General features: G+C 69.9%; 28 protein-coding genes. 18 read left to right on the top strand and 10 right to left on the bottom strand.

What is annotated here, in order from left to right:
- Positions 1–43 precede the first annotated feature (43 nt).
- The 4 genes from nbtC to AC5Y36_RS22275 are packed head-to-tail and all read right to left on the bottom strand — an operon-like array spanning position 44 to position 5,650.
- Positions 44–3,058: a nocobactin polyketide synthase NbtC gene (gene nbtC / locus AC5Y36_RS22260; RefSeq protein ID WP_500043138.1), complete on the bottom strand. Its 3,015-nt coding sequence runs from the start codon at positions 3,056–3,058 to the stop codon at positions 44–46.
- Entirely contained in the window at positions 3,055–4,356 is a 1,302-nt protein-coding gene (locus tag AC5Y36_RS22265; protein ID WP_500043139.1) for a beta-ketoacyl [acyl carrier protein] synthase domain-containing protein, read from the bottom strand. The genes nbtC and AC5Y36_RS22265 overlap by 4 nt, the downstream gene beginning before the upstream one ends.
- Entirely contained in the window at positions 4,353–5,087 is a 735-nt protein-coding gene (locus tag AC5Y36_RS22270; protein ID WP_500043140.1) for a thioesterase II family protein, read from the bottom strand. Before AC5Y36_RS22270 ends, AC5Y36_RS22265 begins: the two co-directional genes overlap by 4 nt.
- On the bottom strand, positions 5,087–5,650 hold the full coding sequence (locus AC5Y36_RS22275) for a GNAT family N-acetyltransferase (RefSeq protein ID WP_500043141.1): 564 nt from the start codon (positions 5,648–5,650) through the stop codon (positions 5,087–5,089). Before AC5Y36_RS22275 ends, AC5Y36_RS22270 begins: the two co-directional genes overlap by 1 nt.
- Before the next feature lie 80 nt (positions 5,651–5,730).
- Between AC5Y36_RS22275 and AC5Y36_RS22280 the strand changes: the two genes are divergently transcribed.
- The 3 genes from AC5Y36_RS22280 to AC5Y36_RS22290 are packed head-to-tail and all read left to right on the top strand — an operon-like array spanning position 5,731 to position 18,676.
- A complete protein-coding gene (locus AC5Y36_RS22280; protein ID WP_500043142.1) occupies positions 5,731–10,725 on the top strand; it encodes an amino acid adenylation domain-containing protein in 4,995 nt (1,664 codons plus the stop codon).
- Positions 10,722–15,191: an amino acid adenylation domain-containing protein gene (locus tag AC5Y36_RS22285; RefSeq protein WP_500043143.1), complete on the top strand. Its 4,470-nt coding sequence runs from the start codon at positions 10,722–10,724 to the stop codon at positions 15,189–15,191. The genes AC5Y36_RS22280 and AC5Y36_RS22285 overlap by 4 nt, the downstream gene beginning before the upstream one ends.
- Positions 15,192–15,214: 23 nt before the next feature.
- The gene (locus AC5Y36_RS22290; RefSeq protein WP_500043144.1) at positions 15,215–18,676 is read left to right on the top strand and encodes a non-ribosomal peptide synthetase; all 3,462 of its coding nucleotides are present in this window, start codon (positions 15,215–15,217) and stop codon (positions 18,674–18,676) included.
- Here AC5Y36_RS22290 and AC5Y36_RS22295 read toward each other — a convergent pair whose 3' ends face one another.
- Entirely contained in the window at positions 18,677–20,044 is a 1,368-nt protein-coding gene (locus AC5Y36_RS22295) for a SagB family peptide dehydrogenase (protein WP_500043145.1), read from the bottom strand.
- Between the two features lie 111 nt (positions 20,045–20,155).
- Here AC5Y36_RS22295 and AC5Y36_RS22300 point away from each other — a divergent pair, with 111 nt between their 5' ends.
- The gene (locus AC5Y36_RS22300) at positions 20,156–20,656 is read left to right on the top strand and encodes an MTB12 family secreted protein (RefSeq protein ID WP_500043146.1); all 501 of its coding nucleotides are present in this window, start codon (positions 20,156–20,158) and stop codon (positions 20,654–20,656) included.
- A 7-nt stretch (positions 20,657–20,663) separates the two neighbouring features.
- On the opposite strand, the gene AC5Y36_RS22305 is transcribed toward AC5Y36_RS22300, so the two are convergent.
- Positions 20,664–20,975 (bottom strand): type II toxin-antitoxin system VapB family antitoxin, encoded by a 312-nt coding sequence (locus tag AC5Y36_RS22305; RefSeq protein WP_500043147.1) that lies wholly within the window; start codon positions 20,973–20,975, stop codon positions 20,664–20,666.
- Between the two features lie 103 nt (positions 20,976–21,078).
- Between AC5Y36_RS22305 and hrcA the strand changes: the two genes are divergently transcribed.
- The 4 genes from hrcA to AC5Y36_RS22325 all read left to right on the top strand — a co-directional run bounded on the left by hrcA (position 21,079) and on the right by AC5Y36_RS22325 (position 28,841).
- Positions 21,079–22,122 carry a heat-inducible transcriptional repressor HrcA gene (hrcA, locus tag AC5Y36_RS22310; protein ID WP_500043148.1) on the top strand — a complete coding sequence of 348 codons (1,044 nt, stop codon included), beginning with the start codon at positions 21,079–21,081 and terminating at the stop codon, positions 22,120–22,122.
- 33 nt (positions 22,123–22,155) lie between these two features.
- Positions 22,156–23,301, top strand: coding sequence for a molecular chaperone DnaJ (dnaJ, locus tag AC5Y36_RS22315; RefSeq protein WP_500043149.1), 1,146 nt, complete (start codon positions 22,156–22,158; stop codon positions 23,299–23,301).
- Between the two features lie 3 nt (positions 23,302–23,304).
- Positions 23,305–24,048 carry a 16S rRNA (uracil(1498)-N(3))-methyltransferase gene (locus AC5Y36_RS22320; RefSeq protein WP_500043150.1) on the top strand — a complete coding sequence of 248 codons (744 nt, stop codon included), beginning with the start codon at positions 23,305–23,307 and terminating at the stop codon, positions 24,046–24,048.
- A 326-nt stretch (positions 24,049–24,374) separates the two neighbouring features.
- A complete protein-coding gene (locus AC5Y36_RS22325; RefSeq protein WP_500043151.1) occupies positions 24,375–28,841 on the top strand; it encodes a PE family protein in 4,467 nt (1,488 codons plus the stop codon).
- A 123-nt stretch (positions 28,842–28,964) separates the two neighbouring features.
- Here the strand turns inward: AC5Y36_RS22325 and AC5Y36_RS22330 are convergent, their stop codons facing one another.
- Both AC5Y36_RS22330 and AC5Y36_RS22335 read right to left on the bottom strand, forming a co-directional pair.
- Positions 28,965–29,351, bottom strand: coding sequence for a type II toxin-antitoxin system VapC family toxin (locus tag AC5Y36_RS22330; RefSeq protein WP_500043152.1), 387 nt, complete (start codon positions 29,349–29,351; stop codon positions 28,965–28,967).
- Positions 29,336–29,575: a hypothetical protein gene (locus tag AC5Y36_RS22335; protein WP_500043153.1), complete on the bottom strand. Its 240-nt coding sequence runs from the start codon at positions 29,573–29,575 to the stop codon at positions 29,336–29,338. The genes AC5Y36_RS22330 and AC5Y36_RS22335 overlap by 16 nt, the downstream gene beginning before the upstream one ends.
- Positions 29,576–29,704: 129 nt before the next feature.
- Between AC5Y36_RS22335 and AC5Y36_RS22340 the strand changes: the two genes are divergently transcribed.
- The 8 genes from AC5Y36_RS22340 (at position 29,705) to AC5Y36_RS22375 (ending at position 42,293) form a co-directional block, all read left to right on the top strand.
- A complete protein-coding gene (locus tag AC5Y36_RS22340) occupies positions 29,705–30,730 on the top strand; it encodes a PhoH family protein (RefSeq protein ID WP_500043154.1) in 1,026 nt (341 codons plus the stop codon).
- Positions 30,731–30,745: 15 nt separating this feature from the next.
- Complete coding sequence (gene ybeY / locus AC5Y36_RS22345; protein ID WP_500043155.1) at positions 30,746–31,282, top strand: rRNA maturation RNase YbeY; 537 nt, start codon at positions 30,746–30,748, stop codon at positions 31,280–31,282.
- 26 nt (positions 31,283–31,308) lie between these two features.
- Positions 31,309–32,571 carry a hemolysin family protein gene (locus AC5Y36_RS22350; RefSeq protein ID WP_500043163.1) on the top strand — a complete coding sequence of 421 codons (1,263 nt, stop codon included), beginning with the start codon at positions 31,309–31,311 and terminating at the stop codon, positions 32,569–32,571.
- A gap of 87 nt (positions 32,572–32,658) precedes the next feature.
- The gene (gene era / locus AC5Y36_RS22355) at positions 32,659–33,555 is read left to right on the top strand and encodes a GTPase Era (RefSeq protein WP_500043156.1); all 897 of its coding nucleotides are present in this window, start codon (positions 32,659–32,661) and stop codon (positions 33,553–33,555) included.
- A gap of 48 nt (positions 33,556–33,603) precedes the next feature.
- A complete protein-coding gene (gene recO / locus AC5Y36_RS22360) occupies positions 33,604–34,425 on the top strand; it encodes a DNA repair protein RecO (RefSeq protein ID WP_500043157.1) in 822 nt (273 codons plus the stop codon).
- Complete coding sequence (locus tag AC5Y36_RS22365; RefSeq protein WP_500043158.1) at positions 34,394–35,302, top strand: decaprenyl diphosphate synthase; 909 nt, start codon at positions 34,394–34,396, stop codon at positions 35,300–35,302. Before recO ends, AC5Y36_RS22365 begins: the two co-directional genes overlap by 32 nt.
- Positions 35,302–35,703: a hypothetical protein gene (locus tag AC5Y36_RS22370; protein ID WP_500043164.1), complete on the top strand. Its 402-nt coding sequence runs from the start codon at positions 35,302–35,304 to the stop codon at positions 35,701–35,703. The genes AC5Y36_RS22365 and AC5Y36_RS22370 overlap by 1 nt, the downstream gene beginning before the upstream one ends.
- 359 nt (positions 35,704–36,062) lie before the next feature.
- The gene (locus tag AC5Y36_RS22375) at positions 36,063–42,293 is read left to right on the top strand and encodes a PGRS repeat-containing protein (protein WP_500043165.1); all 6,231 of its coding nucleotides are present in this window, start codon (positions 36,063–36,065) and stop codon (positions 42,291–42,293) included.
- Positions 42,294–42,298: 5 nt separating this feature from the next.
- Here AC5Y36_RS22375 and AC5Y36_RS22380 read toward each other — a convergent pair whose 3' ends face one another.
- A complete protein-coding gene (locus AC5Y36_RS22380; RefSeq protein ID WP_500043159.1) occupies positions 42,299–42,691 on the bottom strand; it encodes a Fur family transcriptional regulator in 393 nt (130 codons plus the stop codon).
- Positions 42,688–43,056 (bottom strand): ArsR/SmtB family transcription factor, encoded by a 369-nt coding sequence (locus AC5Y36_RS22385; protein ID WP_500043160.1) that lies wholly within the window; start codon positions 43,054–43,056, stop codon positions 42,688–42,690. The genes AC5Y36_RS22380 and AC5Y36_RS22385 overlap by 4 nt, the downstream gene beginning before the upstream one ends.
- A 180-nt stretch (positions 43,057–43,236) precedes the next feature.
- Here AC5Y36_RS22385 and AC5Y36_RS22390 point away from each other — a divergent pair, with 180 nt between their 5' ends.
- The gene (locus AC5Y36_RS22390; RefSeq protein WP_500043161.1) at positions 43,237–44,631 is read left to right on the top strand and encodes a glycine--tRNA ligase; all 1,395 of its coding nucleotides are present in this window, start codon (positions 43,237–43,239) and stop codon (positions 44,629–44,631) included.
- Between the two features lie 230 nt (positions 44,632–44,861).
- Positions 44,862–46,394: a PGRS repeat-containing protein gene (locus tag AC5Y36_RS22395; RefSeq protein WP_500043162.1), complete on the top strand. Its 1,533-nt coding sequence runs from the start codon at positions 44,862–44,864 to the stop codon at positions 46,392–46,394.
- Positions 46,395–46,405: the final 11 nt, after the last annotated feature.

Consider the following 46,405-nt stretch of genomic DNA (forward strand, 5'->3'; position numbering starts at 1 on the left):
CGCTCGAACCGCAGGCGGTTGGCCGTTGATGGGCCGCGCGAGATTACCCGCCCAGTTTGGCGAGCAGGTCGGCGATTGTCGCGCCGCCCAACAGATCTGTGACGTCGAGCTCGTAGCCGAACTCCGACTTCACCCGCCGCCGCAACTCCAGCGCCTGCAGCGAATCCAGACCGATCGCGACCATAGGGATACCAGGGTTGATGGTGCCGATGTCGTCGACGCCGATCGTCTGCGCCAGCATGGCGGTCAGCCGCTGCGACACGTCGCCCGTCAAGACAGGGAGCTCGGACGCGACCGGGGTGGCCGCCCGAGCGTCGCCCAATTCGGACAGCAGCGGGCCGTACCCGTAGCTACCCAGCACCGGGATCACCCGGTCGAGATCGAACGCTGCGACAATGGCATTGCCCTGCAGCCCGGTCATGCCCACTGCGATGGCGTCGGCCGGCGTCATCGGCAGCACCCCGGTGGCGGCGAGCTTCGCCGACCCGGCGGGATCGAGATCAAGGGTCGTCCATTGACCCCATTGCACGGCGACACAGTCCAATCCCTCGGCGCGCAACCGGTGCGCCATGGCGTCCAGCATCCGGTTGGCCGCCGCGTAGAGGATCTGGCCGCGACCGCCGATGGTTGCCGTCACCGACGAGCACAGCACCACCCGACACTGGGAGGTGCGCGGGACCGACCGCAGTACCACATCAGTGCCGATGGCCTTGGCGCGCAACGCCTGAGAAGCATCCGTCAACGTGATACCGGCAAGGTCGGCATCCGAATGCACCATGGCCGCCTGGATGATCATGTCGGCCGGTGCATCGGCGAGCCGGTCCGCCAAGTCGGAAACCGCCGTCGAATCACCGATATCGCAGCTCACCACGTCGATCTGTGTGCCGGTGGAACGGATCTGAGCTACCCGTTCCGCGACGGCGTCGGTTTCACCGGATCGGCTGACCAGCGTGATGCGCCGGGCACCGCGGCCGGCGAAGTGCTCGCAGAACTCCAGCCCAACATTCCCGGTTCCGCCGAGGATCAGGACGTGCCCCGGAACGGCCAGGGATTCGCCAACACCGGCGTCACCGGCAACGATCCGCTTGACGTACAGGCCGCCGTCGCGCAGCGCCAGCTCGGGTTCCTCGGCGCAGTGCAACGCCGAGACGACACCGGCCGTGGAATCGGCCGAAGCGCCGGCCGGCAGATCGAGGTGCCGGAACCGCACCCGCGGGTACTCGGTTCCCAGACAGCGGAACCCGGCGCTCACGGCGGCATGCACCAGGTCGAGGTGGGTGTCACCGGCAACCACCGCCTCCGCGCCCGCAGTGACCAGCCAGCACTCGGTCAGCTGGTCGCCGGCGCCGGGCCACCAGGCGGCGTCGGCGAAGAACGCCGCAACGTCGGCAGCCGCGGCGGCGCCGTCTTGGCTCAGGGTCGGGGGAAGCAAGACGACGTAGGTGTCCAGGTCGCTGCGGGCGGTGTCGATCACCTGCGCCGCGGCCCCGATGTCGGCCGCGGCCCGGCAGAGCGCCTCAGCCAGTTCCGCACGGCCACCACTGTGGTCGATGATGCCGATGGTCCGCGGCGCCACCAGTTTTCGCTGTGAGAGCCGCGCCCACTGTTCGGCTAGGAGCCGGGGGGCACCCACCGGTGCGGCAGCGGGCGCCTCATGAACGGTTCGGGTACCCGGCTCCACACACGGCAGCCACAGCCGAACCTCGTTCATCAAGGCGTTGGGAAACTCGGCTAGCGGCAGGGGAGTGGGACCGTCGGATTCGGTGGCCAGCACGTCCCACGGGTAGTCCAGATCCCGGACGGCAACCCGCGCGAAATTGCGGGTGAACTCGCCGAGATCGGCGGCGGTGCGGGTGGACGTGCCGACCACCGTCGCCGCCGCGTCCTTAGCGGCGACCAGGTTCTCCTCCATGGCCAACAGCAGCGCCGGATGGTCGGAGAGCTCGACATAGGTGTCGACGCTCAACGCGGCTGCCGCCCCCACCGCCTTGTCGAATCGAACGGTGTTGCGCAAGTTCCAGAACCAATAGTCCACGACCGGCAGATCCGCGGTGAGGGGTTCACCCAGGGTGCTGCCGAGGCAGGCGATATCGGTGTCGAGGAACGCCGCCTGCTGCAGGTGTTCGCGCAGGCTCGCCTTGACCTTGTCGCCGAGCTCGTTGACGGCGCTGGTGTGCGCGGGGTAGTGCACGCCGATGATCCGTGCGAAGGTGTCGCGCTCGGTGCAGGTGGCGACGATGGCCTCAACGGAGGCGCGGTCACCCGAAACGGCCGTCATGTTCGGCGAATTGATCACCGACAGCTGCGCCCATCCCGGGCAACGGGCCAGCAGCGTCTCGCACGTGTCACGGTCAGCAGCGATGACGGCCATGGCGTAGTCGCCGGCGACGAACTCATCGGCAGCCCGCGCCCGGACCCCGACCACGCTGACCGCGTCTGCCAGGGGCACCATGCCGCTGACATAGGCCGCGGCGATCTCGCCTTGGCTGTGCCCGACGGTGACGTGCGGCGTGATCCTGAAGGCGCGCCACATCGCGGCCAGGCCCGCCATATGCACGAACAACGCGGGCTGAATGACGCTGGTGCCGGCCGCAGATGGATGATCCTCGCGCAGAAGGTAATCGGCCGGTGATTCGCCGAACCGATCCCGGAATTCCGCCAGGCAGCGGTCCACTTCATCGCGGTAGGCGGGCACCTGCTGGTAGTAGTGGCGACCCATGCCGGGGCGCTGACCGCCTTGCCCGGGAAACACATAGCCGACGCGGCGTGCGGTGGCCGGACCGTCGCTGCACACCACCGCGGGGTGCTCGACGCCGTCGGCTACCGCCTGCAGGGCTTGCAGCAACTCGTCGTGGTCACCGACCATGCACAGCGCCCGGTGCGGGCGTGCGATTCGGGTCCGGAACAGCATCCCGGCGAGCTCTTGGACGCTGTACTCGGGATGTGTTGCCGCATAAGAGCGAAGCGCGGCGGCTTCGGCTCGCAGGAGCTCGGCTGTGTCGGACGTGACCAGGACCGGTATGGCGCCGTTCGGTAGCTGGTAGCTGAGCACGGTCATCGTGCACCTGCCGGCATGGCGATCACGGCGTGCGCGTTGGAGCCGCCGGCGCCGAACGATGAGGTGGCGCCGTAGCGGACGCCGTCCTTGGCGGGCCAGGGGTGCAGCTTGGTCGCCAGCCGCAAACCGGTCAGGTCCCAGTCCAGTTTTTTGGTCGGGTTGTCGGCGAACAGTGTTGGCGGAACGTGGCCGTGCTGGCCGGCGAGCAGCAGCTTGATCAGGCCGAGGATGCCCGACGCCGCTTGGGCGTGTCCGGCGTTGGATTTGATCGAGCCCAACAGCGCCTGGCAGCCGGCGGCGCCGTAGGTCTTGAACATGGCGAGCAACTCGACCGGGTCGCCGGCGCGGGTGGCGGTGCCGTGCCCTTCGATCATGCCGATGTCGGCCGGGTCGACGCCGGACGCGTCCAGGGTTCGGGCGATGAGTTGCTCCTGTGCGCGCACCCGCGGAACCAAAAGCGGCTTGCCCTTGCCGTTGTGGTTGGTGCGCACCGCCAGGATGCGCCCGAGGATCGGGTGTCCTGATTCGCGGGCGCGGGACTCGCGCTCGACCAGAACCATGCCGGCCCCCTCACCCCACACGGTGCCGGTCGCGTCATCGGAGTAGGCGCGACAATGCCCGTCGTCGGAGAGCGCGTTGAGGCGGGCGAACTCGAAGAACGCTGCGGGAGAACCCATCACGCATGCGCCACCGGCCAACGCCCAGTCGCATTCGTCGTTGCGGACCGCGTTGGCCGCCAGTTGCAGGGCGGTGAGCGAGGAGGCGCAGGCGGAGTCGACGCACATGGAGGGCCCGATCAGGCCCAGGCTGTGCGAGATCCGCCCGGCGGCGCCCAGTTGGCCCAGGCTGGCGATCCGGTGCCCGCTGTAGGCGTCGGCGGTGGCGGCGCGGGGACCGTATTCCATCGGCGACATGCCGATAAAGCAACCGCCCTCCGCTCCGGCGACCGTGCCCGGATTGATGCCGGCGTTTTCCAGCACCCGCCAGGCGACGCGCATCGCGACACGCTGCTGCGGGTTCAGCACCAACGCCTCGCGGTGGGTGATGCCGAAGAAGCCCGGATCGAATTGCGCTGAGTCGTCCAGGAACCCGCCGGCGTCGCACACCTGGCCCCAGCCGTCGAGCTGGGGCGCCGAGAGCAACTCGTCGATCGGCCAGCCACGGTCGCGGGGGAATGCGGTCAGCAGTTCCCGGGATTCGGTCAGCGCCGACCACAGCGCGGCGGGGGTACTGATGCCGCCGGGCGCCTCGACCGCCATCCCCGAGATGACGATCGGGTCGGACCCGAAGGCCGTCACTTGGCCACCAGTTCGGCAACCGCGTCGAGGTGGTGGTTGAGATAGAAGTGCCCGCCGTCGAAGACGGTGACGTCGAGGCTGTCGGTGTGCTTGCCCCAGCCGTACAGATCGCCCAGGGTGACGTAGGGGTCCTGGTCGCCTCCCAGCGCGTGGACCGGGGCGGAGATCGTGACATCGTCGGAGCAGCCGTAGGCGTCGAACGCCCGGTAATCGGCCTTGATGACGGGCAACGTCAACCGCATCAGCTCCCGATGAGCGAATACGTCGGCGTCGGTGCCCTCCAGTGAGGCCAGATGGTTGAGGATGTCCTCGTCGGAGCTGGGATGCGGCGGCTTGGCCGCGACCTGGCAGGGCGCGACGGCCGCCGAAGCGGTCAGGGCCCGCACCTGGATCCCGGCGGCCTCGGCGAGCCGGACGAACTCGAACGCCACCAGTGCGCCCATGCTGTGCCCGAAGGTCAGGATGGGGCCGCCGTGGTGGTGATCGGAGCCGCGGAAGTCGTCGAACGCCCCGGCGGCCATCGCGGGCAGCGAGTCCAGCGGCGCCTCAGCCGCGCGGTCCTGGCGCCCGGGGTACTGGAACACCAGCACGTTGAAGTCGGAGCTGAGCCGCTTGGAGAAGTCACGGTAGGCCGACGCACCCGAGCCGGCGTGCGGAAAGACCAGTAGCAACGGGTTCTCCGGGGACTGCGGCCGGTGGAACTGGCGGATCCAGCCCAGTGTTCGTGCCATCACTGCTCCCGGTCGCGGATCAGTAGCGCGGCCCGTTTGTGCGGCAGGTCGAGGTCGTCGACGTGCCGGAACCCGGCCCGCTCGGCCACCCGGATGCACCGGACGTTCTCCCGGTCGGGCTCGCCGATGACCCGGGTGGCGCGCGGGTCCATCTCCAGTTGAAAGTCGGACACCGCCCGCAGCAGCGCCACGGCGAGCCCCTGACCGCGGGTTTCCGCCGGCCCCAGCAGCATGTGCACACCGGCGTCGTGCTCTTGGGCCGGGTAGTGCTGGGCCAGTGCATCCAGATCGGCGCGGTAGAGCTCCCAGTAGCTCATCGCCACCCCGTCCAGCACGCCCAGGTACGGATCGGAGTGCGGGCATTCTTGCTGCTCGCGCAGGTAGGACGCGATCCGATCCTTTGACCACGGCTTGTTCCAGAAGCGGGCGACCTCGGGGTCGTTCATCCAGTCATGCATCCGGTCCAGATCGGCGTCCAGGTCCAGGGGTCGCAGCACAAACTCACTGAGCACCCCGTCGAGGTCCAGTACCGCCCGATGGGTGGCCAGGTCCGGTGTGTGCACCCTTGCCTCCCACACGCATCCTCCAACTTAGCGAAGGCTAACATAACCCGTGGAGGTCGAACTGGAGGGGTTGCGCGCACGTGACGGATCAAGCCAAGACGTTGCAGGAACGACGTCGGGAGCTGCTACGACGGCGCATCGCCGACAGCGGTCTGGGGACGGCTCCGGCGGGCGACGACGCGCCGGCGCTGCGGGCCGGCGAGCGGTACCGGCTGTCGCCGGGGCAGCGCCGGATGTGGTTCGTACAAGCACTGGATGCGGCCGACACGACACTGAACATCTGCGTCGCCTACCGGCTGACCGGGCCGCTGGATGCGCAGCGGCTGCGCGATGCGTTCACTCAGGTGGTGGGCCGCCACACGATCCTGCGAACCATCTACGGTGTGGACGCGGCCGGTGAGCCGTATCAGCAGTTTCGCGACGAAGGCGAGATCGCCTGGCATGAACAAGATCTCACCGGACCGCTCGATGCGGTCGCGCAACGGGAGTTCGGTAGGCCCTTCGATCTGACCACCGAGCCGCCACTGCGGGTCTCCCTGCTGCGCTGCGGTGCACAGGAATTCGTGCTTTTGCTCACCGTGCACCACATCTGCTGGGACGACGACTGCTGGGCGGTGTTCTTCGACGACCTCAGCGCGGCCTACAACGGACGGCCACGCACCGGGGCGGCGCCGCAGTTCGTCGCCGTCGAGGTACTTCAGCCCCCGGTCGAGCCCACCGACGCCGACGTCGACTATTGGCGGCGCACCCTGCAGCCGCTGCCCGAACCGCCACAGCTGCCCGGCCCCGGCGCCGTCAACCCGTCCCGACAGGCGCAGCGGCGCACCCTTGCGGTGCCCGCGGAGTTGCTCGGCCGGGTGGACGAGTTCGCCCGGCAACGTTCCGCGACACCGTTCATGGTGCTGCTGGCCGCGTTCGGGGTGCTGATGCGCCGCTACAGCGACCTGTCGGACCTGCTGGTGTCGGTCCCGGTCACCGACCGAAAGGCCGCCGCCGAGAACGCTGTGGGGTACTTCGGCAACACGCTGCTGCTGCGACTCACCCCCGCGGCGCACCACACCTTCACCTCGCTGGTCGACGAGGTGCGCGAAACCTGCCTGGACGGCTTCGCGCATCAGTCGGTCGGTATCGATCGGGTGATCCGCGAGGCGAATCCGTCCCGGTCCGGCGGCCGCGACGGCAGCGATCTGGTGCGGCTGGGCTTCAGCATGCGCAAGGACGCCAGCGGGTTCGCGCTGAACGGCGTCACCGCAACCCAACTCGAGCTGGGCGCCGAAAGCGCGCAGGTTCCGCTGGCTCTCGCGGTGGTACCTGACGCCGGACTCATCGAATTCGAGTACCACACCGACGTTCTCAGTGCCGCACTCGTCGATCAGATGCTCACCCACTACCTTCGGCTGCTGGAGAACGCGCTGAGCGGGCCCGGACAGCTTCTGGCCGAGCTGGACCTGTTCGGCGCCGAGGAGCGGGCCGCGCTGCTGGCGCACTCACAGGGCGAGCTCGTCCCGACCGCCCCGATGACGGTGGTCGCGCTGCTCGATGCGGCCGCCCCCACACCCGAGGCCACCGCGGTGGTCTCCGATGACGCCGAATTGAGTTACCACCAGCTCAACGTCAGGACCAACCGGCTGGCCCGCTGGCTGATCGGGCAGGGGATCGGAACCGAGGACGTAATCGGCCTGCAGATGGCCGGCTCGGTGGAATTCGTCGTCGCGATGCTCGCCGTGTTCAAAGCCGGTGCGGCATACCTGCCGATCGACCCGACCTACCCGGTCGAACGGATCGAATACCTGATCGCCGACAGCAAGCCGCGCGTGGTCGTCGGCCCGCAGGACTTCGAGGCCGCCGAGCGGGCCGCCGCCGCACTGCCGGACGGCCCGGTCAGCGATGCCGACCGGATTCGGCCGTTGCGGCCGGACAACCTGGCCTACGTCATCTACACCTCCGGCTCCACCGGCAGACCCAAGGGCGTGGCGGTCACGCATCATGCGATCGCCGAGCACCTGGCCGGGTTCGGCGCGCAGTGGAGCATGACCGGCGAGGACCGGCTGCTGCAGTCGGCCTCGGTGAGCTTCGACGCGTCGGTGGCGGAGATGCTGCTGACCTTGTCGCTGGGGGCAACACTGGTGGTGCCCACCCAGACGGGCACCGGCGATTTCGGCTACCTCACCGACGTGATCGACCGGCACCGGGTCACCGTCGTACAGCTGGTGCCCTCGGCGCTGCGCGCTGTACTCGACCTGCCGCCGCTGCCCCAGTGGCGCCAGCTGCGCCACGTTCCGGTGGGTGGCGAAGCGCTGCCCGGTGAGGTGGCCGACCGGTTCGCCGGCCACTTCGACGCCGAACTGCGCAACCACTACGGCCCGACCGAAGCCGTGGTGTGCGCCACCCACATGCCGGTTTCGGGCCCCTACGGTTCCCGAGTGGTGCCCATCGGCGTGCCGAACCGCAACGTGTACACCTATGTCCTGGACGCCCAGCTGCAGCCGGTGCCCGACGAGGTGGTCGGCGAACTGTATCTGGGCGGGCTTCAGCTGGCCCGCGGATACCTGGACCGGCCGGCGATGACCGCGGAGCGATTCGTCGCCGACCCCTTCAACCCCGGTCAACGACTGTTCCGTTCCGGTGACCTGGTCCGGCGCAACCGATCCGGGGAGCTGGAGTTCGCGGGCCGCGCCGATGAGCAGGTCAAGATCCGCGGATTCCGCATCGAGCTCGGCGAGGTCGAGTCGGCGATCGCCACGCATCCGGCCGTGCGGCAATGTCTGGTCGTCGCCACCGAAACCAACTCTGGCACCGACACCGGGCCGCTGCTGGCCGCCTACCTGCTGCCCGATGCCGAACCGGATCTCGACCAGATCCGGGCGCATGCCGCGTCGTTGCTGCCGGACTACATGGTGCCCAACGCCTTTGCGGTACTCGCCGAGATCCCGCTGACCCCGGCAGGAAAACTCGACAAACGCGCACTGCCCGCGACCACGCGGATCCTGGCCGGCGGGTATCGTGCGCCGACGACCGCGACCGAGCGGCGGATATGTGGAATCTTCGCCCAGTTGTTCGGCGAAGACAAAGTCGGCGCCGACGACTCGTTCTTCGAGTTGGGTGGCCACTCGCTGCTGGCCGCACGACTGGTGGCACAGGTCCGGGCGGAGTTCGGCATCGACCTGGCCGTGCGGGTGGTGTTCGACACCCCGACACCGGCCGGACTGGCCGCCGCCCTGGTCGCCCGGTTCCGCGACGAGTTCGACATCGACCTCGACGAGATGGATGCCGAAGACACCCTCGACGACGCCGCGGCGCAGCCGGCCGGACCGCAGCGCCCCGACCTTGTCGCGTCGCCCCGCCCGGAGCGGTTGCCGCTGTCCTATTCGCAGCTGGCCGCGTGGTTCCAGTACCGGCTCGAGGGCCCGCACGACGGCTTCAACCTTCCGCTGGCCCTGCGTTTCGACGGCCCGCTGGACACCGTCCTGCTGGCCGCGGCACTCAACGACGTCGTGGCCCGCCATGAGGCGCTGCGGACCCGGTTCGTCGAACTCGACGGGGTTCCCTATCAAGTCGTGGTGCCGGAGTTGACGATTGAGCTGGCCGTCGAGGCGGTGACCGCCGACATGGTCGACGACGCGATGGACCGGCTGCGCCGGGAGGTGATGACCCCGGAGACCGCGCCGCTGATCCGCGCCACGCTGCTGGCCGTCGACCCGATTACCCACGTGCTGTTCCTCAACGTGCACCACATCGTCAGCGACCACACCTCGCTGGGCGTCATCTTCGACGACCTGATCGGTGCATACCGGGCCCGCCGTGACGGCGGGCGCGCACCGCGGTGGGCGGCTTTGCCGATCCAGTTCGCGGACTACGCGCTGTGGCAGCGCAGCGCCTTCGACGCCGCCGGCGCCTGGGGACAGGCTCAGGTCGCGCACTGGCGCGAGGCACTGGCCGGACTGCCCGACGAAACCTGCGTCGCCACCGACCACGCGCGCCCGCCGGTCATCGGCAAACGCGGCCACACAGTCCATTTCACGGTTCCGGCCGAGCGCCGCACCAGCCTGGTTCAACTGGCCGAGGACGCCGGCGCCTCCGAGTTCATGGTGTACCAGGCCGCGGTCGCGGTGCTGCTGCACACACTCGGGGCCGGCACCGAGCTGGCCGTGGGCAGCACGGTCGCCTCTCGCGTCGATGCCGCCACCACCAACCTGGTCGGACTGTTCGCGAATGTGGTGGTGCTGCGCAACGACCTGTCCGGCGCCCCCAGCCTGCGTACCGTGCTGCGCCGCGGACGCGACACGGTGCTCGACGCGGTCGCACACCAGGAGCTGCCCATCGAGCGCCTGGTGGAGGCGATCAACCCGCCCCGGTCGTTGTCCCGGAATCCGCTGTTCCAGCACATGGTTCACTTCCGCGGCCCGGACTGGGGTCTGCAGCCGCGCGACCTCACCGGAACCGGTGAAACCGTTGTGGTGCCGCGTCCGATCGATTTCGACATCGCACTGCTGGACCTCGACATCGGCATGAACGTGACGGCGGACGGCGAGCTGGAAGTCCGGGTCGTCGCCAACGCCGACCTGTATGAAGCCGCCAGCGTCGGCCTGATCGCCGACGCGCTGCGTGCGGTCCTGGATGGCTTCGCCGAAACCCCGGACCGCGCGGTGACCGAACTGGCGGTGCTTCCCGACGATCAGCTGGCCTTGCTGCTGGCCCCGCCCACGTCGACTGCCGGCGGCTCCTCGGCGCCGGTCGCGGCGGGGTCGGCGGAAACCGAACGGATCCTGATCGAGTTGCTCGAAGAGCTGCTGGAGATCTCCGACGTCGACCGCGAGGACAACTTCTTCGCGCTCGGCGGCGACAGCATCATCTCCATCAAATGGTCGGCCCAGGCCGGCGCGCGCGGCCGGGTCTTCACCCCCGCCATGGTGTTCGAGCACATGACGATCGGCGAACTGGCCGCGGCGGTCGACCGGGCCACGGACACCGCAGCAGAGCCGACGGCCGATCAGGACTACACACCGATGAGCGCATCCGGCCTGGACGCCGACGCCCTGGCGGCGCTCACCGCATCCTGGCAGCAGCAGTCGTGACCGCACAGATCGAGGACGTTCTCGCGCTCAGCCCGTTGCAGGAAGGGCTGTTTGCGCTGCACCGGTTGGCCGAAGACGACGTCGACCTCTACAGCATGCAGTTCATCGTGGACATCGACGGGCCGGTCGACGTCGCCCTGCTACGGCGCAGCGCCCAAGCGCTGCTGGACCGCCACCCCAACCTGCGGGCCGCGTTCTGGGATCGCGATGTCCCCAAGCCGGTGCAGATCGTGCCGGCGCACGCCGAACTGCCCTGGTCCGAACGTATCGCGGCCCCAGAGGAATTCGAGGCGATCGCGCGGTCGCAGCGGCGGGTACCGTTCGATCTGAGCCGGGGCCCGGCGCTGCGGGTGGTGCTGCTGAGCGTTCCCGGCCAGACCCGCCGCCGGATGATCTTGACCGTCCACCACATCCTGGTGGACGGCTGGGCACTGGCCGTGTTCTTCACCGAGTTGCTCGCCGTGTACGGCGCCGGGGGATCAGTGGACGGGTTGCCGCCCGCTCCGCCCTACCGCGACTACATCGTCTGGCTCGCCAAACAGGACAACGCTGCCGCGGTTGCCAAATGGGCCGAGTACCTGCGCGGGGTGTCGGGTCCGCTGATGGTGGCCGAGGCGAATGCCACGGCAGCCGGTGCGGTGCCGCAGACCGCACAACTGCTGCTGTCGGCCGACGACACGACTCGGCTGCGGCAGTGGGCCGGCAGCAACGGCTTCACGCTCAACACCGCGGTGCTGTTCGCCTGGACGGTGTTGCTCGGCCGGCTCACCGATCGCCGCGACGTGGTATTCGGCACCGTCGTCTCCGGCCGCCCCGAACAGCTGTCCGGCGTCGAGAGCATGGTGGGGCTGTTCATCAACACCGTGCCGGTGGTGCACGAGATCAGCAGCAGCACCTCGGTGCTCGAACAATGCGTGCAGTTGCAGCGGCAATCGTCGGTGATGCGCGACATCGGTTATCTGAGCCTGTCGCAGCTGCAACGTGAGCGCGGCCACGGACCGATGTTCGACACGCTGTTCGTCTTCGAGAACGCGCCGATCGGAGACGCGATTCGCAGCGTGACCGCACCCGATGGGGCCAGCTTCCACCCGATCGAGATGGAAAGCCTGACCCACTACCCGCTGACGGTCGTCTCACACCTGATCGACGATGCGCTGGTGGTTCTGGTGGAGATGATCCGCGAAGCGCTGCCGCACATCGCACCGGACGATGTCTGCGAACGACTGGCCGGGCTGCTGCGTCAACTGCCCGCTATCGGGGACGCCGGACCGGACGCACTCGACGTCAGCACCGCCGCCGAACGCACCGAGGTTGCGATGACGCCGGTTCCGGCGCCGGACGGCACGGTGTGGGAGGCGTTCCAGCGGCAGGTCGACGCCACACCGGATGCGTTGGCGCTGAGCACCAGCAGCGGGGAGCGGTACAGCTACGCCGAGCTGCATGCGCAGGCGACCCGGCTTGGCGCGGTATTGGCCGGCTGCGGCGTCGGTTCGGAAACGGTTGTCGCGCTGGCGCTGCCGCGCTCATCACGCACCGTCGTCGCCATCCTGGCGGTATTCGCCGCCGGCGGCGCCTACCTCCCGCTCGATATCACGATGCCGCAGACGCGCATCGAATCAATGCTGCGCCAGGCTGACCCGGTGGTGGTCATCACCGACAACGGCTACCTGCCGCCGGACGGGCCGTGGCGCACGCTGCCCCTGGACGAACCGGTCGAGGGCACCGCAACGCTTTCGGACGTCGGCCGTCACACCGATCAGGCCGCCTACGTGATCTTCACCTCCGGCTCAACCGGTGAACCCAAGGGCGTGATCGGCACCAACGCCGCCCTGCTCAGCTATTTCGCCGACCACCGCGACCGCGTCTACCGTGACGCCGCAGCGCGGCTGAACCGCCCGCTGCGCATCGCGCACGCCTGGTCGTTCGGATTCGACGCCTCCTGGCAGCCGCTGGTGGGACTGCTCGACGGGCACAGTCTGCACCTGTTCGATGCCGAGGAGATGCGCGACACCGATCAGCTGGTGAGCGGAATGATCACCCATGGCGTCGACATGATCGATACCACGCCAACGATGTTCGCCCAGCTCGACGCCGCGGGGCTGGCAGAGCACCCACTGACGGTGCTGGCACTGGGCGGGGAGGCGATCGACGGTGCGCTGTGGGAGCGGCTGGGTGCATTGCCGTCGACCGCGGTCTTCAACTGCTACGGGCCCACCGAGACGACGGTCGAGGCGGTGGTGGCCCCGGTACGGCAGTACCCGACACCGACCATCGGCATCCCGAACACCGGAACAGCGGGCTATGTCCTGGATTCGGCTCTGCGGAAAGTCCCCACCGGGGTGGTGGGGGAGCTGTACCTGTCCGGTGCGCAGCTGACCCGCGGCTACCTGGGACGGTCGGCGATGACCGCGGAACGCTTCGTCGCGGACCCGTTCCGGCCCGGTCAACGCATGTACCGCACCGGTGATCTGGTGCGGCAGCTGGCGCACGGCGGGTACGGCTACATCGGCCGCGGCGACACCCAGGTGAAGATCCGCGGCTACCGGATCGAAATCGGGGAGATCGAGGCTGCACTGCGCGGCCGGCCCGACGTGCAGGACGCGGCGGTGTGCACTGTGCCGCGTGCCGGCGGGGTCAGCCTCATCGGCGCCGTGGTGTGGCACACCGACGGTGACCCGGCCCAGCTGCGGGCCGCCCTGGCCGAACAGCTTCCCGCATACATGGTTCCGGCCCGCATCGTCTCGCTGTCGCGGCTGCCGGTCAACGCCAATGGCAAGCTGGACGGCCCGGTTCTGGAGCGACTGGCGCTCGACGCGCTCTCGGCGGGGGCCGGCGCCCCGCAGGCGTGCACCGACACCGAGCGGTCGCTGTGCGACATCTTCGCTGAGCAGTTCAACGGCACGATCCCCGACCTCGACGACGACTTCTTCGAGATCGGGATGGACAGCATCGTCGCGATCTCGTTGGTGCACAAGGCACGTGCACGGGGCCTGACGGTGAGTCCGCGGATGGTGTTCACCGCGTCCACGATTCGACGTCTCGCCGCGGCCGCGGACGCGCAGGCGACCGCCGCCGAGGCGGGGACGATGGAAAGTGCCGGCTACGGCGAGGTGCTGCCGCTGCCGATGGTGTCCTGGCTGTTCGAGCACGGCAATTACCGCCGCTTCACCAATAGTGTGCTGATCCGGCTGCCCGCCGAGGCCGACCGGGCCTCGATTGAGCAGATGCTCCAGTTGCTGCTCGACGGGCACGAGGCGCTGCGCTCGATTCTGGTGGACACCGGCGACGGCCCCCGCCTGATGACCCGGGAACCCGGTGCGGTCCAGGCTGCCGATGTGCTCACCGGGACCGACGCGCCGATAGCGGTGGCGGCGCGGCAAAACATCGACGACATCGATCCGTCTGCCGGTGCGATGCTGCGCGCTGCCTGGGTGCGGGCCACCGACCGCAGCCCGGCGCTGTTGCTGACCGTGCACCACCTGGTGGTGGATGTGGTGTCCTGGCAGATCATCCTCACCGACCTGGCCGAGGCGTGGCGAGCGCTGACATCCGGGGCCACACCGGTGGCGCTGCCCGAGTTCACCTCGTATCGCCGGTGGTCTCAACTGATGGGGGAGCGGGCGACCACACCGGAGGTGGCGAAGCAGCGCGACTACTGGGTAGCGCAGGTCCGCGACCCCGACCCGGCACTGGGTGCGCGGCATCCCGACCCCACGCGTGATACCTGGTCGACGCTGCGGGTGGCGCCGGTCGCCACACCGGTTGAGGTCACCGCACGCATCCTGGCCGCACTCAGCCGAGGCGACGGTGTCCGCGAATTCCTGCTGGCGGCAGCGGCGATGACGGTGACCAGCTGGCGGCGCGAACGATCCCAGGATCCGTCGGTGGGCGCGTTGATCGCACTCGAAGGCCACGGGCGCGACGACGACGCCCTGAACACCGACACCACCGGCACCGTCGGATGGTTCACCTGTGCCTTCCCGGTACGGCTGGGCGCCGGTGCGCACGCGGTGGATATCGAAGCGGCCCAGGCCGATCCGGGCGCCGCGAGAGAACTACTCGACTCGGTGGCTTCCTACCTCGGTACGATTCCGCATGACGGCCTCGACTACGGCCTGCTGCGCTACCGCAACGAGGTCCCGGAATTGGTGCAGGCGCCCGACCCGCAGCTGATGTTCAGCTACCTGGGCCGCCTGGACCTCAGCGGCGTCACCGATCAGCCGTGGTCGCTGCTGAGTGAGCTTGACTCCGAAGTACTGCCGATCGATCCCGAACCGGACCTGCCGCTGCGCTTTGCGCTGCAGACCAGCGCGTGGATCCGCCCCACCGACGACGGGCCGCAGCTGACGGCGGCCTGGCTGTGGAGCGATGCGCTGTTCACCGAGTCCGATATCGACCAACTGACCGACCTGTGGCAGCGCAGCATCGGCGTGCTGGCGGCCGCTCTACCGACGGGTTCGGCGTGACAGGCGGCACGGAAAGGAACAGGATGGGCCCCGCGATCAGCAGGGAAGACATCAAGACGATGATCGCCGACCAGCTTGGCTGCGCGGTCGCGGACTTTGCCGACGATGACGACCTGATCCAGGTGGGGCTCAACTCGATTCGGATGATGGCGCTGGCCGGCGGCTGGCGCAAACGCGGAGCCGACATCACCTTCGCCCAACTTGCGGCCAGCCCCACCGTCGAATCGTGGCACGCGCTGCTCAGCGGGGACCACACGCACACAGCGGAACCGGTGATCGAGCACATCGTTGCCGCCGAGGAGGACGACGCACCGTTCGCGCTGGCCCCGATGCAGCACGCCTACTGGATCGGCCGCGCCGACGAGCAGGAACTCGGTGGCGTCGCGGCTCACCTCTACGTCGAATTCGACGGTGTCGGCGTCGATCCCGACCGCCTGCAGCGCGCGGTTGCCGCTCTCGTCGAGGCGCACCCGATGTTGCGCAGCCGGTTTCTCTTCGATGGCACGCAGCAGATCATGCCGGCGCCCGGCCGGCCGGTGTTCACCGTCGTCGATCTGCGCGGCCGCGACGAGGACGACGTCAACGCTGCCCTCGCGGAGCTTCGCGACACGAAAACCCATCAGCGGCTGTGCGTCGAGGACGGCCAGGTCATCGACATCACCCTGACGATGTGTGACCGGAGCAGCCGGCTGCATCTGGACATCGACATGCTGGCCGGTGATGCGATGAGCTACCGCGTGCTGGTCTCCGACCTGGCTGAGCTGTATCGGGGAGCCGCGTTGCCCGCCCCCGCCTACAGCTACCGGCGTTACCGCACCGAACGACGCGACGATACCGCCGCACACGAACGGGATCGGGCTTGGTGGCAGCGGAGGCTGCCGGAGCTGCCCGGCCCACCCGAGCTGCCGACGGTTGTGGCCGGGCGGCGCAGCACCCCGGACCGCACGGTCCGCCACGACTATTGGCTGGCGCCCGATGCCAAACAGCGGCTGATCAAGGGCGCGCATGCCCGTGGCATCACCCCGGCGATGGCGGTGGCCGCCGTGTTCGCCGACACCATCGGCGGCTGGTGCGCGCAGGACACCTTCCTGCTGAACGTGCCGCTGTTCCACCGTGAGCCGATTCATCCCGACATCGACCGGATCGTCGGCGACTTCACGTCGTCGGTGATGCTCGCCGTTGACGTCAGCAGCGACATGACGGTCGCCGATCGGGCCCGCGCCCTGCAACGCAGCATGTACGAGAGCGGGGGACACGCGGCCTATTCCGGGCTGGAGGTGCTCCGTGATCTGGGCCGGCTGCACGGCGAGCCGGTGTTGGCGCCGATCGTGTTCACCAGTGCCCTCGATCTCGGTGAGCTGTTCTCCGACACCGTGATCGAGACCTTCGGTGAACCGGTATGGATTGTCTCCCAGGGGCCCCAGGTATTGCTCGACGCGCAAGTCACCGAACTGCGCGGCGGCCTGCTGCTGAACTGGGATGTCCGCGAGTCGGCATTCCCGGCAGGTCTGATCGACGCGATGTTCGCCCGATTCGTCGAGGCGATCGAACGTCTTGCCGCCGGCGATGCCGGCTGGGATGCCCTGGCCGCGGTACGTCTTCCGGTGGATCAGGCGGCGAACCGCGCGGCGGTCAACGCCACCGACGGCCCGGTGACCGGACGCTGCCTGCATCAGGGCTTCTTCGAGTATGCGGCGGTTACCCCGGATGCGTCGGCGGTGGTGTGGGGATGTGACGCGGACACCGGCGCCTGGACCTATCGGGAACTGGCCGCCTCCGCGCTGGCCGTCGCCGGTGCCCTGCAAGCCCGTGGCGTGCGGCCGGGTGACGCGGTCGCTGTCCAGCTGCCCAAGGGACGTGAACAGATCCTGGCGGTGCTCGGCGTGCTGGCGGCCGGGGCAACCTATGTGCCGATCGGATTCGACCAGCCACCCGCCCGGCGCGCCAAGATCATCGAGACCGCGAAGGTCACCGCGGCTCTCACCCTGCGCGGCGCCGACATCGGCGAGGTACCGTGTCTGCCGATCGACATCGCGGCGGGTTTCACCCAGCCACTGCCCGCCCCGATCTACCCCGACACCTCGGCAATCGCCTATCTGCTCTTCACGTCCGGTTCGACCGGCATGCCCAAGGGGGTCGAGGTGCCGCACAGTGCGGCGATGAACACCATCGACGCACTCAACGACTGGTTCACGGTCCGCAGCGGTGATTGCGCGTTGGCGCTGTCTGCCCTCGAATTCGACCTGTCGGTCTACGACATCTTCGGAATGTTCTCCGCGGGGGCGTCGGTGGCCGCCGTCGACGCCGAACAGCGCGAGTCGGCGGACGCCTGGGTCGAGCTGCTGCGCGGGCACCGGGTTTCGATCCTCAACTGCGTGCCCGGTCTGCTGGACATGATCCTGGAGGCCGGTCGCGACCGGCTGGGCGACTCGCTGCGCGCCGTCATCCTGGGCGGTGACTGGGTCGGCGCCGACCTCGCCCGACGACTGGCCCGGCAGGTGCCCGGCTGCCGGTTCACCGGGCTGGGTGGGGCCACCGAAACCGCGATACACAGCACGATTTGCGAAGTGCGAGACGACCCGCCGGCACACTGGGCGACCGTTCCGTTCGGCGCCCCGCTGCGCAACGTGCGATGCCGGGTGGTGTCGCCGTCCGGGCGGGACTGCCCTGACTGGGTGCCCGGTGAACTGTGGGTCGGCGGCGCCGGGGTCGCCGCCGGATACCGTGACGACCCGGAGCGCACCACGCAGCGCTTCGTCGACTACGACGGGATCCGTTGGTATCGCACCGGTGACATGGCCCGGTATTGGCCCGACGGCACCGTGGAATTCCTGGGCCGCGCCGACAACCAGGTGCAGATCCGCGGATATCGGGTCGAACTCGGTGAGGTGGAAAGCGCACTGCGCGCGGTGCCCGGGGTCCGCCACGCGGTCGCGGTGGTGGTCGGGACCAACGCCGCGCAACTGGTCGCCGCGGTGGTCGGCGACGTCGGCGAGGTGGGCGAGCTCACCGCCCAGGTCGCGGCGCTGCTGCCGAGCTACATGGTGCCCACTCGGATCGTGGCACTCGACCGGGTTCCGCTGACCCCGAACGGAAAACTGGACCGCGGTGCGGTGATCGGGCTGCTGGAATCGGAGGCGTCGCCCGATCACGACGATGCGCCGAACGATGACGTGCAGGCGGCGCTGGCCGCGATCGTCGCCGAGGTGCTGGGCGTCGAATCGGTAGGGGTCAACCGGGACTTCTTCGCGCTGGGCGGTGACTCGGTGCTGGCCACCGCCGTCATCGCCAGGATCCGCGATTGGCTGGACGTCGACCATGCCGTCGTCGCCGACGTGTTCGCCACCCGAACCGTGGCCGGATTGGCGGAACGGTTGAGCCAGCGCGAAACCCAGCGCGGCACCCCGGACCGTCTTGGCCTGATCGCGCACCACTACCTCGACATCGCGGCGCTCACCGACGAAGAGGTGCTGGCCGAAGGCTGATCAGCCCGGCATCGGCGCGCCGACGACGATGCTGCCGACGCTGCATTCCTGACGTTCGTCGACGCCGGTGGCCGCGACGAACGCGGCGGTGTCACCGAAGCCCTGCGCGCACACGCCCAGCCCCATCGCCGTCGCGGCCAAATAGATGGTCTGCATCAGCGCGCCGACGTCTTTGAGGATGAGCGCGTAGCCGATCTGCTCGTAGGTCCACATCACCCGACCGCAGCGCGCTGCGATCACCAACAGCACTTGGGGCTCGGTGCCGCCGGCCAGCGTCGCCGCCGCCGGTTTGACCAGACGGGCAACGGTTTTCGGATCAGCGGCGGTAACCGGACGCAGCAGGTGATCGAACGAATCGTAGTGATACATGCCGGGTTCGAGTCCGGTGACGTTGTGCACCACCGGATACACCTCGAGTTCGTAGACGCCCCCGCCGGACGGATACGGTCGGGACAGCAGCTCCTCACCCGGCCCGGCCGGCTGGACGTTTCGCGTCCGGGTCGCGCGATACAGCAACTCGGCCAGCTGGTCGATATTGACCGGCCGAGCGTCATCGAATGCGCGCGTCGAAACCCGGTCTTCGAGAACGGCCGTCAACGTCGGATCCGCAACGCGTGCCGCGGCCAGATCGGGGGCCGATAGCGCGATCGGTGCGCCCGGATAGTCCGGCCGGCGTGCGGAGGGTTGCGGGAAGCGGTCTTTGGCCCACTTGGTGGGTCCGAAATGCTCCCAGGTCACGGTGCGCTCACCGAGCGTGCTGCGCCGGTGAAACCACAGATCCGGGGTGCTCCAGCTGAGCGCGTCGAAGTCAGCGTCGTCGCTGCTGTCGGCGACCAACATCCCGGCCCAGCACAGGTCGTCGACAAATCTCGACGCGACCGCGGCCGGCAGGTCGGACGCCGGTGCCGACGCGTCGAGCAGCGCGAGCAGGCGCGGGTCGTGGATGCGCACATCGCACCAGCCCAACGGGTGCTCGAGCACGAAGCCGTCGGAATCACGGTGCAGTACAGCGAACTTCGACAACACCGGTGAGCCGGGCACTGACGGTGGCTGCGGAGGCTTACCGAATGGCTGGATGCAGTACACGTCGTTGCCGGCGGCACGGACTGTGACGTTCAGCCAGCCGCCGGAGGTGAGATCGCCGATCAGAGCGTCGATGTCGCCGCGTTCGGCGGGATCCGACAGCTCCGATGCCGTCGCCGGCCCCGCGTTGAGGGTCTTGAGTGCCTGCAGCCGCGCCGCAGACAGCCGAGGCAGCTTTTGGCTGTGCGGCGGGTTCAACAGCACCGCCCCAGCGGGTGTGGTGAGACAGGTGGCCCCGCTCCGGAACGCGAATCGCGTGTCGTCGGGGTAGCCGGCGGCTGGCAATCCGCACCCCCTTTCGGGTGTCAGCGTATCGCCAACGTCGCGGCTCGCTTTCACAGCCGGCCCACAGTCCGCGGGGATAGCGTGTGCCTCCACCACGAGATGAGGGGGATCATGATCGTCAAACTGCTCGTCACAGGTTTCGCGGCGGCAGCCGCCATCGGGGCTGCCGGGCTGGCATCGACCATGCCGGCAGCCGTCCAGGTGCAGCCGGTGGTGTTCGGCGCGCCGATGCCGCTGGACCCCCCGCCCCCGCCCCCGGCCTCGGGCGCGCCGCTACCCAGCAACGACGAGGTCGCTGCCATGCTGACCCGGCTGACCGACGCTGCCATCACCTACAAGGAGAAGGGCTACCTGGTCGAGAACGGGATCAACCAGGGTGAGGGCCACGTCCTTGACCACGACCTGCGCAAGGCGTCGCGGGACGGGCAACTGCCGTACACGTTCAACGTGTTGAACGTGGACCAGACCGCCCCGGGCCAGGGCGTCGCCAACGTCACCATCTCCGGTCCCAAGATGGCACCGGTCACCCAGCCGATTCAGCTCGTCGACCAGGGCAGTTGGATGCTGTCCCACGACTCCGCGATCGGGCTGATCCAGAGCCTCCCGCAGTAGGCAAGGACTACGCCTCGACGGGCAAGGCGTCCATGTCGTACACCCGGGCGTGCAGCACGGTCCGGTTACGCAGGGCCGCCCGCACCGCCCGGTGCAGGCCGTCCTCCAGGTAGACGACGCCCTGCCACTTCACCGCGTGCGGGAACAGGTCGCCGTAGAAGGTGGAGTCCTCGGACAGCAGTCGGTCCAGTGCCAGCACCGTCGTGGTCGGCACCAGCTCATCGAGCCGGATCTGCCGCGGCGGAATCTCCGACCAGTCCCGATACGTCAGACCGTGTTCGGGATAGGGCTTGCCATCCCTGACACCTTTGAAGATCATCGGCCCACCGTCCCCGCGCCCATGATCGACAAGGTTAGTCGCGCGGTGGCGTGGCGCTACCGGCCGTCCCCGTAAAATAGACCGGTCAGGGAGGTGGATATCGATGGGAAGCGCCGACGACCGTCGTTTCGAGGTGCTGCGCGCCATCGTCGCCGACTTCGTGTCCACCCAGGAGCCGATCGGGTCGAAGTCGCTCGTGGAGCGGCACAACCTGGGGGTCTCGTCGGCGACCGTCCGCAATGATATGGCCGTGCTGGAGGCCGAGGGGTACATCACCCAGCCGCACACCAGCTCCGGGCGGGTGCCGACCGAGAAGGGCTATCGCGAGTTCGTCGACCGGCTCGACGACGTCAAGCCGCTGTCGTCGGCTGAGCGGCGCGCGATCCTGAGCTTTCTGGACTCCGGCGTCGACCTCGACGACGTGCTGCGCCGTGCGGTGCGGCTGCTGGCACAGCTGACCCGACAGGTGGCGGTGGTGCAGTACCCGACGCTGTCGGCATCGACGGTGCGTCACCTGGAGGTGATCGCGCTGACCCCGGCCCGCCTGCTGCTGGTGGTGATCACCGATTCCGGCCGGGTCGATCAGCGCATCGTCGAACTCGGCGACGCCATCGACGAGCATCAACTGTCCAAGCTGCGGGACATGTTGGGTCAGGCGCTGGACGGGAAGAAGCTGGCGGCGGCGTCGGTGGCGGTGGCCGACCTGGCCGGCCAGCTGGACAGGCCCGGCGGGTCTGCCAACAGCTTCAGCGACGCGGTCGGGCGCGCGGCGACGGTCCTGCTGGAGTCGCTGGTGGAGCACCGCGAGGAACGTTTGCTGCTGGGCGGCACCGCCAACCTGACCCGCAACACCGCGGACTTCGGCGGTTCGCTGCGTTCGGTCCTGGAGGCGCTCGAGGAGCAGGTGGTGGTGCTGCGGCTGCTCGCGGCCCAGCAGGAAGCCGGCAAGGTCACCGTGCGCATCGGCCACGAGACCGAAGCCGAGGAGATGGCCGGCACGTCAGTGGTGTCCACCGCCTACGGATCGCTGGGCACCGTGTACGGCGGGATGGGTGTGCTGGGCCCCACCCGAATGGACTATCCGGGAACTATCGCTAATGTCGCTGCGGTTGCTTTGTACATCGGCGAGGTGCTGGGCGCCCGATAACGGGCGTATCCGCAAGGTTGGGAAAGGTCAGGCGTGGCACGCGATTACTACGGTCTGCTCGGCGTGGGCAAGGGCGCGAGCGATACAGAGATCAAGCGCGCCTACCGCAAGTTAGCGCGTGAGCTGCATCCCGACGTCAACCCCGACGACGCCGCGCAGGCGCGGTTCCAGGAGATCAGCGTCGCCTACGAGGTGCTGTCCGACCCCGAGAAGCGCCGCGTCGTCGACATGGGCGGGGATCCGCTGGAAAGCGCTGCTGCCGGCGGTGGGTTCGGTGGGTTCGGCGGCTTCGGTGGTCTCGGCGACGTGTTCGAGGCCTTCTTCGGCGGCGGCACTACATCGCGCGGCCCGGTCGGACGGGTGCGGCCGGGGTCGGATTCGCTGCTGCGGATGCGCCTGGACCTCACTGAATGCGCCACCGGGGTGACCAAGCAGGTCACCGTGGACACCGCGGTGCTCTGCGACCGCTGTCAGGGCCGCGGCACCCACGGTGATTCCCGTCCGGTGAGCTGCGACACCTGCGGCGGACGCGGGGAAGTGCAAACCGTGCAGCGGTCGCTGCTCGGCCAGGTCATGACGTCGCGGCCCTGCCCGACCTGCCGCGGTGTCGGCGAGGTGATCCCCGACCCCTGTCACCAGTGCGGCGGCGACGGTCGGGTACGGGCCCGCCGGGACATCAGCGTCAAGATCCCCGCCGGTGTCGGTGACGGGATGCGGGTCCGGCTGTCGGCACAGGGCGAGGTGGGGCCCGGCGGCGGGCCGGCCGGCGATCTGTACGTCGAGGTGCACGAACAGGCCCACGAGACGTTCATCCGCAACGGTGACGATCTGCACTGCGTTATCTCGGTGCCGATGGTGGATGCCGCGCTGGGCACCACGGTGACGCTGGACGTGATCCTGGACGGGCCGACCGAGATCACCATCGCACCCGGCACCCAGCCCGGTTCGGTGACGACGCTGCGCGGCCGGGGCATGCCGCATCTGCGCTCCGGGGTGCGCGGCGATCTGCACGTCCAGGTGGAGGTGGTGGTGCCCGAGCGGCTCGACCACCGCGACATCGAACTGCTACGGGAACTCAAGGAGCGGCGCAACCGCGACGTCACCGAGGTCCGTTCGACGAACAGCTCGGGTGGCGGCGGGCTGTTCAGCCGGCTGCGCGAGACGTTCACCGGGCGCTAAGCCTTGGCGGGACTCTTCTACCTCTCCGAGCTGCCCGCAGCCGGGGAACTGGCCGTCCTCGGCGGCGATGAGGGCTTTCACGCCGCCACCGTGCGCCGGATCCGCCCAACCGAAGAGGTGCTGCTCGGGGACGGTGCCGGCGGAATGGCCCGCTGCGCGGTGGAACAGGCCTCCCGCGACGGGCTGACGGCACGGGTGCTGGAGCGCTGGAACGTGCCTGAGCCGGTTCCCCCGGTGACCGTGGTGCAGGCGCTGCCCAAGTCCGAGCGGTCCGAGCTGGCGATCGAGCTGGCCACCGAGGCCGGCGCCGACGCGTTTGTGGCCTGGCAGGCGGCGCGCTGCGTGGCCCGCTGGGACGGTCCCCGCGCCGACAAGGGGCTGCGCCGCTGGTCGGCGGTCGCCCGGGCGGCAGCCGCGCAGTCGCGGCGCGCCCACATTCCGCAGGTCGACGGCGTGTTGTCCACCCCGGTGCTGACCAGCCGGATTCGCGAGCGGGTGGCGGCCGGCGCGACGGTGCTGGCGCTGGATGACGCGGCGTCCCACCGGCTCACCGAGCTGGATCTGGCCTCGGCGGGCGCCGTGACGCTGGTGGTCGGCCCGGAAGGCGGGATCGCCGACGATGAGCTGGCAGCGCTGACCGGGGCGGGTGCGGTGACCGTCCGGCTGGGCCCGACCGTGCTGCGCACCTCGACGGCGGCCGCGGTGGCGCTGGGTGCCTTGGGGGTGCTGACCTCGCGCTGGGTGTGAGCGCTCAGCTACCGCGAGATTGCGGTCAAGTACCGGTTCTCTCGAACTTCTGGTCCAACGATGCAATCTCGCGCTGCATCTGGGACTTAGTTCGGACTCACCTGACTCTTGGGTTGATGGGACGGCCCCTCGCTGCGCCGAAACGCCGCATTGTGCCTGCTCGGAAGGGCGGCTGGATGCTACTGAGCCTGCAGTGCGGCGCCGACGCGTGACGTCCGCGGACCGAAATACAAGGGAAAACCCTGTATCGCCGACGTCTTCCTGAGACCTAGGTTTTTTCCAGGCTCGCGCATCGACGCGAACACACAGTCGAGGGGGCAATGACGATGAGTCGCCAGCGCGGAAGCAAGCGGAACGCAAAACTATGCGCTGCCCGGGGTCGCCGGGTAGCGGCTGCGGGGGCAGCCGCTGGAGCGTTCCTGGCTTTCGGATTGTCGCCGCTGGCCGGGGCGCCGACGGCGCAAGCCGATGAGTTCGACTGGCTGTTTGACTGGCTGGACCCGATGTCGGTGACCGCGGTCGATCCCGGTGCGGATGTTGATCCGTCGGGCTGGCTGGCCTGGTTGGATCCGTCGGCCGGAGTGCCCGATGCGGGCGCGGTGTCGTTCGACACCTGGTTCGATCTGAACGTTTACGCACCGGTCCACGACGGCATCGAGCAGTGGATCAACAGCAGCGACGGCCTGCAGCTCGCCGGACTCGTCAACCAGGCATTCGGGCTGTATCTGATCGGTGACGGCACCGATGGCACCGCGCTCAACCCCGACGGCGGGGATGCCGGCCTGCTGTTCGGCGACGGTGGGGACGGCTACTTCGGGGGCAGCGGCGGCAACGCCGGCTGGTTGATCGGTGACGGCGGGGACGCCGGCGGAGTGGCCCCGGGGTCGGATGTTCCCGCGTTGGCGTCCGGTGATCCGGCCCCGATTGACGGGGCACCCGGTGTGGCGGGCAACGCCGCGTTCCTGTTCGGCAACGGCGGTGCCGGCGGCAACGGGCTCGACGGTCAGTTCGGCGGCGACGGCGGCAATGGCGGCGCCGGCGGAGCCGGCGGCGGGTTCTGGGGCAACGGCGGTGCCGGCGGCAACGGTGGCGCCGGTGGCGCCGGCACGCTCAGCCATCCCGACGGCGGTGCAGGCGGTGCGGGCGGCGCCGGTGGTGCCGGCGGAGGGCTGTTCTCCAACGGCGGTGCCGGCGGCAAGGGCGGTGTTGGTGGTGTGGGCGTGACCGGTTCCGGCGGATCTGCTGGTGACGCTGGTGACGATGGCGGTGATGGCGGCCTCGGTGGTGCCGGTGGAGCCGGCGGCAGCGGCGGCTGGTTGTTCGGAACAGCGGGTATCGGCGGGACCGGCGGCGACGGGGGGCTCGGTGGCGGTGGCGGCACCGGCGGCAACGGTTCGGCTGCCGTGCTGGCGGGCGCCAGCGGCGTGGCCGGCGGCAGCGGCGGTGACGGCGGCCTGGGTGGTGCCGGTGGTGCCGGTGGTGCTGGGGGACAAGGAATTCTGGCTGCCAACGGTGCCAACGGCAACGGGGGGATCGGCGGCGCCGGCGGTGACGCCGGGCGTGGTGGCAATGGCGGCGCGGGTGCGGCCGGAGATGCCACCTCCCACGACGGTGGCGATGGCGGCGCCGGCGGTGACGCGGGTGCAGCCGGTAACGGCGGCGCCGGGGGCGCGGCCGGCAGCGGGGGCACCGGTGGTGTCGCCGGCGGCCAGGGCGCCCATGGCGCCGCGGTGACCACGGTGTCCGGCAACGGTGGTGCCGGAGGTGCTGGGTACAGCTACACCGGTACCGGGACGGGCACGGCGGGCGGCGCCGGCGGCGATGGCGGTGCCGGCGGGTCGGTCGGCAACGGTGGCAACGGTGGGGCAGGCGGCGTCGGCGACACGGCCGCGGCCGGCGGTGGCGGCACCAACGGCACGGCCGGCACCCCGGATGCAACCGGCGGACACCAGGGTGGCGATGGCGGAGCCGGCGGTGCCGGAGGCAACGGCGGTGCCGGCGGCGGGCTGACGGCCAACACCGCCGGCAATGGCGGCAATGGCGGTGCCGGCGGGTCGGCCGGTAATGGCGGGACCGGCGGGACCGGGTACAACGCGGGTGGCGCGGTGGCCGGTGCATCCGGTGGCAACGGCGCCGACGGCGGCAACGGCGGTCATGGCGGTGTCGGCGGTGCCGGCGGCAACGCGGGCAGCACCGGTCACGGCACCGTCGGCGTCAACGGCAACGGCGGCCAGGGCGGCCTCGGCGGTAACGCCGGATACGGCGGTGACGGCGGCGCGGGTGCGGCCGGTGATTACACCGCTGCCGACGGCGGCGATGGCGGCGCCGGCGGGGACGCGGGTGTGGCAGGCCTCGGCGGTGGCGGTGGCGCGGCCGGTAGCACGGTCGGCGGTGGCGGCATCGACGGTGGCGGCGGTGCGGCTGGTGCGGCGGTGACCGTGGTGTCCGGCAACGGTGGGGCCGGTGGGGCCGGCTACAGCCACACCATCGGTGGCACCGTGGCCGGCGGTGCGGGCGGTAACGGCGGTGACGGCGGGTCGGTCGGCAACGGCGGCAATGGTGGGGCCGGCGGTCGTGGCGACACCGGCATCACGGCCGTCGGCGCTGACGGCAACGCAGCCAGCCCGAATGGAACCGACGGCGCAACGGGTGGCTCCGGCGGGGCCGGCGGCGCGGGCGGCAACGGTGGCAACGGAGGCTCGCTGGTCGCCAACACGGCTGGCAACGGCGGCAACGGCGGTGCCGGCGGCGCCGGCGGCACCTCCTACGGCGGCAACGGCTACAACGCCGCGGTCGGAGGCGTGGCCGGCGCCAATGGTGGCGATGGCGGAAACGGGGGCACCGGGGGCGCTGGTGGGGCCGGCGGCGATGGCGGCAACGCGGGCAGCACTGGCCACGGCACCGTCGGCATCAACGGCAACGGCGGCCAGGGCGGGCTTGGCGGTCACGCCGGATACGGCGGTAACGGCGGTGCGGGTGCTGCCGGGAGCGCCGGCACACCAGACGGCGGGGACGGCGGCGACGGCGGTGACGCAGGTGTCGCCGGCGATGGCGGTGCCGGAGGCATGGCCGGCACCACCGTCGGTGGTAGCGGCTTCGACGGTGGCAGCGGCGCGGCTGGCGCGGCGGTGACCACGGCGTCCGGCAATGGCGGGGCCGGTGGGGCCGGCTTCAGCTACAGCACCGGTGGCACCGCGACCGGCCACGCCGGCGGGGCCGGTGGCAATGGCGGTGACGGCGGGACGCTCGGCAACGGCGGCAACGGTGGGGCCGGCGGTCGGGGCGACACCGGTGTCTCGGCCAATGGTGTCGACGGCACCGCGGCCAACCCGAATGGAACCGCCGGCGGCACCGGTGGCATCGGCGGGGCCGGCGGCGCCGGCGGCAATGGCGGAAACGGGGGCTCACTGGCCGCCAATACGGCCGGCAACGGCGGTACTGGCGGGGCCGGCGGGGTCGGCGGCACCGCCAACGGGGGTAACGGCTACAACGCGGCCACCGGCGCGGTGGCCGGTGCCGACGGTGGCAACGGCGGCGCCGCCGGCCTCGGGGGCGACGGCGGTACCGGCGGCGCCGGCGGCAACGCGGGCAGCAGCCAACACGGCACCGTCGGCATCAACGGTAGTGGCGGCCGAGGCGGCGACGGGGGCTCTACCCACGGCGGTAACGGCGGCGACGGTGCGGACGGCAACGCCACCGTCCGTGACGGCGGCGACGGCGGTACCGGCGGTGCTCCGCACTCCAGCGGGTTGGGCCATGGCGGGTCTGGCGGCGCCGCCGGAAGCACCAGTGGCGGCGCCGGGGCAAACGGGACGAGCGGCTTCGTCGGTCCCAGCGATGGCGGCGCCGGCGGCGACGGCGGCAACGGCTACAACGACACCAGCCCCGGCGGTATCGGCGGCAACGGCGGGAATGGCGGCAGCGGCGGTTGGTGGGGCACCGGTGGCAACGGTGGTGCCGGCGGTGACGGCGGCGCCACCGGCGGCACCGGAGGCAACGGCGGCGACGGCATGGGTGCAAGTACCGTCCACGGCGGTTCCGGCGGCAATGGCGGCGATGGCGGGGTCACAGGTGGCAACGGCGGTTCCGGCGGTGCCGGTAGTTTCGGCACCGGGGGCGACGGCGGTGACGGCGGTACGGGCGGCGTCACCGGCGGAAACGGTGGGAACGGAGGCGTCACCGGCGGCGACGGGGGTGACGGCGGCGACGGCGGCGTCACGGGTGGCATCGGAGGCCACGGCGCTTACGGCGACTCCTCAAGCACCGTGGGCAACGGCGGTGCTGGTGGTGCCGGAGGTGCCGGCGGTGGCAACGCCGGGGGCGCGGGTGGCGCTGGCGGCGCCGCGGGAGTGCAGGTCTCCACTGGTCACAATGCCGCCCCCGGCGGCGGCGGCGGGGGTGGTGGCGGCGGCAGCAGCCTCGGCGGTGTCGGCGGCGACGGTGGCGACGGTGGCGCCGGGGGAAACATCTTGGGCTCCGCCTGCGCCGGCTGCTCGGCCTACTTGCCCCGTGGCGGTGAGGGTGGCACCGGCGGCACCGCAAGTGTCGGCAACGGCGGGGCGGGCGGCGACGGCGGCGATGGTGGCGACAGCGTTTGGGCGATTGGCCCAACCACTATTCCCGGCACGGGTGGTGACGGCGGCGACGGCGGCGCGGGCGGCACCGCTCCGTCTCCGGCCGGCGACGGCGGTCCGGGCGGCGACGGTGGCGACGGGGGCGCCGGTGGCCCCGGCGGTCCCGGTGGTGACGGCGCGGACGGCGACCCGGGCACGCCCGGGCAGAACGCGCCCTGACCCGGGGCCGCGCGCTCAGCGCGTCGCGAATGACACTGGCGTGGCGCACTCAGCGCGTCGCGATCGACAACTCGCGACGCTGGGCCCCGCAGTTCATGAATGCCTCAGTGGCGGCCGTCCGATTCAGGCACCGAATAACTGCAATCCCGCTACCCGGCCGAAGTGCTTGCGGTTTCGTGTCGCCATTGGGAGGTTCAACCGCAGACAGATGCCCGCTTGCAGGCAGTCCGCCATGCCGATGTCCTGGCCGGCCGACCGAAGTGTCGCGGCGACCTCGCCGGCTCGCAGCGCGGACTCGGGGTCCAGCGGGAACGTCCGTGACCTGCCCAGCCGGAGAATGTCGTCGCGGCGCGCCAGGAAGTCGGCGCCGACCCGCAATTCGAACGCGGTGACCGCGGTGATACGGAACCGATGCTCAACGATCAAATCGCGCACCAACGGCGCTCCAGCGCCCTTACCGCGCAGAAAATCGATGACGAGATCGGTGTCGACGACTACGAGGCCCGCCACGTGTTTCTCACATCGCCGGCGCGAGAACGCATCTCCTGCGCCTCGGAGTCGGTGAGCGCACCCTCCAACCGAAGCAGCAGGTCGACCTCGTCGGTATGCAGGTTCGTCAGGTACCCGTCGAGTGCTTCCTGGACCAGGACGGAGAAGCCGCGGACGCCGCGACGCTGAGCGATCGCGCTCAACGCCCGGTGCTGCTCGTCGGTGATCTCGACCGTCGTTCGCATGCATGCATGCTAGCATGCATATTTTGGAGCCGAGGTCCGACTGGTCGGTTGCGTCGGGTGTCCGGCGGTAGACTTGGGCGTCCGAGCAAACCGCTGCCAACTCCGCAGAAAGCAGGCATCAGACCCCACGTGACGCCCCGCGAGACCAACGCCGCCTCCCAGGTTCGCAGCAGCATCGATGTTCCGCCCGACCTCGTCGTGGGCCTGCTGGGCTCGGCAGACGAAAACCTCCGCGCACTGGAACGCCTGCTGGACGCCGATCTGCATGTGCGCGGCAACGCCATCACGTTCACCGGGGAGCCTGCCGACGTAGCACTGGCCGAACGGGCGGTCTCCGAATTGGTCGCGGTGGTCGCCGGTGGACAAACCCTGACCCCCGAAGCGGTGCGGCACAGCGTGGCGATGCTGACCGGCGTCGGCGATGCGTCACCCGCCGAAGTGCTCACCCTGGACATCCTCTCGCGGCGCGGCAAGACCATCCGGCCCAAGACGCTCAACCAGAAGCACTACGTCGACGCCATCGACGCCCACACCATCGTGTTCGGGATCGGCCCGGCCGGTACCGGCAAGACCTACCTGGCGATGGCCAAGGCCGTCAAAGCGTTGCAGACCAAACAGGTCACTCGCATCATCTTGACCCGGCCCGCGGTGGAAGCCGGTGAGCGCCTTGGCTTTCTGCCCGGCACCCTGAGCGAGAAGATCGACCCGTATCTGCGCCCGCTCTACGACGCCCTGCACGACATGATGGATCCCGAGCTGATCCCCAAGCTGATGAGCTCCGGGGTGATCGAGGTGGCGCCCCTGGCCTACATGCGGGGCCGCTCGTTGAATGACGCGTTCATCATTCTCGACGAGGCGCAGAACACCACCGCCGAGCAGATGAAGATGTTCCTCACTCGGCTGGGATTCGGCTCCAAGATCGTGGTCACCGGTGACGTCACCCAGGTCGACCTGCCCGGTGGCGCCCGATCCGGATTGCGGGCCGCCGTGGACATCCTCGACGACATCGATGACATCCATGTCGCGGAGCTGACCAGCGCCGACGTGGTGCGCCATCGGCTGGTGTCGGAGATCGTCGACGCCTATGAACGCCATGACGCCAAATACGACGCGCCCGGCTTGCGGACCAACCGGGCCGCCCGCCGGCGCCGGTGAAAGAGTGACGACGCGATGAGTATCGAGGTATCCAACGAATCCGGCCTCGACGTCTCCGAAGTCGAACTGGTCAGCGTCGCGCGCTTCGTGCTGGGCGCGATGGACGTCAACCCCGGCGCCGAGCTGTCGATGGTGCTGGTGGACACCGCGACCATGGCGGATCTGCACATGCGCTGGATGGACTTGCCCGGGCCGACCGACGTGATGAGTTTTCCGATGGACGAATTGGAGCCGGGCGGGCGCCCCGACGCCCCGGAGCCGGGCCCGTCGCTGCTGGGCGACATCGTGCTGTGCCCGGAGTTCGCCGCCGGGCAGGCCGAGGCCGCCGGTCACTCGCTGGGTCACGAACTGGCGTTGCTGACCGTTCACGGGGTGCTGCATCTGCTGGGCTATGACCACGCCGAGCCCGACGAGGAGAAGGAGATGTTCGCGCTGCAGCGCCGACTCCTCGAGGATTGGGTGGCCGACCAGGTCGAGGGCTATCGCCGGGACCGCCAGAACGAGCAGGACCGCCAACTGCTGGACAAGTCAAGGTATTTCGACGCGCCGTGAGCGAATTCGATCTGTTGGTCGGCGCGATGGTGCTGGTCGTCGTGGGCGGGCTGTTCGCGGCGATCGACGCCGCGATCGGCACGGTGTCGCCGGCCCGGGTCGAGGAGATGGTGCGCGACGAGCGACCCGGTGCGGCGCGGTTGTCGCGGGTGATGGACGAGCGGGCCCGCTTCATCAATCTGGTCGTGCTGTTGCGTATCACCTGCGAGGTGACCGCCACGGTGCTGCTGGTGGCTTACCTGCGGGTCGGGCTGCGCCTGGAATTGGGGCGCTACATCGCCGTGGCCATCATGGTGGTGATCATCTTCGTCGTCATCGGTGTCGGCCCCCGTACCCTCGGCCGCCAGAACGCCTACTCCATTTCCTTGGCCTCCGCGCTTCCGCTGCAGGTGATTTCGGTCCTGTTGGCGCCGATCAGCCGGCTGCTGGTGTTGCTCGGCAACGCGTTGACTCCGGGCCGCGGCTTCCGCAACGGGCCGTTCGCATCCGAAATCGAACTTCGCGAAGTGGTCGACCTGGCCCAGCAGCGGGGTGTGGTCGCCGCCGACGAGAACCGAATGATCCAGTCGGTCTTCGAACTCGGCGACACCCCGGCCCGGGAAGTGATGGTGCCGCGCACCGAAATGGTCTGGATCGAGCGTGGCAAATCCGCGGGTCAGGCGACTTCACTGGCGGTGCGCAGCGGCCATTCCCGGGTCCCGGTGATCGGCGACAACGTCGATGACGTCGTCGGCGTCGTCTACCTGAAAGACCTTGTCCAGCAGACGTACTACTCGATCAATGGTGGCCGCGACACCACCGTGGATCAGGTGATGCGCCCCGCGGTGTTCGTTCCCGACTCCAAGCCGCTGGACGCACTGCTGCGGGAAATGCAGCACGACCGTTACCACATGGCATTGCTGGTCGACGAGTACGGCGCGATCGCGGGGCTGGTGACCATCGAGGACGTGTTGGAAGAGATCGTCGGGGAGATCGCCGATGAATATGACACGGACGAAACAGCGCCGGTAGAGGAACTGGGCGACAACCGCTTCCGGGTCTCGGCGCGGCTGCCGATCGCCGACGTCGGCGAACTCTACGGCGTGGAATTCGACGACAACCTGGACGTCGACACCGTCGGCGGCCTGCTGGCCCTGGAGCTGGGCCGGGTGCCGCTACCGGGTGCGGAGGTAACCTCGCACGGGCTTCGACTACACGCCGAGGGCGGGCCCGACAATCGGGGCCGGCTGCGGATCAGCACCGTCTTGGTCAGCCCGGTCGAAGATCAGGAGGTCCAAGCCCATGGCTGAACCGCGCAATGCGTCGAGTGTGCATCCACGGCGGGATTTGGGCCGGAAATCCGCCCTACGTTCACACTCGGCGAGCGGGACCGAGGCATGAGTGAGTTTCGTTCGGGCTTCGTATGCCTGGTGGGCCGGCCCAACACCGGCAAGTCGACGCTGACCAATGCGCTGGTCGGGACCAAGGTGGCGATCACCTCGAATCGCCCGCAGACCACCCGCCACACCATCCGCGGGATCGTGCACCGGGAGAACTTTCAAATCGTGCTGGTCGACACTCCCGGCCTGCACCGGCCGCGCACGCTGCTGGGCAAGCGTCTCAACGACCTGGTGCGCGACACATACTCCGAAGTGGACGTGATCGGGCTGTGCATCCCCGCCGACGAGGCCATCGGACCGGGAGACCGCTGGATCGTCGAGCAGATCCGCGCGGTGGCGCCCAAGACCACCCTGCTGGTCGTCGTCACCAAAACCGACAAGGTGAGCCGGGACCGCCTGGCCGCCCAGCTGTTGGCCGTCGCGGAGTTGGCGCCGGAAGCCGAGATCGTCCCGGTGTCGGCGATCGCCGGCGAGCAGATCGACGTCCTGATCGATGTGCTGGTCGCCGCGCTGCCCGAGGGCCCGGCGTACTACCCCGACGGGGAATTGACCGATGAGCCGGAAGAGACCCTGATGGCGGAGTTCATCCGGGAGGCCGCCCTGGAGGGGGTCCGCGATGAGCTGCCGCACTCGCTGGCGGTGGTGATCGACGAGGTGACCCCCCGCGAGGGGCGCGAGGATCTGATCGACGTGCACGCCATCCTCTACGTCGAGCGGGACAGCCAGAAGGGCATCGTCATCGGCAAGGGTGGAGCCCGGCTGCGGGAAGTCGGCACCGCGGCACGCAGCCAGATCGAGAAGCTGCTGGGCACCAAGGTCTACCTGGACCTGCGGGTCAAGATCGCCAAGAACTGGCAGCGCGACCCCAAACAATTGGGTCGGCTGGGGTTCTGACCGGCGCGCATCCCCGGTGATGTCGCCACCCGATGCGAGACTGTTGCGGTGCGGCTGTATCGAGACCGGGCGGTGGTGTGCCGTCAGCACAAGCTCGGCGAGGCCGACCGGATCGTCACCCTGCTGACCCGCGACCACGGGTTGGTCCGCGCGGTGGCCAAGGGGGTACGTCGCACCCGCAGCAAGTTCGGAGCCCGGCTGGAGCCGTTCGCGCACATCGACGTGCAACTGCACCCCGGCCGCAACCTGGACATCGTCACCCAGGTCGTGTCGGTGGATGCGTTCGCCACCGACATCGTCAATGACTACGGCCGCTATACCTGCGCCTGCGCGATGCTGGAGACCGCCGAGCGACTGGCGGGGGAGGAACGGGCACCGGCCCCCGATCTGCACCGGCTCACCGTGGGCGCGCTGCGCGCGGTGGCCGACGGACGGCGGCCCCGCGAACTGGTGTTGGACGCCTACCTGCTGCGGGCGATGGGGGTGGCCGGGTGGGCGCCGGCGTTGACCGAATGCGCCCGCTGCGGCACCCCCGGCCCGCACCGGGCGTTTCACATCGCCGCCGGCGGCAGCGTCTGCATCCACTGCCGCCCGTCCGGGTCCACCACGCCCCCGCTGGGGGTGCTGGATCTGATGTCGGCGCTGCACGACGGCGACTGGACGACTGCGGAGGCTGCGTCGGCGGCGCACCGCAGCCAGGCCAGTGGTCTGGTGGCCGCGCACCTGCAGTGGCACCTGGAACGCAAGCTGCGGACATTGCCGCTGGTCGAGCGCGGCTATCGGGTCGACCCGCAGGCTGCTGAGCAGCGCGCGGCGCTGGTCAGGCAGGATGTGGCTCATGGCGAATCGGGTCAGCAGCGCGTGGGCTGAGCGCAAGAAGAAGCTCACCGGCTTCCCCCAGCTGCCACCGGCTCCCGACGACTATCCGATGTTCCCGGACACTTCGACGTGGCCGGTGGTGTTTCCCGAGCTGCCGCAGGTACCCGGCGGCGGGCCGAGCCGACCGCCGCAACACCCCTCCAAAGCGGCGGCCCCGCAGATTCCCGCCGATCAGCTGCCCAACCACGTCGCCGTCGTCATGGACGGCAACGGGCGCTGGGCCACCCAACGCGGACTGCACCGCACCGAAGGCCACAAAATGGGTGAGGCGGTGCTGATCGACATCACCTGCGGAGCCATCGAAATCGGCATCAAGCACCTGACCGTGTATGCGTTCTCCACCGAGAACTGGAAGCGCAGCACCGAGGAAGTGCGCTTCTTGATGGGCTTCAACCGCGAGGTGGTGCGTCGCCGCCGGGTCAACCTCGACGAGATGGGCGTTCGGATGCGCTGGGTGGGTTCGCGGCCGCGGATGTGGCGCAGCGTCATCAAGGAATTCGAGATCGCCGAGAACATGACCCTCGACAATGACGTCATCACCGTCAACTACTGCGTCAACTACGGCGGCCGCGCCGAAATCGCCGAAGCGGCAGCCGAAATCGCACGCGAAGCCGTGGCCGGCAAGCTGAACCCGGACCGCGTCAACGAGGCCACCATCGCCCGGCATCTGCACCGCACCGATATCCCCGATGTGGACCTGCTGATCCGGACCTCCGGTGAACAGCGGTCCTCCAACTTCATGCTGTGGCAGGCGGCCTACGCGGAGTTCATCTTCCAAGAGAAACTGTGGCCCGACTATGACCGTCGGGACCTCTGGGCGGCGTGCGAGGAATACGCGTCGCGCAATCGCCGGTTCGGACGCGCATGATGCCGCCCTTGGAGGAGCGTCTGGCCGCCGTGCTCGCCGAAGCGATGCCGGTCACCGAGGAGTCTGACGGCGCGCTGACCGTCCAGCACCTGGGCACGCTGGCCTCGTTGCGGGTGGTGAACATCGCCGACGACCTGGACCTGGTGTCGCTGACCCAAGTGCTGGTGTGGGACCTGCCGTTGAGTCAGGCCGTCCGCGACCAGCTGGCCGAACATGCGCACAAGACCCAGCTCGGGACGGTGACCCTGGTGGAGAAGGCCACGGAGAACTCCAGCGGGCACGCTGACGTGCTGCTGCGCTACAACTTCCCCGGCACGGGTCTGGCCGATGAGGCGCTGCGCACCCTGGTGCTGCTGGTGCTGGAAATCGGCGCGGAAATCCGGCAGTCACTGACGAACTGAATCCCGTCGTGCCGACGGGTTTCCTGGGTGTTTGCCAAGTGTCTGGTGTCTGAGGGACTTCGGCTGGCGAAGACCCCGCATCTGCGGTGCTGAGCTGCGGGTTTTCGCTTTGTGTCGTGCGATAAGCGGGCTGCTTAGCGAGGGATTATCAAATTTCCTCGCGCTTTTTGCTGAGGATGATTAGCGTCAACAACTGAGAATCGCTCATCTGCGTCTTAGAGTGCCTCATCTCCATAGTTGGGAGAGCCAGGATGGCCGGCAAGCATCGCGCTCGCAAGCTTCGTCAATCGCGCCGCCTCAGGGGCCCCTACCGTGCAGTCGGTGCCGGTACGGCCATCGGCGCTTTCCTGGCATTCGGGATGACACCGCTGGTCACGGTGCCGCCTGCGCATGCCGACGGCGAGTTCGACTGGATCATGGATCTGATCAATCCGTTGTTCGGCATTCCGGTCGATGACGTCACCACAACCGACGCGTGGTCTCACCTGTTGGAGACCAACGGGTTGGATCCGTCGGCGTGGGGGCTTGATCCGGTGGCGAGTGAGGCGGCGTGGGCGCTGCCGGCGGCCGGCGACGACGTCACGTTGACCGGGCTGTGGGACCAGTTGGTCTACCAGCCGTTGCACGACGGCATCGAGGCGTGGATTCATGACCCATTCGGTGCGCAGGTCAACGATTTCATCAATCAGCTGGCGGGGCAGTTCCTGATCGGTGATGGCGCTGACGGGACCGCAGCCGATCCCGACGGTGGCGCCGGCGGCCTGTGGTTTGGTGACGGTGGCGCGGGCTGGAACAGCACCGATGCCGGCGTAGACGGCGGCGATGGTGGTGACGCGGGCTGGTTCGGCAACGGCGGTGACGGCGGTTCGGGTGGCTTGGGCGCCGACGGTGGTGCCGGCGGCGACGGCGGGTTGGGGCTGGGCAACGGCGGTCTCGGCGGCGACGGCGGAGCCGGCGGGGTCGGTATCGACGGCGGTGCCGGCGGTGCCGGTGGCGACGGGCTGTTCATCGGCATGGGCGGTAACGGCGGCGACGGCGGCGACGGGACCAACGGTGGCAACGGCGGCAATGGTGGTGCCGGCGGCGCGGCGGGTCAGTGGTTCGGCGACGGTGGAACCGGCGGCAATGGCGGCGCCGGTGGGGCCGGAGTTGCCGGGGCTGATGGCACGTTGGGCGCGCCGGACGCGACCGCGGGTGGCACTGGCGGCAACGGTGGCACCGGCGGTAACGGCGGCAAGGCCGGCGTAATCCTGAGCAACGGCGGCGACGGTGGCAACGGAGGGGCGGCCGGCGACGGTGGTGCCGGCGGCCGCGGCTTTGACGCGTCCGCGTTGGCCGGGGTGAACGGCGGCAACGGTGCTGCAGGCGGTGCCGCGGGGGTGGCCGGCGCCGGCGGTAATGGCGGCATGGGCGGCGACGCGATCCCGAAGATGGGCGTGGGCGGCAACGGCGGTAACGGTGGGGCGGGTGGCAACGCCGGCATCGGTGGCGACGGTGGCAACGGGGGAGCTGGCGACGCCAACCACGTCGACGGCGGAAACGGTGGCGCCGGTGGAGATGCCGGTACCGAGAGTGCCGGCGGCGCCGGAGGCTTGGCGGGGCCGGCCTACCCGAACGACCCGGGCGCGCAACCCGGCCAGGCGGGCCTGCAGGGGGCGGGCGGTCAACCGGTGACGACCGCTTCGGGTAACGGAGGTAACGGTGGCGCTGGCTACACCCCGACGACCGCGGGGGCGGACGGCGGCAAGGGCGGTAATGGCGGCGCCGGCGGTGACCACGGCAACGGTGGTGCTGGTGCTGCCGGGGGCGACGGCACGACCGGCGACAACGGTGCGGACGGTGTGGTTGCCGGTGAGTCCGGTGCCGAGGGCATGGCCGGCGGTAACGGTGGCGCCGGTGGGCTGGGCGGTGTCGCAGGCTCGGTGATGGGCAATGGCGGTGCCGGTGGCGCCGGCGGCAAAGGCGCTTCGGGAGGCTCGGGGGGCACCGGTGCCGACGGCGCCAGCGGCGCGGGCCAGGCCGGCGGGAACGCCGGTGACGGTGCGGCCGGTGGCAGCGGTGGGGCCGGCGGGGCGGGCGGCACATCCGCGCATGGCACCGCAGGAGCCGACGGCGCTGGCGGTGCCGGTAGCAACGGCGGCGACGCGGGATCGGCGGGCGCCGGTAGTCAGGGTGCGGACGGCACCGCAGCCAGCGTCGATGGGCAAGCCGGCGGCAGCGGTGGCTCGGGTGGCAACGCCGGTGTCGGCGGTTCCGGTGGCGTCGGTGGTGACGGCACGCAAGCCGGCGACGGAACCAACGGCGCTGCCAGTGCCGGTGGCGCCGGGGGTGTGGGCGGCAAAGGCTACGACGGCAGCGATGGAACGTCGGCCAGCATTGACGGGACCCGGGGCGGCAATGGCGGTGCCGGTGGTAACGGTGGCCAAGGCGGTCTGGAGGCTGATGGTGTCACCCATGCTGCCCAGGGTGATGGCGGCAACGGTGGTGCCGGTGGTCAGGGTGGTGCCGGGTTTACCGGTGTTGATGGTGCGACCGCGGGCGCTGATGGCGGTAATGGTGGTGCCGGTGGTGCGGGCGGTGATGGTGGTGTCGGGGGTTCGGGTGCCACGGTGGGTGACCACGGTGTCGGCGGCAATGGCGGGTCGGGTGGTGACGGTGGTGCCGGTGCCGATGGTGCGGCGGGAACCGACGGGACTGCGGCCAGCATTGATGGCACAGACGGCGGCGATGGCGGAGCCGGTGGGAACGCGGGAGCCGGTGGCGCGGGCGGCGATAGCGGTACCGGGCATGCTGCCGATGGCACGGATGGCACTGCCGGTGTCGGCGGCAGCGGTGGTGTCGGCGGTGCGGGGTATGCCGGGACTGATGGAACCGCGGCGAGCATCGATGGCACTCGTGGCGGTAATGGCGGCGGTGGCGGTAACGGCGGGCAAGGTGGTTTGGAGGCTGATGGTCTGACCCATGCTGCTCAGGGTGTTGGCGGTAATGGTGGTGCCGGTGGTCAGGGTGGTGTCGGGTTTACCGGTGTTGATGGGGTGACCGCGGGTGCTGATGGGGGCAACGGTGGTTCCGGTGGCGCGGGTGGCAATGGGGGTGTCGGCGGGTCGGGTGCCACCGCGGGCGATCACGGCACGGGTGGTGCCGGTGGCGACGGTGGTTCAGGCGGTAAGGGCGCGAATGGTGCGGCCGGTACCGATGGCACCGCGGCCAGTGTTGATGGCGGCGTAGGCCAGGACGGCGGCGCTGGCGGTAACGCCGGAACCGGCGGCGCCGGTGGCGACAGTGGTGGTGGTAACCACGGCGCCGATGGCACGGACGGCATTGCCGGTGCTGGCGGCAATGGCAGTGTCGGCGGTAAAGGCTTCGATGGCACCGACGGAACATCAGCCAGCATTGATGGCACCCGCGGCGGTAACGGCGGTGCGGGCGGCAACGGTGGCCAAGGCGGCCTGGAAGCCGACGGCCTGACCCACGCCTCCCAGGGTGATGGCGGTAATGGTGGTGCCGGTGGTCAGGGTGGTGTCGGGTTTACCGGTGTTGATGGGGTGACCGCGGGTGCTGATGGGGGCAACGGTGGCTCCGGTGGTGCGGGTGGTAATGGGGGTGTCGGCGGTTCTGGTGCCACCGCGGGCGATCACGGCACGGGTGGTGCCGGTGGCGACGGTGGTTCAGGCGGTAAGGGCGCGAATGGTGCGGCCGGTACCGATGGCACCGCGGCCAGTGTTGATGGCGGCGTAGGCCAGGACGGCGGCGCTGGCGGTAACGCCGGAACCGGCGGCGCCGGTGGCGACAGTGGTGGTGGTAACCACGGCGCCGATGGCACGGACGGCATTGCCGGTGCTGGCGGCAATGGCAGTGTCGGCGGTAAAGGCTTCGATGGCACCGACGGAACATCAGCCAGCATTGATGGCACCCGCGGCGGTAACGGCGGTGCGGGCGGCAACGGTGGCCAAGGCGGCCTGGAAGCCGACGGCCTGACCCACGCCTCCCAGGGTGATGGCGGTAATGGTGGTGCCGGTGGTCAGGGTGGTGTCGGGTTTACCGGTGTTGATGGGGTGACCGCGGGTGCTGATGGGGGCAACGGTGGCTCCGGTGGTGCGGGTGGTAATGGGGGTGTCGGCGGTTCTGGTGCCACCGCGGGCGATCACGGCACGGGTGGTGCCGGTGGCGACGGTGGTTCAGGCGGTAAGGGCGCGAATGGTGCGGCCGGTACCGATGGCACCGCGGCCAGTGTTGATGGCGGCGTAGGCCAGGACGGCGGCGCTGGCGGTAACGCCGGAACCGGCGGCGCCGGTGGCGACAGTGGTGGTGGTAACCACGGCGCCGATGGCGTGGATGGCACTGCCGGTGTTGGTGGCGCCGGGGGTGTGGGCGGCAAAGGCTACGACGGCACCGATGGAACGTCAGCCAGCATCGATGGCACCCGCGGCGGTAACGGCGGTGCGGGTGGGAATGGCGGCGCCGGCGGTCTGGAGGCCGATGGCATCACCCATGCTGCTCAGGGTGATGGCGGCAACGGTGGTGCCGGTGGTCAAGGTGGTGACGGGTTCACCGGTGCTGATGGTGCGACCGCGGGTGCTGATGGCGGCAATGGTGGCTCGGGCGGTGCCGGTGGTGATGGGGGTGTCGGGGGTTCGGGTGCCACGGCGGGTGACCACGGTGTCGGCGGAAACGGCGGTTCGGGTGGCGACGGTGGTGCCGGTGCCGATGGTGCGGCCGGAACCGACGGGACTACGGCCAGCATTGATGGCGGTGTAGGCCAAGACGGCGGGGCTGGCGGTAATGCCGGAGCTGGTGGCGCGGGTGGCGATAGTGGTACCGGTCATGCTGCCGACGGCTCGGATGGCACCGCCGGAATCGGCGGCAACGGCGGCGTCGGCGGGACGGGATATGCCGGCACCGACGGAACGTCAGCCGACATTGATGGCACCCGCGGCGGCAACGGTGGCGGCGGCGGCAATGGCGGCGCTGGCGGTCTGGAGGCCGATGGTCTGACCCACGCCGCCCAGGGCAATGGCGGAGACGGCGGCGCCGGCGGCACCGGCGGCGACGGCTTCACCGGGCTGGACGGCACCGCGAGCAGCGTCAACGCGCTCGACGGCGGCATTGGCGGCAACGGTGGCCAGGGCGGGGCAGGTGGCACCGGCGCCGACGGGGGCAACGGAGGCCGTGGCGGCGACGCCGGCGCTGGAGGCGATGGCGGGAACGGGTTCAACGGTGCGGCGGGCGTAGCAGGGACCAATGCCGGCGCCGGTCAGGACGGTGGCGACGGCGGCGACGGTGGTGCCGGCGGCAACGGCGGCGACGGTGGTGCCGCGGGAACGGCCACCACCGGTACCGCCGGCGTGCAGGGCGCTGGCGGAAACGCCGGGGATGGTGGCGACGGCGGCACACCCGGCGACGGCGGTCGGGGAGCCGACGGCACGGCGGCCAACCCCGACGGCGGTGACGGCGGGAACGGCGGTGACCGAGGCGAGGGCGGCGCGGCCGGGACCGTCGGCCACGGCCTCACCGACGGACAGATCGGCACACCGGGGTCAAGCCCGACCGGTCCGCTCGGCAACGGCGGCGACGGTGGAGATGGCTACAGCCCCACCACCGCGGGAGCCGACGGCGGCGCGGGCGGCGCGGGCGGCGACGGCGGCAACATCGGCAACGGTGGACATGGCGGCAACGGTGGCAACGGCGCCACCGGGACGACCGGGACCTTGCCCGCGCCGGCCGGCCAGGCTGCGACCGGTTCCAGCGGCACCGACCAGAACTGCGTGATCGGCATCGGGGGCCTTTGCCTCGGCCCCCCGACCGCCGCGACCGGGGGCGGTCCGGGAACCGACGCTCCCAACCCTGGCGAGGTCGGCGGTGACGGCGGCGCTGGAGGGGATACCACCGGATTGGCCACGCTGGTCACACCGCCCAATACCGGTGGCAACGGCGGAGACGGCGGTACCGGCGGCGCCGGTGCGGACGGCGGGACCGGCGGCGACGGCGGCGATGCCACCACCACGCTGGCCGGTGTCCTACCCGTCAGCACCGGCGGCACTGGAGGTGACGGCGGCGATGCCGGAGCCACACCCACGAGTGCGGACGGCGGCACCGGCGGTCAGGGCGGCGCCGGTGGTGCCGGCGGGGCCGGCGGATCGATCTCAGGTGACGGCGGCGACGGCGGACAGGGCGGTGCCGGTGGCACCGGCGGTACGGGTGCAGTCGGGGCGGACGGTGGCGCCGGAGGCGACGGCGGCAATGTCGGCTCGCTCATCGGGATCCTCGGGACTTACACGAGCGGCGACGGCGGGGACGGCGGCGCCGGTGCGACCGGCGGTGGCGGCGGTACCGGCGGCGACGGCGGCAGTGGCGGTGCAGCCGGCCAGGCACTCGGCAGCGGCAGCGACGGCACCGGCGGCGGGGGTGGGGACGCCGGAACCGGTGGTACCGGTGGCGACGGCGGCGATGGTGGTGCCGGCGGCAGCGCCGGCGTCGGCACCGGCCTGATCGTCATCGGCGCCTACACCCCCGGCACCGACGGGGCGACCGGCACCGACGGCGCCACCGGTGCTACCGGCGCGGACGGCCAGGCGGGTGCATCAGGCTGACGTCGTCAGCCGCGACAGTCGCCGCAGGTGCCGAAGATTTCGATGGTGTGGCTGACGTCGGAGAAACCGTGCTGGGCGGCGACCTGCGCAGCCCACGTCTCCACCTCACGATCACCCACCTCGACAGTGGACCCGCAGTCCCGGCACACCAGATGGTGGTGATGATGCTCCGAGCAGCGCCGATACACCGATTCCCCGGTGTCGGTGCGCAGCGTGTCCAGCAGACCGGCGTCGGCCATCGACTGCAGGGTGCGGTACACGGTGGTCAGCCCGATGTTCTCGCCTCGCGCCCGCAACTCGTCATGCAGTTCCTGCGCGGAGCGGAAGTCCTCAACGGTCTCCAGCAGTGCCGCGATCGCAGCCCGCTGCCGGGTGGAACGCACGGGGGAACTGGTCACGGCGCGTCCTCGCCGGCATGGGCGACCGCATCGACGACGATGTGCGCCAGGTGCTGATCGGCAAGCCGATACAGCACCTCGCGCCCGGAACGTTCGCCGGTGACCACACCGGCCGCCTTCAGGATCTTCAGATGCTGGCTGACCAGCGGCTGCGGCACCTCCAAGGCGTCGACCAGCTCGTGCACGCAGCGATGAGACTCCCGCAGCTGCAGCACGATGGCAATCCGCACTGGTGCGGCCAGAGCCCGCAGCAATTCTCCGGCACCGTCGAGGATTTCGCGTGGTGGCGTGGCCGGGAATGGCACGCCGGCGTGCTCATGACCGGCCGGCCCCGCCGCGAGGCCCGGGTCCGTCGTCATCGGCATAGCGCTCCTCTGAACCGGTATCGGCAACCGTTCCCGGTAAGCCTAGCCCTTTCATGCATGATTACGCATTCAATGTGCGGGACGGGACGTCAACGGGCGCCCGGCCGGTCGCTCAATGCTCGGCGATTCGCCGATCGGCACCCATTAGGCTGTTCGGATTGCTTTCCCTCACAGACAGGAGTGCATCCCCTCGTGGCGTCCGTCATCGACACCGTCGTCAATCTGGCCAAGCGACGCGGCCTGGTCTACCCATCCGGCGAGATCTACGGGGGAACCCGCTCGGCCTGGGACTACGGGCCGCTGGGGGTGGAGTTCAAGGAGAACATCAAGCGGCAGTGGTGGCGGTCGGTCGTCACCGGCCGCGACGACGTCGTCGGCTTGGACTCCTCGATCATCCTGCCCCGCGATGTATGGGTGGCCTCCGGCCACGTCGAGGTGTTCAGCGACCCGCTGGTGGAATGCCTCAACTGCCACAAGCGGCACCGTCAGGACCACATGCAGGAGGCCTACGCCGCCAAGAAGGGTGGCAACCCCGATGACGTGCCGATGGCCGAGATCGCCTGCCCGGACTGTGGCACCAAAGGCCAGTGGACCGAGCCGCGCGAGTTCAACATGATGCTCAAGACGCATCTGGGCCCGATCGAAACCGACGAGGGCCTGCATTATCTGCGCCCCGAGACCGCGCAGGGCATCTTCGTCAACTTCGCCAACGTGATGACCACGTCGCGCCGCAAGCCGCCGTTCGGCATCGCCCAGACCGGCAAGAGCTTCCGCAACGAGATCACCCCGGGCAACTTCATCTTCCGCACCCGTGAGTTCGAGCAGATGGAGATGGAGTTCTTCGTCGAACCGTCGACGGCGCGTGAGTGGCACCAGTATTGGATCGACACCCGGCTGGCCTGGTATGTCGAGCTGGGCATCAACGCCGACAACCTGCGGCTTTACGAGCACGCCAAGGAGAAGCTGTCGCATTATTCGGAGCGCACCGTCGACATCGAGTACAAGTTCGGCTTCCAGAACAATCCGTGGGGCGAGCTTGAGGGTATCGCCAACCGCACCGATTTCGACTTGTCCACCCACGCAAAGCATTCCGGTGCCGAACTGTCCTACTACGATCAGGACACCGAGACCCGGTACGTACCCTACGTGATCGAGCCGGCAGCCGGTCTGACCCGCTCGTTCATGGCCTTCCTGATTGACGCCTACCACGAGGACGAGGCTCCCAACGCCAAGGGTGGAGTGGACAAGCGCACGGTGCTGCGACTGGACCCACGCCTGGCGCCGGTCAAGGCCGCGGTGCTGCCGCTGAGCCGCAACGCCGACCTCTCGCCCAAGGCCCGTGACCTGGCCGCGGAGCTGCGTCGGTGCTGGAACATCGATTTCGACGACGCCGGCGCGATCGGGCGCCGCTACCGTCGTCAGGACGAGATCGGCACGCCGTTCTGCATCACGGTGGACTTCGACACCCTTGAGGATCATGCGGTTACCGTGCGTGAGCGCGACGCGATGACTCAGGAACGGGTCGCGATCGACGCCGTCACCGACTACCTGGCGGTTCGTCTCAAAGGATGCTGATTCCGTTGTGGGATCAGACATTTTCTGAGAGTCGTTGTGCATTTTGGGTTGACGATTCCGCTCTGTGGGTATTGGCTTAAGCCGTCTCGGGTTATCGCTTAATCTCACTTCAGCTCGGGCTCAGCCAAGATGCAGAGAGGTCGCAACTCACGATGGATACGAAACGCGCACATGCTAAGAACCAGCGTCGTCGCCGCGCGGTTGGAGCAGCAAGCTCCGTAGCTGCGTTTTTGGCGTTCGGGATGGCGCCGTTGGCCAGCGCGCCCACTGCGCAGGCCGACGAGTTCGACTGGCTGTTGGACCTGTTCGACCCCAGCGCCTTCGCGGCGCCCGCCGACGCCCTGGCCAGCGTGCCGCTCGCCGACACCGGGGTCGACAGCGTTTTCGGCGATTCGCCGTTCTGGGATCAACTGCTGCTCGCCAACCCCGCCCTCGACCCGGCCAGCGTGGTCGAACAGTGGATGTACGACCCGTGGCACACCGCCCTGGAGGCCTGGATCAACAGCCCGATGGGCGAGCAGGTCGATGACGCGATCAACGCCGCCTACATCCAGCTGAACGGTGAGGCAAGCCTCGATGGCGCATGCGGCCTGATCTGCAACGGTGTCGATGGCACCGAGGCCAACCCCGACGGTGGCGCCGGCGGGTTGTGGTTCGGCGATGGCGGCGACGGTTGGGACTCCACCGTTCAGGGTGACGTCGGCGGCAATGGCGGGGACGCCGGATTCTTCGGTAACGGCGGCGCCGGTGGCGACGGCTGGGACTCCACCGTGGCCGGGGTGGACGGTGGCGCCGGCGGCGACGGCGGTACCGGCGGCACGGTCATGGGCGATGGTGGGGTCGGCGGTACCGGCGGCGACGGGTACGCCGCCACTGCTAACGGTGTCGGTGGCACCGCGGTTGGCTCCGACGGTGGTGCCGGCGGTGACGGTGGCAACACCAGCGATGCTGCCACCCTGATCTTCGGTAACGGCGGCGCTGGTGGTGCCGGTGGGGTCGGCGGTGCGGCCACCGCCAACGGCGCCACTGGCACGGTGACCGGCGGCAACGGTGGTGTTGGTGGCGTCGGCGGCGACTCCTTCGCACCGATCGGCAACGGCGGGGTCGGCGGTGCCGGTGGTGCCGGCGGTGCCGGCGGTGAAGGCACCTCCAACGGCTTCAGCGGTAATTCGACCGGCGGTAACGGCGGCACGGGCGGCACCGGCGGTACTGCCGAGAACGGGCACGGTGGCATCGGCGGGGTCGGTGGAGCCGGCGGCGACGCCACCTCCAACGGCGCCGAGGGCATCGCCAACGGTGGTGACGGCGGGACCGGCGGCACCGGCGGCCAGGGCCTGATCGCCGGCACCGGTGGTGACGGCGGCGCTGGTGGCGTCGCTACCGCCAACGGCCACCTGGGCACGGCCACGGGCGGCGACGGTGGTATCGGTGGCGTCGGCGCCGTCGGCGGGACCGGTGCGGACGGCGTGGCCGGCTCGCCCGGTGGCGCCGGTGGTAACGGCGGCGCAGGTGGCAACTCCACGACCCACGGTTCCGGTGGCGTCTCGACGGCCGGTAACGGTGGCGACGGTGGAGCCGGCGGCGATGGCGGGACCGGCGGAACCGGCGGCGCGGCCGGTGGCGCCGGCGGTCCGGGCGGCCAGGGTGGTGCCGGCGGCACCGCGACCGCGACCGGAAACGGCAGCACGCCTACGAATGGGACGCCAGGCGAGGCTGGCGCAGCCGGCCAGCAGGGTGCGACCGGACCGGCCGACACTCCCTAACCCGCAGTGGC

This window comes from Mycobacterium sp. NGS50 (assembly GCF_059812545.1).

Excerpts from the sequence above, each read along its gene's own strand:
- hrcA (WP_500043148.1), top strand. The coding sequence starts at position 21,079 with ATGGGAAGCGCCGACGACCGTCGTTTCGAGGTGCTGCGCGCCATCGTC.
- AC5Y36_RS22350 (WP_500043163.1), top strand. The coding sequence starts at position 31,309 with ATGGTGCTGGTCGTCGTGGGCGGGCTGTTCGCGGCGATCGACGCCGCG.
- ybeY (WP_500043155.1), top strand. The coding sequence starts at position 30,746 with ATGAGTATCGAGGTATCCAACGAATCCGGCCTCGACGTCTCCGAAGTC.
- AC5Y36_RS22305 (WP_500043147.1), bottom strand. The coding sequence starts at position 20,975 with ATGATCTTCAAAGGTGTCAGGGATGGCAAGCCCTATCCCGAACACGGT.
- era (WP_500043156.1), top strand. The coding sequence starts at position 32,659 with ATGAGTGAGTTTCGTTCGGGCTTCGTATGCCTGGTGGGCCGGCCCAAC.
- AC5Y36_RS22370 (WP_500043164.1), top strand. The coding sequence starts at position 35,302 with ATGCCGCCCTTGGAGGAGCGTCTGGCCGCCGTGCTCGCCGAAGCGATG.
- AC5Y36_RS22335 (WP_500043153.1), bottom strand. The coding sequence starts at position 29,575 with ATGCGAACGACGGTCGAGATCACCGACGAGCAGCACCGGGCGTTGAGC.
- AC5Y36_RS22300 (WP_500043146.1), top strand. The coding sequence starts at position 20,156 with ATGATCGTCAAACTGCTCGTCACAGGTTTCGCGGCGGCAGCCGCCATC.
- AC5Y36_RS22325 (WP_500043151.1), top strand. The coding sequence starts at position 24,375 with ATGAGTCGCCAGCGCGGAAGCAAGCGGAACGCAAAACTATGCGCTGCC.
- nbtC (WP_500043138.1), bottom strand. The coding sequence starts at position 3,058 with ATGACCGTGCTCAGCTACCAGCTACCGAACGGCGCCATACCGGTCCTG.
- AC5Y36_RS22375 (WP_500043165.1), top strand. The coding sequence starts at position 36,063 with ATGACACCGCTGGTCACGGTGCCGCCTGCGCATGCCGACGGCGAGTTC.
- AC5Y36_RS22270 (WP_500043140.1), bottom strand. The coding sequence starts at position 5,087 with ATGGCACGAACACTGGGCTGGATCCGCCAGTTCCACCGGCCGCAGTCC.
- AC5Y36_RS22385 (WP_500043160.1), bottom strand. The coding sequence starts at position 43,056 with ATGCCGATGACGACGGACCCGGGCCTCGCGGCGGGGCCGGCCGGTCAT.
- AC5Y36_RS22365 (WP_500043158.1), top strand. The coding sequence starts at position 34,394 with ATGGCGAATCGGGTCAGCAGCGCGTGGGCTGAGCGCAAGAAGAAGCTC.
- AC5Y36_RS22290 (WP_500043144.1), top strand. The coding sequence starts at position 15,215 with ATGGGCCCCGCGATCAGCAGGGAAGACATCAAGACGATGATCGCCGAC.